At 46.8% G+C, this 57,671-nt stretch carries 50 protein-coding genes (1 of these 50 running past the window's edge); 1 reads left to right on the plus strand and 49 read right to left on the minus strand.

Going from position 1 to position 57,671, the window contains the following annotated elements; translation table 11 throughout:
* The 3 genes from C7R92_RS26200 to C7R92_RS26210 form a co-directional block, all read right to left on the minus strand.
* Positions 1–3,770: pectate lyase-like adhesive domain-containing protein (locus C7R92_RS26200; protein ID WP_106836170.1), on the minus strand; the 3,770-nt coding region annotated here is incomplete at its 3' end.
* Positions 3,771–3,896: 126 nt separating this feature from the next.
* Entirely contained in the window at positions 3,897–7,046 is a 3,150-nt protein-coding gene (locus C7R92_RS26205; RefSeq protein ID WP_106836171.1) for an S-layer homology domain-containing protein, read from the minus strand.
* Positions 7,047–7,495: 449 nt separating this feature from the next.
* A complete protein-coding gene (locus tag C7R92_RS26210) occupies positions 7,496–8,704 on the minus strand; it encodes a TolC family protein (protein ID WP_106836172.1) in 1,209 nt (402 codons plus the stop codon).
* Positions 8,705–8,976: 272 nt separating this feature from the next.
* Here C7R92_RS26210 and C7R92_RS26215 point away from each other — a divergent pair, with 272 nt between their 5' ends.
* Positions 8,977–9,636, plus strand: coding sequence for a YigZ family protein (locus C7R92_RS26215; protein WP_069850958.1), 660 nt, complete (start codon positions 8,977–8,979; stop codon positions 9,634–9,636).
* Positions 9,637–9,713: 77 nt separating this feature from the next.
* On the opposite strand, the gene C7R92_RS26220 is transcribed toward C7R92_RS26215, so the two are convergent.
* The 46 genes from C7R92_RS26220 to C7R92_RS26445 all read right to left on the minus strand — a co-directional run.
* On the minus strand, positions 9,714–14,801 hold the full coding sequence (locus C7R92_RS26220; protein WP_106836173.1) for an Ig-like domain-containing protein: 5,088 nt from the start codon (positions 14,799–14,801) through the stop codon (positions 9,714–9,716).
* A 153-nt stretch (positions 14,802–14,954) separates the two neighbouring features.
* A complete protein-coding gene (locus C7R92_RS26225) occupies positions 14,955–16,055 on the minus strand; it encodes a glycosyltransferase family 4 protein (RefSeq protein ID WP_106836174.1) in 1,101 nt (366 codons plus the stop codon).
* Positions 16,056–16,082: 27 nt separating this feature from the next.
* Positions 16,083–16,820 carry a WecB/TagA/CpsF family glycosyltransferase gene (locus C7R92_RS26230; RefSeq protein ID WP_017252329.1) on the minus strand — a complete coding sequence of 246 codons (738 nt, stop codon included), beginning with the start codon at positions 16,818–16,820 and terminating at the stop codon, positions 16,083–16,085.
* Positions 16,821–16,945: 125 nt separating this feature from the next.
* Entirely contained in the window at positions 16,946–17,404 is a 459-nt protein-coding gene (gene fabZ / locus C7R92_RS26235) for a 3-hydroxyacyl-ACP dehydratase FabZ (RefSeq protein ID WP_017252330.1), read from the minus strand.
* A gap of 163 nt (positions 17,405–17,567) precedes the next feature.
* Positions 17,568–18,089 carry a CDP-alcohol phosphatidyltransferase family protein gene (locus C7R92_RS26240; RefSeq protein WP_017252331.1) on the minus strand — a complete coding sequence of 174 codons (522 nt, stop codon included), beginning with the start codon at positions 18,087–18,089 and terminating at the stop codon, positions 17,568–17,570.
* A gap of 131 nt (positions 18,090–18,220) precedes the next feature.
* Positions 18,221–18,475: a DNA-directed RNA polymerase subunit beta gene (locus C7R92_RS26245; protein ID WP_017252332.1), complete on the minus strand. Its 255-nt coding sequence runs from the start codon at positions 18,473–18,475 to the stop codon at positions 18,221–18,223.
* Between the two features lie 34 nt (positions 18,476–18,509).
* Positions 18,510–19,343, minus strand: a complete 834-nt coding sequence (locus C7R92_RS26250; protein WP_106836175.1) for a flagellar hook-basal body protein — start codon at positions 19,341–19,343, stop codon at positions 18,510–18,512.
* A gap of 15 nt (positions 19,344–19,358) precedes the next feature.
* Positions 19,359–20,327 carry a flagellar hook-basal body protein gene (locus C7R92_RS26255; protein WP_106836176.1) on the minus strand — a complete coding sequence of 323 codons (969 nt, stop codon included), beginning with the start codon at positions 20,325–20,327 and terminating at the stop codon, positions 19,359–19,361.
* A gap of 7 nt (positions 20,328–20,334) precedes the next feature.
* Positions 20,335–21,351 (minus strand): rod shape-determining protein, encoded by a 1,017-nt coding sequence (mreB, locus tag C7R92_RS26260; protein WP_069850976.1) that lies wholly within the window; start codon positions 21,349–21,351, stop codon positions 20,335–20,337.
* 81 nt (positions 21,352–21,432) lie between these two features.
* Positions 21,433–21,717 (minus strand): sporulation transcriptional regulator SpoIIID, encoded by a 285-nt coding sequence (gene spoIIID / locus C7R92_RS26265; RefSeq protein WP_003388385.1) that lies wholly within the window; start codon positions 21,715–21,717, stop codon positions 21,433–21,435.
* A gap of 180 nt (positions 21,718–21,897) precedes the next feature.
* Positions 21,898–22,626 (minus strand): M23 family metallopeptidase, encoded by a 729-nt coding sequence (locus tag C7R92_RS26270; RefSeq protein ID WP_069850979.1) that lies wholly within the window; start codon positions 22,624–22,626, stop codon positions 21,898–21,900.
* An 87-nt stretch (positions 22,627–22,713) separates the two neighbouring features.
* Positions 22,714–23,730 (minus strand): stage II sporulation protein D, encoded by a 1,017-nt coding sequence (spoIID, locus tag C7R92_RS26275; RefSeq protein WP_106836177.1) that lies wholly within the window; start codon positions 23,728–23,730, stop codon positions 22,714–22,716.
* 173 nt (positions 23,731–23,903) lie between these two features.
* Positions 23,904–25,229 carry a UDP-N-acetylglucosamine 1-carboxyvinyltransferase gene (murA, locus tag C7R92_RS26280; RefSeq protein ID WP_069850981.1) on the minus strand — a complete coding sequence of 442 codons (1,326 nt, stop codon included), beginning with the start codon at positions 25,227–25,229 and terminating at the stop codon, positions 23,904–23,906.
* Positions 25,230–25,247: 18 nt separating this feature from the next.
* Complete coding sequence (locus C7R92_RS26285; RefSeq protein WP_106836178.1) at positions 25,248–25,991, minus strand: YwmB family TATA-box binding protein; 744 nt, start codon at positions 25,989–25,991, stop codon at positions 25,248–25,250.
* 98 nt (positions 25,992–26,089) lie between these two features.
* The gene (locus tag C7R92_RS26290) at positions 26,090–26,320 is read right to left on the minus strand and encodes a DUF1146 family protein (protein ID WP_017252340.1); all 231 of its coding nucleotides are present in this window, start codon (positions 26,318–26,320) and stop codon (positions 26,090–26,092) included.
* Between the two features lie 104 nt (positions 26,321–26,424).
* Entirely contained in the window at positions 26,425–27,957 is a 1,533-nt protein-coding gene (gene nuoN, locus C7R92_RS26295) for an NADH-quinone oxidoreductase subunit NuoN (protein WP_106836179.1), read from the minus strand.
* Between the two features lie 3 nt (positions 27,958–27,960).
* On the minus strand, positions 27,961–29,493 hold the full coding sequence (locus tag C7R92_RS26300) for a complex I subunit 4 family protein (RefSeq protein ID WP_017252342.1): 1,533 nt from the start codon (positions 29,491–29,493) through the stop codon (positions 27,961–27,963).
* A complete protein-coding gene (nuoL, locus tag C7R92_RS26305; protein WP_069850984.1) occupies positions 29,486–31,399 on the minus strand; it encodes an NADH-quinone oxidoreductase subunit L in 1,914 nt (637 codons plus the stop codon). The genes C7R92_RS26300 and nuoL overlap by 8 nt, the downstream gene beginning before the upstream one ends.
* Before the next feature lie 27 nt (positions 31,400–31,426).
* A complete protein-coding gene (gene nuoK / locus C7R92_RS26310; protein WP_007722089.1) occupies positions 31,427–31,738 on the minus strand; it encodes an NADH-quinone oxidoreductase subunit NuoK in 312 nt (103 codons plus the stop codon).
* A complete protein-coding gene (locus C7R92_RS26315) occupies positions 31,735–32,244 on the minus strand; it encodes an NADH-quinone oxidoreductase subunit J (protein WP_106836180.1) in 510 nt (169 codons plus the stop codon). Before C7R92_RS26315 ends, nuoK begins: the two co-directional genes overlap by 4 nt.
* 1 nt (position 32,245) lies before the next feature.
* A complete protein-coding gene (gene nuoI / locus C7R92_RS26320; RefSeq protein WP_007722093.1) occupies positions 32,246–32,659 on the minus strand; it encodes an NADH-quinone oxidoreductase subunit NuoI in 414 nt (137 codons plus the stop codon).
* Between the two features lie 121 nt (positions 32,660–32,780).
* Positions 32,781–33,791 carry an NADH-quinone oxidoreductase subunit NuoH gene (gene nuoH, locus C7R92_RS26325; RefSeq protein WP_170831628.1) on the minus strand — a complete coding sequence of 337 codons (1,011 nt, stop codon included), beginning with the start codon at positions 33,789–33,791 and terminating at the stop codon, positions 32,781–32,783.
* Positions 33,788–34,936 carry an NADH-quinone oxidoreductase subunit D gene (locus C7R92_RS26330; RefSeq protein ID WP_017252346.1) on the minus strand — a complete coding sequence of 383 codons (1,149 nt, stop codon included), beginning with the start codon at positions 34,934–34,936 and terminating at the stop codon, positions 33,788–33,790. The genes nuoH and C7R92_RS26330 overlap by 4 nt, the downstream gene beginning before the upstream one ends.
* A 3-nt stretch (positions 34,937–34,939) precedes the next feature.
* Positions 34,940–36,136 carry an NADH-quinone oxidoreductase subunit C gene (locus C7R92_RS26335; RefSeq protein WP_106836181.1) on the minus strand — a complete coding sequence of 399 codons (1,197 nt, stop codon included), beginning with the start codon at positions 36,134–36,136 and terminating at the stop codon, positions 34,940–34,942.
* A complete protein-coding gene (locus C7R92_RS26340; RefSeq protein ID WP_007725455.1) occupies positions 36,133–36,651 on the minus strand; it encodes a NuoB/complex I 20 kDa subunit family protein in 519 nt (172 codons plus the stop codon). Before C7R92_RS26340 ends, C7R92_RS26335 begins: the two co-directional genes overlap by 4 nt.
* Positions 36,642–37,013 carry an NADH-quinone oxidoreductase subunit A gene (locus tag C7R92_RS26345; RefSeq protein ID WP_007725457.1) on the minus strand — a complete coding sequence of 124 codons (372 nt, stop codon included), beginning with the start codon at positions 37,011–37,013 and terminating at the stop codon, positions 36,642–36,644. The genes C7R92_RS26340 and C7R92_RS26345 overlap by 10 nt, the downstream gene beginning before the upstream one ends.
* 303 nt (positions 37,014–37,316) lie before the next feature.
* Entirely contained in the window at positions 37,317–38,057 is a 741-nt protein-coding gene (locus C7R92_RS26350; protein WP_017252348.1) for a DUF6042 family protein, read from the minus strand.
* 221 nt (positions 38,058–38,278) lie between these two features.
* Positions 38,279–38,677, minus strand: a complete 399-nt coding sequence (locus C7R92_RS26355) for a F0F1 ATP synthase subunit epsilon (RefSeq protein ID WP_106836182.1) — start codon at positions 38,675–38,677, stop codon at positions 38,279–38,281.
* A 27-nt stretch (positions 38,678–38,704) separates the two neighbouring features.
* Positions 38,705–40,114 carry a F0F1 ATP synthase subunit beta gene (atpD, locus tag C7R92_RS26360; protein ID WP_007725462.1) on the minus strand — a complete coding sequence of 470 codons (1,410 nt, stop codon included), beginning with the start codon at positions 40,112–40,114 and terminating at the stop codon, positions 38,705–38,707.
* A gap of 48 nt (positions 40,115–40,162) precedes the next feature.
* Positions 40,163–41,026 (minus strand): ATP synthase F1 subunit gamma, encoded by an 864-nt coding sequence (atpG, locus tag C7R92_RS26365; protein WP_069850991.1) that lies wholly within the window; start codon positions 41,024–41,026, stop codon positions 40,163–40,165.
* A gap of 74 nt (positions 41,027–41,100) precedes the next feature.
* Complete coding sequence (gene atpA, locus C7R92_RS26370; protein ID WP_017252351.1) at positions 41,101–42,612, minus strand: F0F1 ATP synthase subunit alpha; 1,512 nt, start codon at positions 42,610–42,612, stop codon at positions 41,101–41,103.
* 43 nt (positions 42,613–42,655) lie between these two features.
* Positions 42,656–43,183: a F0F1 ATP synthase subunit delta gene (locus C7R92_RS26375; RefSeq protein WP_106836183.1), complete on the minus strand. Its 528-nt coding sequence runs from the start codon at positions 43,181–43,183 to the stop codon at positions 42,656–42,658.
* Positions 43,180–43,683 (minus strand): F0F1 ATP synthase subunit B, encoded by a 504-nt coding sequence (gene atpF / locus C7R92_RS26380; protein ID WP_017252353.1) that lies wholly within the window; start codon positions 43,681–43,683, stop codon positions 43,180–43,182. Before atpF ends, C7R92_RS26375 begins: the two co-directional genes overlap by 4 nt.
* Before the next feature lie 175 nt (positions 43,684–43,858).
* Positions 43,859–44,089, minus strand: a complete 231-nt coding sequence (gene atpE, locus C7R92_RS26385) for a F0F1 ATP synthase subunit C (RefSeq protein WP_017252354.1) — start codon at positions 44,087–44,089, stop codon at positions 43,859–43,861.
* Between the two features lie 43 nt (positions 44,090–44,132).
* A complete protein-coding gene (gene atpB, locus C7R92_RS26390; RefSeq protein WP_017252355.1) occupies positions 44,133–44,927 on the minus strand; it encodes a F0F1 ATP synthase subunit A in 795 nt (264 codons plus the stop codon).
* Between the two features lie 113 nt (positions 44,928–45,040).
* A complete protein-coding gene (locus C7R92_RS26395; RefSeq protein WP_106836184.1) occupies positions 45,041–45,409 on the minus strand; it encodes an ATP synthase subunit I in 369 nt (122 codons plus the stop codon).
* Between the two features lie 13 nt (positions 45,410–45,422).
* Complete coding sequence (locus C7R92_RS26400) at positions 45,423–45,596, minus strand: AtpZ/AtpI family protein (protein ID WP_017252357.1); 174 nt, start codon at positions 45,594–45,596, stop codon at positions 45,423–45,425.
* A 165-nt stretch (positions 45,597–45,761) separates the two neighbouring features.
* Positions 45,762–46,952: an acetyl-CoA C-acetyltransferase gene (locus C7R92_RS26405; RefSeq protein WP_017252358.1), complete on the minus strand. Its 1,191-nt coding sequence runs from the start codon at positions 46,950–46,952 to the stop codon at positions 45,762–45,764.
* A gap of 147 nt (positions 46,953–47,099) precedes the next feature.
* Positions 47,100–49,088 carry an AraC family transcriptional regulator gene (locus tag C7R92_RS26410; protein WP_106836185.1) on the minus strand — a complete coding sequence of 663 codons (1,989 nt, stop codon included), beginning with the start codon at positions 49,086–49,088 and terminating at the stop codon, positions 47,100–47,102.
* A gap of 99 nt (positions 49,089–49,187) precedes the next feature.
* The gene (bioC, locus tag C7R92_RS26415) at positions 49,188–50,006 is read right to left on the minus strand and encodes a malonyl-ACP O-methyltransferase BioC (protein ID WP_106836186.1); all 819 of its coding nucleotides are present in this window, start codon (positions 50,004–50,006) and stop codon (positions 49,188–49,190) included.
* Positions 49,975–50,712, minus strand: coding sequence for an alpha/beta fold hydrolase (locus C7R92_RS26420; protein WP_069851004.1), 738 nt, complete (start codon positions 50,710–50,712; stop codon positions 49,975–49,977). The genes bioC and C7R92_RS26420 overlap by 32 nt, the downstream gene beginning before the upstream one ends.
* Entirely contained in the window at positions 50,709–51,908 is a 1,200-nt protein-coding gene (bioF, locus tag C7R92_RS26425; protein WP_106836187.1) for an 8-amino-7-oxononanoate synthase, read from the minus strand. The genes C7R92_RS26420 and bioF overlap by 4 nt, the downstream gene beginning before the upstream one ends.
* Before the next feature lie 15 nt (positions 51,909–51,923).
* The gene (gene bioB, locus C7R92_RS26430) at positions 51,924–52,919 is read right to left on the minus strand and encodes a biotin synthase BioB (protein ID WP_106836188.1); all 996 of its coding nucleotides are present in this window, start codon (positions 52,917–52,919) and stop codon (positions 51,924–51,926) included.
* Positions 52,920–52,939: 20 nt separating this feature from the next.
* Positions 52,940–53,659: a dethiobiotin synthase gene (gene bioD, locus C7R92_RS26435; RefSeq protein WP_106836212.1), complete on the minus strand. Its 720-nt coding sequence runs from the start codon at positions 53,657–53,659 to the stop codon at positions 52,940–52,942.
* Between the two features lie 5 nt (positions 53,660–53,664).
* On the minus strand, positions 53,665–55,047 hold the full coding sequence (gene bioA, locus C7R92_RS26440; protein WP_106836189.1) for an adenosylmethionine--8-amino-7-oxononanoate transaminase: 1,383 nt from the start codon (positions 55,045–55,047) through the stop codon (positions 53,665–53,667).
* Between the two features lie 128 nt (positions 55,048–55,175).
* On the minus strand, positions 55,176–57,671 hold the 3' portion of the coding sequence (locus C7R92_RS26445) for a phosphodiester glycosidase family protein (RefSeq protein WP_106836190.1). 669 nt of this gene lie beyond the right edge of the window; 2,496 of the gene's 3,165 nt are visible here — the last part of the coding sequence; its start codon lies off the right edge, out of view — the gene reads right to left on this strand; it ends in the stop codon at positions 55,176–55,178.

Here is a 57,671-nt window from a genome sequence, read left to right on the forward strand (position 1 = left end):
ACTGCAGGCAGAGCTGCGATTTTGTCATCTACTACTTTTGCTGCTGCTACGTCTGCTGCGTTTCCTTTCAACTCAGCGATCTTTGCTTCTGCAGCTTCCAACGTGCTCAGGTTTTTCACCAAAGCTTTTTGTGCTGTAGTCAGCTTGTCGTAATCTGCACGAGCTGCTTGAACTGCTGCTTCGTCAGTCACTTTCAGATCAGCAACTGCAGGCAGAGCTGCGATTTTGTCATCTACTACTTTTGCTGCTGCTGCATCACCTGTTGGGTTCTGAACACCCTCAGTGATATCTTTACCATCTTTGTCTTTGAAGGAACCGCCGTCTACGATCTTGTTAGTAGCATTGCCTTCAACCAGTACTACACCAGAAGCTTTAGCAGTCAGGTTAGTAACTGCACCCTTGATGGTCAGTTTTGCTGCCTTAGTCGCAGTAACGTTTTCAATAGTACCATCCAAAGTTACATTGCCTGTGGTAGCTACAGTTACTGTACCAACAGTGCCGTTGTTTTTGAACTGGGTACCGTTACCATCTTCAATGGTTACATTTCCAAGCGTACCGTTGTTTATAAATGTGCTGCTCGCAACATCTTTAATTGTTGTAGTACCAGTTACAGTAGCTCCAGCTCCAACAGTGAAGTCAGCGTTTGGTGTATTAACTGTTAGATTTCCAGTGATAGTTCCACCCTTAACTTCCATCTTGCCGCCTTCGTTACTGTTAACAGCTACATTACCTGTAATGCTTTGACCGTTCAAGTCAATATTAACTAGACGATTCACATTCAAGGTAGAAGCAGCAGTAATGTTAGCAGACAGTTTGATTTCACGGATCGAATCATTAGCAATTGCTGCTTTCAACTCATCAAGTGTGGATACACCAGTAGCTGCTTCCCCATAGTTATAAGGCAGTTTCTTTTCACCTGGGTTAGCAAGAGCTTTTCCATCTGCAGCTTGAAGTTCGCTAGAGATGTTAATTACAGTTGTTCTAGGGTCTGTAATAGAACCTTGAGGCAACTTAATAGTGATCGAATCTATTACTTTATCAAAATCATCATAACCAGTAATGTCACCAAAGATTTGTGTACCTTGTGGCAATGCTGCACCGTTCAGAGTGTAGTTAGATGTTTTTAATACGTTTTTGAAATCACCAGTAATTGCAGCTGCCTTGCTGAACTTAACAAACACATAATCGTTCTTATCATCAACAAGATCAGTTAGCAAGTCATCAGCAAAATTACCATCAAAGTCAGCTTTAGCAAATGTTACACGGAAATCAGTGTCTTCAACATTTTTCACGACAGTAAAGTCTTTAGTCGCAGAAGCCGCTGTATTACCTACATCATCAGAGATAGACCGAACTACCAAGGTCCATTCTCCACCAGCAAGTTCTTCTTGTGGAGTCACTCGAATCACTTTTTCTTCGTTATCTACAAATGTTGTAGCAACGACTCCAGGTACTGTCATGCTCTTATCTTTCTTAATAAACTCAGCAGTTGGTACTGGTACTCCAGTATTATTTCCTTGAGCTTGAGAAGGTGTTAGACCTTCAGTATTAGCACCGCTGTTGATTTTCACCGGTTCGGACATTGTTACATCATAAGATGTTCCTTCTGCTGTCTCCGGAGTTTTATCAATTTTGCTGATTGTAGGGCTTGTAACATCAGGGGAAGTCATTGCTCCACCAAGTGCCATGTTAATCTCAGCATTTTTGATACCGTTAGAAGCAGCTGTCACCTTATCTTTATCCAAGTGCAAGCGATAGCTGTCATTGTAGTAGTTCTTCTTAGTAGTTGCAGTATCATAAACTACTGTCCAGTCAGTTTGTACTTCAACCAGGAATTTGTGCTGACCATCTTCACTAATATCAGTAACATCAATAACTGGATTAGTTACATCTTCCCAAACCGATGTATCTGTGTTGTATTTTTGAAGCTTCAAGTTAGTCTCAAGGAAAGCAGCAGCTTGATTAATATCCTTATCAAACGTAACAACGTATTGTTCTGGGGAGTGTACTTCTACAGTAGCTCCAGGTGCACCAGTGTCTACTGGAACTGCGAAATCCAATGTTTGAGTGTTCATCAAGTTTGCTACTTTATCAGTGTTTTGTGCCCAGTCACCAATATTAGCGCCTTGAACTGAATGGGTTCCAGACTGGAAGTATATTTGATTTCCAGCGTTATCGTTACCCAAACTGATTGTTACAACATGGCGTGTATCTTCACCTGTTACTGGGTTGAAGGTACCAACCTTTGCAGTAGCACGTTTTGCAGCTACACCAAACGCATCGCTACCAAGTGGCTTACCATCAATGATCCAGTTCGCAACATTCTCAGAGGTGAGGTTAACAGGCTCAGAGAATGCAATTTTAATGGTCTTCAATCCTTCGCGAGATACGCTCAGCATTGCTGGCTTACGTGCGTCTGTCAGTTTAAAGCCTTTAGTGCTTGGTACTGCAATAGAACCACGCAGGTCAGTAAACTGTACTCGCACGTTTGCATTATCAACCAACGGAGTAGCAGTATCAAGAATCACTTGAAGAGCTTTGTCATTTCCTGCAACAGGAGCAAGACCAACTACTGTAGCAACAGTTCCCTCAGACAGGTCATTCTTCACTGCAGTATTAACTGCAATTGTAGCTTTCTTCGGATCAATTTTTCCTTTGTTCACACCTGTAGCATAAGTGAAGTCTTCTACCTTAACTGCTTTGTTGAAGTAAACTACAACACGATCAGCTTGGAATGCTTCTGCTTCTGACATTAGGGCGCCTGTTGTAGGATCAACACTGTCAGGGTTTGGTGTCAACAGAATGTTTGTATTTTGTTTGAGACCAATCAGGTTCTTATCTTGCGCTTCCACTACAAGAGCAGTAATCTCTGCAGTTCTATCCGAAGTCAAAGATTCAGATGTAAACATAGCAGTAGCTACACCTTTTTGTACGGTTACGCGTTTTTCAGCAAAGTTTCCGAAAGTTGAGGAGAATGCAACTTCGACATCTTGTGCATTTTCCATCAATTTACCTTCAGCATCCAAAAGCTTGAAAGTTACCAAAGTGCTAGAAGCACCATCAGACTTCAGTACAGTTGCCTTAGCTTCCAAAGACGGTTTGTACAGATCTCCTTGAGCAGGTGTTTTGTATTCTGCAGCGAAGTCAGGTTGTACCTCTGCATTTACTTTTACACCGCTAATAGTAACTTTGTAAGAAGTTGAAACCTTAGCGCCAGTTACCGCTAATGTAACAGTTTTCTTGTCCTCGGACAAAGTTGCAGATGCTACAGTCAGCCCTGGGATAGAGAAGTTAGCAGCTGTCACAGCATCCACAGCTTTGTTAAGTTTAATGGTTACTGAAGTGAGGTTAATAGCACTTACAGATTCAACTTTCAGATCGCCAACAGGACCATCAATTGCATCTGGACGTGGGTCGTAAGTTGCACCGTTAGATCCATCGATTTTCGATTGCGTATAAACGCCTTCGAAATCGGATTTTTTCAAATCTCTCTTAATTTTATCGTAATCGTCGCTATTCATGATTTCGGACAAGCTAGCGCCTTTACCAGTTGGGTCAACATAGATAAGGTTCTCAAACTTAGTTTTTTCCAAGTCTTGACCGAATTTTGTGTTACCCGCTTCAGTCAATTTGAAAAGATCTTCAAAAGCGTAGAATCTGTCTACCTCTCCACCAAGGTATACACCTGATTTTGGCAATGCAAAAGCAGATGCAGCCATGCTGGAAACTATTGTAGCAGAAAGAAGAGAAAGAGCTACTTTTTTATTCACGTACTACCCCTCCGTAAGTTTGATAGGAAGTCTATTTTTGTCTGTGAGTATGTAATGAACAACGGAAGAAGTATACTCCTTCCGTTGTTCGACTCACCTAGAAGGTATTACTTGTTAGTTGCAATGTTATTTTTTAAATGTAACATTTGCAGTGTCTTTGTCACCTTTAGCATTAGTAACTGTGACTGTTGCGGAATCTACGTCGAAGCTACCTTGAGTTTGGAAAACAATTTCTTCGCCCTTCACTTCACCGTCGACAGTTTTACCTCCAATGGACAGAACTACAGTTTCAATTTCGGATTTTTTTCCATCGTTGATAGGTACATTTACCTGGTACATGTTAAAGTTACCCAATGGGAACTTCTTACCTGTTACATTGCTAGGGATAGCATCCCACTTGTCTTCACCTGGATCTTTATCAGGTTCTTGTTTCAAGAATGCTTCCGCTTGCTTTTCCCAACCTTCTTTATCTACTTCATCTTCGTCGGAAATGATCAATACATAGTCGTATTTGTTACCGGAAATGTCGGAGCTATCGATAGCAACGATGTAGTCGCCTTTGCTCACGCCGTCTACGCCTTCCAGATCATCGAAGATGTCCATGAATGCAGTGGAAGATTTAGTGTTGATAGTGGATTTTTTATCTTTAGCATCTTTGAGAGTGATGGTGTTGCCATCTACATTAGATACCAGACCCACTTTCATTTTGTCGATGCTAGCATCTTTCCACTCTTTTTCGTCAGCGATCTTAGCGAGCATTTTTTCTTCATCATCTTGGAGGTTGTTGTTAACTACTTCAACAACATCGTCCACAACTACTTCATCGTTAGTATCTAGTTGGAATGCAATGAAATCGCCGCGTTTGATACCACGATCATCTCTCAGATCATCGGAATCTTTGTCAAGTGTGTAGGTTTTTTCTTCTACTTTGTCGCCTTCTTTAGTCAGAACGACAATTGTATCGTCTCCACCGGATTTACCGTAAGACACAACCATACCGTACTTGGAGTCGCCAACCAAACCGCTACCATCAACAACGAAGATTGCTTCAACTTCATCTTTATTTTCGTCAACTGTGTAGTATACAGTCAGATCGTCTTCGTCTGCGATGTTTTTGAACTTCGTAGTTTTAGCGTTTTTCAGTTCAGGAAGTTGTTTGTTTGCGTCTTTGATCTCACCAGTCATGTCGAAGATCGCAGTATCATCATTTACTTCGTAGTCGTCAACCATTTCATCGTCTTCGTCAGCAAGTTTGTTCCAGTCAGCTCCAGAAGAACGAATCAGGTCTGTTTTCAGGATGCGAACTTTGTCTACTTTACCATCTTTGTTAAGTTCAACTTCCAGCAGGACATTGCTGTCGTCTTTCTTAGGTTGGAGAAGGTCTTCCAATTCGCCCGCGTTACCGTTTTTGTCGAAGTTTTTGCCGTTTACGTCATAGATGTCGTCAGCTTTCAAGTCAACTTCGTGTTTCTTGCCTTTTTGAGTCAATACAGTGAATTGATATCTGTTTTTACCATAGTCATGGTAAGCTGCACGAGTAACGATTGCTTTTTGTTTGCGATCGTCGATTGGATCCTTAGTAGTTACGTGACGAACACGACCAGAAGCATCCAGGTACAGTTTTACTGTTTCGCCGTCAAGACCTTTGATCAGATCCCAGTTGGATCCATCAGTATCTTCAACGTCTTTGTTTCCGTTATCGGAGTAAGTAGCACCTTTGTAAACACGGTACGTTTTGTCTCCGACAGTCAGACGGTAGTCGCTGCTGCTACGCATAACAACTTTGTCTACTTTACCTTCTACAATCGTGTCAGTAGCGAAGATCAGGAACTTGTCTTCGTCACCTTCTGGATAGTAAACGCTGTAAACCATGTTTTCTTTCAGATCGCTGAATTTAGCTGGTTTACCATTGAGGAATACGAGGAAGTCTTTACCTTCATCTTTGTTTTCCAGCTCATTGAACTTGTCGTTGTCAATGTTCGTGATCTTTTTCTTTTCAACATCGACTTTGCTGATCACTTCAGAACCATATTTACGACCTTCGTCAGTTTGGTTCATAGTTTGATCGTCGATTACGTGCATGTAAGCAATTTCGTTGTTGTCATCCAGTACAACTTTCACACCAAAAGTGAAGCCATCGCCATCTTTGATGATTTCTTTCAAACCGTCAACTGCATCAGTGTAACGTTTAAAGTTGTAAGTAACAACAGTGTCTTTGTTCAGACGGTAGGATTTCTCACTAGCATCCAGAACCAGTTTCAGATCTTTCAGATCGGAGCTGCTCAGTTCTTTAGTGTCTGTGAAAGTTTTGCCTTTCAGTTGCCATTCGCTCACACGGTCCATGATAACTTCTTCGTCTGTGGAACCTTCCATCCAAACGATTACGTCTTCACGGTCGTCTTTGATCCACACTTGTACGTGTTGACCAGCGAATTCGTTAGAGTTGATACCGTCAGCTACTTTGAAAGTAGTGTTGCCGATACCAGCATCTTTACCATTCAAAGTTACTTCGTTAGCTTTGATTTTGCCCAAACCGATAGCAGGTACGTTTGTTACCAGTGGCAAGTCATCGCCGTCACGGCCAGCTTCTTGAGCCCATTCCATGTCACGAACAGTAACTTTCAGATACTTAGTCAAGAGGTTTTCTTTTGTTACCTCATAAGTAGCTTCAGTACCGTATCCTTTACGCTCCATCAGGTCTACACGAAGAGCGTTGTCGAGCATTTTGAAGATGTCGCCACGAACTGCTGCATTGTTAGGAGAAGTGATGCTTCTAGCAATGTTCAGCTCGGAAGCTTTGGAGATCATGCTGTTAGGCCATACACCTTTAACTGCTGGCTCATAACCCAGTGCACGAACGATCATAGTTACTGCTTCAGCATAAGTAACTTGGTTTTGTGGTTTGAAAGATTTGTCCGGGAAACCTTTTACGATCTCTTCGCCGGAAGCTACGTTTACGAAACCAGCAAACCAATCAGAAGATTTAACATCAGTGTAAGTATTGCTGAATTGTGCCAATTTCGCACCTTGCTCCAGTCCGCGAGCGCGAACGATCAGAGTAGCGAACTCTGCACGAGTGATAGTTTTGTCTACACCGTATTCACCGTTGCCATAACCTGCTACCAGGCCAAGAGCTTCCAGGCGTTTTACGGTTTTTTCCATTTCAGCATCCATTTTAGGAGCTGTAGTTGTTGCTGCTTCTTCTGCTGCGAAAGCCATTGGAGCAACAGTAAGTGCGAGTGCACTAGCCAATACACTGTTAACGACCTTTTTCATAACCTTGTGTTCTCCTCCTCTAGTATAAACAAATTGTTCTTGGGGAATATTTGTTGTTAATCTATCTTTCTTTTTAAAGCCCGAATCCTGCAAGCGCGTGTCACCTCCTTTCGCAGGAAAGCCTCGCTTTTTGTGTTAAAAATCTCTAGTATATTCAGTATTGTGTAAAATGCAACAATCACTAGTGTAACACAACTGCTAGAATTCGTGAATCTTTTTTACACAATTCCCCGTTTTTCGTGTGACATCCTATTAAACGCCTGAGCGAATCAAAAGTTGCGGCGCCTTCGAAAAAAAATTAAAGTTTTTTTCGTGGTTCGTTATTCACCTGTCCATTATGTACGAAGTGACATCCGCCACAATCCGTATTATAGGATACACAGGGCGGGCTGTCACGACTGAACCTTTTTCCAATTCGATTCAAAAGCTTACAAATCTTGTTTTTTGGGCTAGTTACCCAGTGCAGTTTCAAACGCTACAACAGCCAGATTGTAAGTCAGAACAGCTTTTTGGTATTGATTCTCACTTTTAGACAACGCTTCTTCTGATTGGATGACATCCAAAGTTGTTGCGAGTCCATTTTCAAAGCGCAAATTCTTCAGTCGATAGCTCTCCGCAGCGGAATCCTTTGCCGATTTAGAAAAGTCAATCGCTTCTCTTGCTGCATTCAGGTTGAGATAGGCTTCTGTAACATCTTTGGTAACAGCACGCTTTTGCTTTTCGATTTCAAGGTTAGCTTTTTCCACGCCGTTACGAGCCATTTGACCTTGGAGAGTAGATGCGGCTGTAAAATCACTGATCAGTTTAACGTTCAATTCAGCCAGTTTGAGCTCTTCCTGCGCCTGTGTTATTTCATTCCGATTGGAAAGCGCCTTTTCCTCGGCTTCCTTCAGGGTCATTTTAATAGGAGCCGTTTGCTTATTCGACGAGATGTGCTTCCATTCTTTAGTCAAATCGACTCCGAGGAAGTCGTTCAAATTCATACGGGCAATTTCCAAGTTGTTTTCTGCAGTTTTCAATTCTGCTTTTGCGGCTGCTACTCCCATCTCGGCTTCAAGAACATCTGTCTTAGCATTCGTTCCTACATCGAATGCAGCCTTTGCTACCTTGAGCTGTGCTTCTGAACGCGCCAAGCTTTGTTTCTTCAAGTTCAGATCATCTTGAGCAAAAATTAGCTTGTAATAGACATCCTGCGCGCCAAGCTTTGTTTTAGATTCCGCCGATTTTACGTACAGTGCGTTGAGCTTCTTGGCTTGTGCTCCTTTTGCGTTATTATAATATTTTTGTTGTGCTGCTTCCAACGATGCGATCGCATCGCTTGGTAGATCAGAGTTACTCACATAGGTAAGAGATTGGTTAAGGTCTGCATTTTTTGCATCCAGACGTATTTCATTGAGCGCAGCGTTTGTCTTCAAAGCCTGTTCAACGGCTTTTTCCAAAGTCAGCTCTTCTCCTGTAGTAGCCTCAGGAGTAGACTGGCTCCCTGTACCGGTTTGTGTTATTGTTTTATCATTTGATGCTTGTACAGTCGCAGGTGCCTTTGTTTGATCGGAGCCTGTATTCGCAGATGCCGTCAAGCTTCCTGCGCCTAGTGCTGTTGTTAATACTGCCGCCAAACTGATGGACATCCATTTCTTTTTGGAATATGGAAAATTCACTGAATTCCACTCCTTTATTTTATATTGAGCATAAAATTATTAACCACATTAAATATGTGGTTTGTCCCAAGATCACTATATCACAGAGTTATACTTCTCACACGCAAAATTATGCCATACCAGCATTTTCATAAGGGAATCATAGATAGCTCCTCCCTTTCCTTTTTTATTCCAGAAGCACCACATAGAGTACTACGATTATGTGTCAAAAACATTTCAGTGTTCGCCAACATTTCTTTTGCATGCTATCCTTTTCTTGAGGTGATTGTACGATGCTTACGCAATACAAAACTATCGCTGGCTACGGTGAGGACTATATCGTTATTGAACGCTCCCGTTTTATCGGATATGCCAAGCGGGTTACAACCGAAGAAGAAGCGACAGCGTTTATCGCAATGATTAAAAAGAAGCACTGGGATGCTACCCATAACTGTTCCGCTTTTGTCATTGGCGAAAACGATCAAATTCAGCGATCAAGTGATGACGGGGAGCCCAGCGGTACAGCTGGCAAACCGATTCTCGAGTGTATTAAGAAAAACGGTGTTAAGGATACGGTCGTCGTCGTCACCCGCTATTTCGGCGGAATCAAGCTTGGGGCTGGCGGACTCGTTCGGGCTTACACAGCAGGAACGGTTACTGCACTTAAGGCTGCGAAGATCGTGGTGCATACCCTGCATCAAACGATTTCTGTCAGCGTCGACTACACGTGGTGGGGCAAGGTAGAGAACGAACTACGTCTAGGCGAACATCGCGTGAGTGGTACGGATTTCACAGACAAGGTTACCGCGCATGTATTGATTCCTGAGGGCGAACAGGATGAGTTCGTCGCGCGAATGGTCGATTTGACGAATGGACAAGCTCAGATCGTGCTCGGAGAAAAGGAATATGTGGAGGTTCCGGTCGACGCGGTTGGAGATGTGGAAGAAGAGTAATTTCTCAACGAAAAAAGCTGAAGAGGCGGATGTCCTCTTCAGCTTTTCTTCTATTATATATAGCGAAATATATTCACTTACTGCTTAGGCAGTTTTTTGAGTTGGACCATGATACGAATTGTAATCATCGCCATTTCAGCACGTGTGAGGTCTCCTTTTGGTTCAAAGCTATAAGTTGGCTTTTTAACCGTTGGATCGTTGACCTCCCCATTCATAATTTTTGCTTTAGATACTGCCAATACAGCTGGTGCTGCATAGTGCCCTACTTGTTGACTATCCGTGTACATCTTCCCAAGTGCAATAATAGCTGCCTGTGGTGTCCCCAATTTTAAGTTTAGAGCACGAGCAACCATAATCGCTGCTTCTTCGCGTGTCAATGAATCATCCGGGTAGAAAGCACGAGGATCTTTACCACGGATAATACCAGCACGTGCTGCTGTTTCAATGTACTTATACTGATAGTTCCAATCATCATCACTAGGTCTTACGTCAGTAAAGGTCGGCTCTGCCGGATCATTTTCTCTACTGTCTGTATACGGACCATCGTTGATCGGCAGATCGAATGCTTTTACGATCATTGTCGCAAATTCGCCTCGCGTGATCTTCAATTCTGTACCGAATCCACTTCCTGGCGCATCAGCCATAATTCCCTTTGCGTATAGTGTCTCAATAGCATCACGTGCGAATGGATGTGTGATGACATCAGAGAACGTCTCACGCGTCTTCATTACCATGTAATAACCAAAGCCTTTGAAAGGAACTGTTACTGTCTTTTTGGAGGTGTTAACTACGCCCCCCAGATTGATCCATTCATCGCCGTTATTATAGAACACAGTAATAATATTGTTTGCTGCATTTACAATGGAACTATCATACTTAATACTTACTGTTCCTACCTTACTCGGAACTAGGTTATTTTTCCATCGTTTGATGAAAGGCTCCATATCAGCATTATTCACAGTCCCATCAAAATATGGGTCTCGACCGCCTGGCGCCCTGTCTTCATCTCCGTCTCCAGCTCCAGGCTCAGAGTTACCTGCGTCAACGTAATAGAGCGGGCTTGCGTAATTGAAATCTGATGAAATACTCAATAGGTCTTCCATGTCCTCTTTAATTCCATCATCATCCAAATTTATTCGACCATTCGTACGATCTGCCATCCCGAAGTAGAGTGGAACATCTGTGAAGATATCAGTTGCAGGCGCGTTGATTTCAGAGCCTGTACGATTATCAGAAGGTGCTAACAACACTGTTCCTTTCGGGAATTTAAGCTCAAATGATTTTTCAAAAACACTAAACGCTAATTTCTTGCCTAATACGTCTCTGCTTTCCGCACCACCGACTGCTGAGTTCGTATTGTAGATTTTCACTTCGTCTTTGTAGCTATTGCTTCCGAACTCTACTGTGTACTTAATTGTGTTCAAGCCTGGTTTCAATGCTACGTTCGCTTCAAACACATAATAAGATTCAGGAATTAATTTTCCTGTTTCCTCATCGTATTCAAAATCTGGATCCTTGGTATTGTACGCTACTGCCTCTGTTTTCCCAATCATTACTTTTGTTGCTTTTTCCGCAAAAATTCGTAATGGGACAGAGTTGGTGTTCACCGTAATGTACTGCGCATTGGCCAGTTTCTTTGGAGAAACAACTGTCCATGCTTGCGTATCTTGATCAATGCTTATTGTTTGACGAGTTACGATAGATCCTTGTGTTACTTCAATTTCGTAATTGGTTGATCCACCTTTTGAAAGAGTCATGGGGAAAAGCTTTAATCTGTCTTCCAGGTCTTCTGCAGAGAGCCCCATATCCCCATCCAGTTCGCCAATTAACTCTTCTCCGTATTCATCCGAATCCATTTCGGCAGTGAATTTGAAAGTATTAGATGTATCTCTTGCTCTAGAAAAGGTAGTACTATCAAAAATTGTTCCAAGGTCTGATGTATTTCCCTTAATGGCTGCATCACGAGCCTTACGGTAATCAGCATCATTGTCTAAGAAGTCCCAATCACCTGATTCATCCGTCAGCTTGTACTTCGCGATAACTTTTCCATCTTTTCTTACACTTACCACAGCATCTCTTTCTACATTCTCAATATCAAAAGTAAATTGGCGTAAGAAATAAGATGAAGTTTTGAACGCTTTATCAGTAGATTTTTTCTCCAACTCAACATCTTTATCTTTGCCTTGTACAACTTTCAGCTTTACATTTTGGATTTTTGGTGTCTTCTCTGTGTTGTAGAAAATATTATAGGTGAACTTTACATTTGGCTCATCCTTCAGTTCAAAGACGAGTGAGTTGTTTCCTTGATTTAAATTCCATGACGCCCCATTAATGAACAAGTTTTTATCGATGGTGAAGTGCACAGCACCATCGCTGGTCCCACCAACTCGGTACCAGAGAGGTATCTTGTTATCATTTAATGTAATTGTCATGTTGTTGTTATTTAGTTTGTAATTGTACAGCTTCCCTCTAAATACGTCACCATCTACCACGAAATTGGATGGTCTCTGATCAGGAATTTCTAGCGTGCTATCAATAACCTTCTCCACATTTGACGTGGTGTAGTAAAGCAGCAGTGACGGTACTACTTCAGGACTTAATCTGAATGAAATAACTTTGTCATCATCCGTAGTTGTTGTCCCGTTATTATAGACCACTTTCACATTCGTCTCATTTGCTGGAAACTTGATGAATTCAATATCAATGTTTCCAGAATAAGCATCTAAAATATAATCCTTCCCCTGCTCCAACTTTATTTGATTGTTATTAAAATAAACCTCAAAATTCGCGGGGACTCCCATATTATTTGTTTCTAATCGAAGCTTCACTGGAAGAACATTAATCAGGTTTATACTTCCATCGGTCTTAATTTCTGGTTGTGCAGTCGGGCTGGAAATATTTAATACCTTTCCGAATCGTGGTTCTGCTGAACTTTTATAAATAAATTGGTAAGGATAGTTCGCAACTGTCGCATCGGAAATAAAATCTGGGATCGATGGATCATTACTTTGTCTACTTGTTGGATACTTTAATTTTATTTCATAAGTCTTACTTGTTTTAAGTGCACTCTGAGGTATCTCACCCGTTACTTTAAACAGCTTGTATTCGGACGAAAGTGGCACATTTGTAACAGGTGTTAACTTAACATTGTTCGCTTTTACATCTACAGGTGCGTTTGTATCTAGCTGATCAAATGTTAGTGACACCCCGGCTGGTGTGACTACCTGGGTTAAACCATCACTGACATTACCTGCGCTATCCGTTGCCGTCACAGAGATGATGTCTCCGACTTTTACTGGAGAAATGTTAACTGTAAAGTTTCCGTTTGCATCTGCTGTACCACTTCCAAGCTGCAACGATCCTAAAGTTACATTAACTGTCGATCTGGCTTCTGCAACACCCGTAACCTTTGTGTCTGTATTAAGTATGGTATTTACGGAATTTACTGCAGGTTTTGTCGTGTCTGAAGAGGTTACTTTAACTGTGGTAGAAGGTCCTCTATTATTTGCTGTATCAGTAGCGAAAACGGTGAGTGTATCTCCCGCGGAGACTCCCAGGGCAACAGAAAAATTGCCACCGGTAGCCGTAGCAGTTCCAAGTACGTCTCCACCTTTCATAACTGTAACGATTGAATCCGCCTCTGCCGTTCCTTTAATGCTTGTATCATTATCTTTAACCGGATTTACAACAGGGGCATCGGGTGGAGTTTCATCCGGTGATGCCGGACTTGTTACAACGACTGTTGTAGCCGTACTCTCGTTACCTGTTTTATCAGTTGCAGTTATTGTAATAGAAGTACCAATAGCCTGCAATGCGATTGAAGGAACGGTAAACCTCGAATCAGCTCCTGTCACAGCAATACCCAAAACAGTTGAACCACTTCTCACAGTAATCTTGGAGCCTGCTTCTGCTGTCCCTGTCACAGTAGTATCTTTGTCATCAATTGGATTCACAATCGGTTTATCTGGCGAAGATTGGTCCTTTTCTACAGTCATTGCCGTTGATGTACTTTCATTATTCGAGCTATCTTTTGACGTTACATGAAGGACTACACCAGTCGACTGTAAATCTATGGCCACTTCGAAAGAACCGTCATCCTTCGCAACTGCTGATCCGATAACATTTTGAGCCTTCGTAACAGTAACTGTACTTTTCGCTTCAGCAATACCAGTTACTTTATCTGTAAGCATATGATAAATCGGATTAACACTTGGATTATGAGGGGCAGTCGTATCGATTAAGGAAGCAGCTGGAATACTCACCCCGTTTTGCAACTTAACCAATAAATCCCCAGCAATTGTATACTCACTATCTCCACCCGATTCAATCAACTCGTTCACAGCAGGAGGTGCTTGATTTATATTGGTTACTTTCCCGTTGTGATCTTCAATCATCGTAACATTATAGAACTGGTCCGAACCTCCCTGTGCATTACTCCTCGGAATGACCAGAACATTACGGTTAATTAAACCCACTTCTTTATTCTTGCTAAACGCTCGGATATCCAGCTTGTTCAAACCAATCTGCACATCCACATCAACAGAAAACGTTCCCGAGTTACTTGTTGTGTCGCTAAAATTTTGCCCATTGGTCTGGTTGTGAACTATGACATTATCGGCATTCACAGCTTTACCAGAAAGCGCTAATCTAAGTTGACGATTAGATGACGAGGTAACTTCCACAATCGTCGGGTCAGATTCAAACATAACAGAATTCAATTTCAGGTTAGAAAATAACGGTGTATTGTTGTACTGTACATAAATGACTGGCAAGTAAGTAGTGGCGTCTCCACTTTTGACTTCAAACTTAATCTGGTTTACGCCCGGAGACAATTCAATATCTCTAAAGGTAAACGTTCTTGTTACCGAATCGATATACGGCTTGATACTGCTTGTATCATTCGGTTCAGTACCATTCAATGTTGATACACGATATCGCAAGTCTTCGCCTACAATTGCATTGTAAGTACCCTGAATCGTGATCTTCGGAGAATAGGAGATATGCGGGCTTGTTGCTGTTGTCTTATCGCTGATACCAATAAATGAAATCCCGCCTCCTGCAGCTTGAGCAACCCCAGCCCCTAAAGGCAGGAGTGTAGTAACTAATAAAACCAAAGACAGGACAGCTGATATCCATGATGTTCTCCCAAATCTGGTATTAGGCACTCATTTCACCTCTTCTTAAAATTATGGCTTATTCCACTACTCATCTTTTCTTTTATCGGAAAAACATCGACGGAATTTAAGTATTATCTGTAGATATCTGACAAATTACCAAGTAAAAAAAAAACCTACATCATCTGATGCAGGGTTTCGCTGTTAATTCGTCCGACGCTGTTGTTCGGCTTGCTTAATTTTGATCCGTCTATACGTATTAATCAACGGACGGTGGCGTCGGCTAACGAGTCCAACGATCTCCGTTCCAAGATGAATGACGATCACCAACGCAACCATGACGATAATCGTGGTCCACTTCGTCGTCTTCGTCAGCAGGATGGCCATCATCCCGAAGAAAATGCTGATCGAGTAAATCGTGAGTACAGTTGAACGATGGGACAGACCCATGTTCAGCAAACAGTGATGCAAATGCCCTTTGTCTGGGCTCGAAATCGGCTTTTTGTTCACGATTCTGCGCACGATGGCGAAGAACGTATCCCAGAGCGGTACACCGAGCACAACGATGGGGATAATAAAGGAAACGAACAACGCTTCTTTAAAGCCCATGATCGACAGAGCAGCTAGGTTGAAGCCCAAGAAAAGCGAACCAGTGTCGCCCATGAACAGACGGGCCGGATGAAAGTTAAAGTAGAGAAAACCCAGGATCGCTCCGAGGAGCACGAAACAGTAGGTCGCTACCTTGTAATCGTCCATCAACAAGGCCATAACGCCCATTGTCCCTGCAGCAATTGCTGACACACCGGCCGACAGCCCATCGAGACCGTCAATCAAGTTCACCGCGTTCGTTACACCGACAATCCAAAACATCGTGATCGGAATTGCGAGCCAGAAGAGCCAGCCACTGCTGAAATCAATGCTTCCACTATACGGCAGATTCACGACACCGATCTTCAAACCAAAAGGAATGACGACAATCGCTGTTGCGACTAGCTGTCCGAGCAGCTTCCACTTCGGCGAGAGCTGGTATTTGTCATCAAGCATACCGACGACCATCACGATCGTGCTTCCGATGAAAATTCCCAACATTTCCGATAGGCTTGTATACGGGACAAATAGGAAGAACGCAACCAGATATCCGATATAAATAGCCAAGCCACCCATACGTGGCATGATTCTCGTGTGTACCTTGCGCTGGTTCGGGGCATCCACTGCTCCTACTTTTACAGCCAAGTTTTTTACATACGGTGTTGCAATAAACGATATGATCAGCGAAGTCAGAAATCCGAGGATTAGTGTAGACATCGACTGTTCTCCTCTCTACGGATGCATCTAGGAACGGCTACTCCATTTTTCTTTCAGTACGGTTAGAACAAACCGAGGAATAGCCAGTTGACGCTTCCAGCGAGAAGGCTCGGAAGCAAGTCGATAAAACCATTCCAAATGCAGTTTTTGCCAAATCTCAGGAGCGCGCTTCACTTTCCCGGAAATGACGTCAAAGCTTCCGCCTACCCCCATCATCAGGGAGGCATTTAACTGATCGCGATACTTCGCCATCCATTCATCTTGTCTGGGCGCACCCAGTGCGACGAACAGGAGCTGCGGTTTCGCTTCGGCAATTTCTTGTACAATTTGAGTTTCTTCCTCTGGACGAAAATAGCCATCCCGACATCCGACGATTCGGGCGTTCGGATAACGAGCACTCAGTTTGTCTTTTGCCAAATGAATGACATCCGGCTTGGCGCCAAGTAAATACACGCCCCACTGATGTTGATCGGCTTTGGCCATGAGCGCTTCCAGCAGTTCCACACCCGTAACGCGCTCATAAATCGGCTGATTCGTCCATTTAGCAGCGTACACGATCCCAATTCCATCTGGAACGACATAGGCTTGTTCTACAATAGAACGGAAAGCGCGATTCTCCCTCGCTACCATGACGATTTCCGGATTGGCAGTCACCACGTGGGTCTTTTGACCGTTTTGTATACGCTCTGTTATATGATCGATAGTCTCACGGAAGCCGCGAGTCGTAAATGGCACATCTAATATCGTTGCGACCTGTTTGGTCATTTCTTCACCTTCAAGTGCTTGTTATTCAATCAATGTTTAAAAAGACGACTTTTTAAACTACCTTATTCATGCATGGAGACGCCCATTAGCCATTCTACCCGAAAAGAAAGGCACATTCAAGATGATCATGAATGTGCCTTATTTCCTGCCGTTAGGGCAAACATCAATCCACCCTCTGCTACTACTTTCCCATTTACCAATGCTTTTCCATGCCCTTTGCCGACGGTACCACGCACACGAGTAAGCTCAACCTCAAGTACCAGCGTATCTCCCGGCTTCACCTGATCTTTGAAACGGAATTCATCAATCCCTGCAAACAGTCCGATTTTTCCTTGATGTTCCTCCATGCTGAGCATCGCTACTGCCCCAACCTGTGCCAATGCTTCCACAATAAGGACACCAGGCATGACTGGATAACCAGGAAAATGGCCTTGGAAAAACGGTTCATTAACCGTGACATTTTTAATTCCAACTGCTCTTTTTCCTAACTCCAGCTCTTCGATTTTATCTATCAGCAAAAACGGGTAACGATGCGGGATGATTTCCTGAATTTGCATAATATCCAAAGGCGCTTTGATTTCCATTATGTATCGCTCCATTTCCATACTTAACTAGACTTGTCTATGCATGAATACCCTTTGACCAACGAAACAATATACATAACTCCCGCCCCAGTTGAACTGACAAGCGGGGTTAAGATAAAAGGGGCACTTCCTCCCAAAAAGCGGGAAGTGCTCTTTTTCACCCTTACACGCGGTTCAATAGTCGAGCCTTTGCCAGATAAATCGCGCTCGCAATAAATGAGAACGCTATAACAGACCAAAGTATCGCTTCACTGTACTCATAGCGATACATTACCAGCGGAATGACAACATACAAAAGGACAGTTGTCAGCTTGCCGTAGGCGTTTGCCGGGACGGTTTTTTTCCCACGGAAGTGGTAAACAGCTCCTGTTACTATCATTGCCAGATCGCGCACAAAGAAAAACAGGGCAGCCCATATACTGATTCGATCTGTCAAAAATAATGAGGCGATGACCGCCAGCATCATTAATTTATCTGCCAGAGGATCTAACATCATTCCGATGGTGGTCACAAGCTTATGCTTCCGCGCGATGTACCCATCCGCAATATCGGTCACTCCCGCCAAAATCAAAATGCCTAAAGCGATTTCAACATGATACGGAAACACCGAAAAAAAGACATACAGGTACAAAGGGATGAGCACGATGCGAAAGATCGTAAGCAAATTAGGAAGATTCACGGACATCCCTCCGTATTCAAATCGTCACTTCCTTTTTCAACCACTCGCCCTATTATACTCTGTGGACAAACACCACAACAAGTCCTCGAAAAAATAGGAGCCCCAACCATAGGGTTCGGGCTTGTCCAGCTTCGTTTTTACGTATCTTCAAACATTAAATCCCACATATGTTTGTAGGTTCCCAGATCGAATACGTCAGACATTGGCTGCTTTCCAACCCCACCGTATCCGATCATCAGACCGATGACCAGTGAGAAAAACAGCAGGAGTGGGACCAGCACCATCTTGGCAACTCTCAGCCGCCAATTTTTGCCGCTCCGTTCCCGCTCTTTTCCTTTTGACTTAACCTCTTCGGTCTGACGCGGGAAACGTTTGCTCTTCCCTTGTTCCATGCTCCTCTCCTCCGTCATGCTGAAATTATATGGGTTATCTGCTTCTCAGTTGGTTAGCAATGCCCATCATTTGATCACTGATGCCGACTGCACGTGAGTTCAATTGATACGCACGCTGAATGTTAACCAGTTGGGACATTTCCTCTGTCATGCTTACATTGGAGCCTTCCAATGCTCCTTGTCGAAGTGTAGCATCACCTGTAATGAGGGCATTCGTGTATTTGGTAGTTGGATTTGCACCGGAATCTAACTCAGCATCAAACAGATTCTGACCGACTTGCTGCAGCTGATCAGGATTGTCTACTTTCCAAAGACCGATATTGCCGTAAGACACTCCATTTGCAGTAAGTGCTCCCTCGGCAGTAATTTGAATATTGGTGACTGGCTCTGGCAATACAATATTTACGCCGTTTTCATCTGTTAAAATGTGACCAGAGGTAGTGTGCAATACATAACCTTGTTCATCATCATCGAATGAGACCTTGAAAGAGCCATCGCGTGTCAATCGATTTTCCTCTTGAATGACATTGCCAGTAGCGTCCTTGATCTTGTGAGTGACAAGAAAATACCCGTTTCCCTCAACCAACACATCTGTTGGCACATCAGTAACTTTCACACTACCGTGACCGAGATCCAGCTTGGTCATGCCAAGACGGGCACCGCTTCCGATCCGAATCCCCACCGATGTATTCCGATTTTGATTGTCTGCTGCCGGCTGTTCATTCATCGAATCGGAGAGAAGCTCGGAAAACGATGCGACCCGGCGTTTGTACCCGATTGTATCAATATTCGCCAGATTGTTGGCTGTATTGTCCAACGCTTGCTGAATACCGCGCATAGCTGATGTGGAAATATTAAGCGACTGCATCTTTCCTACCTCCTATTATCCGTTAACACGACCGATTTCATTAGCAGCCTTATCCAACGTACCATCAATCGTTGTAATGACCCGTTGGTTCGCTTCATAAGCGCGAAGAACACTCATCATGTTCGTCATGGTTTGGCCAGGGTCTACATTGGAGCGCTCACGCCAACCTTGTTGCATACCGTATCGACCTGAAATCGTAGGTGTAGCGTACGTACCTGCTGCCAGAGCTGCTTGATCGTTTGCTTCAGCAACATCAATCGCTTCGACGTCCATGTCGCCTTCCCAACGGAATACATTGGTTCCCTCACGAACCAGCATCAAGGGATTGGTTACTACAGCCAGTCCCAAACGAGGATGCGCTGCCAAAGATTGATATTCATTCGTGTTCGGGTCTTTGTACAACAATTCGCCAGCTTCGTTGATTTTCAAATCTTGTCCAGCATTAATTCCACTAACTGGGTCATTAACTCGAATCGCCTGATTTTGATTGTCCAAAACATAGTACCCATCAGCCGTTACCAAGTAGCCTTCCGCATTCACGTTCCAGTTACCGTTTCGCGTGTAGCGAATATCCTCTTCTTGAGCTGGCTGCGTCAAATCCTCAATCCGCGCCACACTGTAAAACAACCGTCGCTCATTCCCATCCGGATCTGGCTGAATATTGTCCATCAACGCAAGATCATACGGATTGCGTGTCTCTTCAATATCCCCCTGCGCAAAATTCGGTAGCGCCTCCGACATGTATACCCCTGTGTGCAAACGCCCGATAATGGCAGGCTGTCCAGGCATAGTAGGGATGCCTGGAACATCCAGTCCTTCCTTATCATTCATGCGGGAGAGCAATTGCTCCGGAAATGCACGCATGACACCCACGTCCTGTTTGAACCCGGGTGTATTGATATTTGCTAAATTGTTCGCCAGCGATTCTTGCCTGTTCTGCAAAGCCAGCATGCCAGATGCAGACGTATACAAGCCTCTGATCACTTAAATCTTACCCCCTGAATAATCGCTTATTCGAGTGAGCCGGCATCTTGTCCAAATAGTCCAGCATCATTCCTGTTCCTTTTGCAACGCACATCATTGGCTCGTCCGCTACCAGCACAGGAACCTTCAGCTCCTCTGCCAGAATCTCGTCAATACCGTGCAATAATGCGCCGCCACCGGTCAGGAAAACACCCTTATCAATTATATCGGCAGAAAGCTCCGGAGGTGTTCGTTCTAAAACAGATTTTGAGGCTTGTACAATCGCACTCACCGACTCAGCCAGGGCTTCCTGGACTTCAGTGGAGCGGATGGTAATCGTTTGCGGCAAGCCGCTTACCATGTCTCGACCCCGAATGTCCATTTCGTCCTGGCGTCCGCCGGATACGGTTCCAATCTGAACCTTGATATCTTCAGCCGTACGCTCACCAATCAGCAATTTGTATTTATTTTTTATGTAACGCATAATAGCCACATCGAATGTATCGCCTGCTATTTTAATGGAGGAAGACGTGACAATATCGCCCATCGACAATACCGCTACATCGGTCGTTCCCCCACCGATATCCACTACCATATTACCGGACGGCTGAAAAATGTCCATACCTGCCCCAACTGCGGCAACTTTCGGTTCTTCTTCGATAAATACTTCTCTTGCTCCACCGCTGCGCTCAGCTGCTTCGCGAATTGCTTTTTGCTCAACAGACGTGATGTTGGTCGGGCAGCAAATCAAAATACGCGGACGGGCAAACATGCTCTTTCCACCAATTTTGTTCAAGAAGTGCTTTAGCATAGCCTCTGTGATTTCAAAATCCGCGATAACCCCTTCTCGCAAAGGTCGGATCGCTACGATATTTCCTGGGGTACGGCCTACCATGCGATAAGCTTCATTTCCCACGGCCAAAACTTTTCTGGTTTTACTATCTATTGCCACGACAGATGGTTCGTCTAGGACAATTCCCTTGCCTTTTACAAAAACCAAGACATTGGCCGTGCCCAAGTCGATTCCGATATCTTTGCCAAACATGATAGGTCCTCCCTGATTACCAGTTACATTTCTACCTAATATCATAGGCTCTTCTACGTGAGAGGACAAGGAAATTCTTTCTTACACACTCTCCTCCTGTTCTACTCGTACTTTTTTACTACGCCGTTTGTACTTTATTTTGGTCGCTTCGCCTCCCCGAAGATGTCTGATGGCTTTGTGATATTCCAAAATTTCCTTTACCTGGTTCGCTAACTCTGGATTTATCTCAGGCAGCCGCTCAGTCAAGTCCTTGTGCACAGTACTTTTCGAAACACCGAACTCTTTAGCGATCATCCGAACCGTATTTCTTGTCTCTACAATATATCGGCCGATTTTGATGGTCCGCTCTTTGATGTAGTCGTGCACATTACTCGCCTCCTTGTATCTACATTGTCTGATACAATATATGGGTGCGTAGGGACACATATTCTACGTTTCCAAGCCTGACAAGCCAGCACGGCCGCATCTTTTTTCAACAGTTTGTACCACACGCAAAAAAACACCCGCAATTGTTGTATTTTGCAGGTGTTTTTCTAAATTCATCGGTTATTGATTTTTTACTTCCGTTTCAGCCTGAATCAAGTATTGCTCTGGATTGACAGGCTTGTTATCGATGCGAACTTCAAAGTGAAGATGTGCGCCAGCGTCTTTTTCAAAGGTGTTGCGCCCAGCAGACCCGATTACTTGACCTTGTGTCACTTCATCGCCTGGTTTGACTGTTACACTTTCCAGACTTTGATATACCGTAATCATTTTGTCTGCGTGCTCAATCTCAATCTCGTTGCCGACAAGTGGATCGTTCACCACTTTTACTACTTTACCCGCAAGAGCTGCGATGACATCAAAGCTCTTACCGTCCGTAGATACGAGGTCAATACCTGTGTGTGGGTAGAAGGTATTGTCGAAGCTCACCAATGCTTTTTGCTGATTGTCCTTGGAGGCTTTCTCATCGTAGTAGTTCATGCCCACATTGTACTGCACGCCTTTTCCTACTGGCCAAGCGAGTGGTTGTACGCCACTTGTAGCAGGTACCGCTTCTTCGTTTTGCGGTGTAGTCGTCTCAGGAGCTGCAGGAGTTGTCACTGCCACGCCATCTCCGCTATTCGTCATTTTGGATACCGTGTCCATGACATTGCCCTGATACCACATCACAAAAGCGAGAATGATTGCTGCGGTGCCGATGTAGATTGCAGGAAACGCCCATTTCTTGCCCAAAACTTTTTTCCAAGAACTTGCCTTCTTGAATGGAATTGGTTGATTTTTTTGATCTTCCATTTTATTCATCACCTCATCCCTCAGTATCGCCAGAATTTTGACGTATAAACCTGAGAGAGTAGGGAAAAGTAAAAATTTGCTTTTCTTTTAAGCTGGGATCACTCTTGAATACACTTGCAGACTAATTCCTTGATAGAAGTGCTTGACGATTTGCTCCGCGCTTTTCCCGCTTTTGGCCATTCCATTTGCTCCCCACTGGCTCATGCCGACACCATGACCGTACCCTTTGGTCGTAATGAAAACCTGATTGCCGCGCAAGTCCAACGTAAAGGAAGAAGAATTCAAATTGAGCTTTTCACGAAACTCTCTACCTGTAAACTCCTTGCCGCCAATGCTGATGGTTCCTACGCGATTTCCGGTTGTACGCGATTCGATCCGATACCAGGAACCATTGGTAGAAGCCTCCTGCGTGAGCTTGACGCCCAAATTCTTTTCTAGCTCCCCAGTGGACATGACGACCGTTTCCTCATAGCGAGGAGATTGAATATCCCAAGGACTCGCAACGCTCTTCAAATAAGGAATGGGCTTTTCCCAATATTCATCCGAGTTTTCTGTAAAACCATTACTGGTGGAAAAAAACGTCGCGTCAATGGGCTCGTTCTGGTAGGTCAGGATAATCCCTGCTGTCGCCATAACTGCCTGCTGAATTCGTTTGTTTTTCCATTCGTACTGATCTCCCCAACGCTCACGCCGCTGGTGCTCATCCATATAAACTTGATGCTGCACCGTATCCAAGACCTGACCACCTGATGGCACATCATCAAATTTGCCCTCTTTTACTCGTCGCACGATATAGGTCCTGGCCGCCAACGCCTGTGCTTTTAAAGCCTCCAGCTCGAACTCAGCTGGCATTTCCGCCGCTACGACTCCGGTAATATACGTTTCTAGCGGCAATGTTTCCACAGCTTTTTTTTCTGTACGGTACACCTTTACTGGCATAGAAGAAGCCGATTCCTTCATCGCCGGTATGGCAGGCTCCGTGACGGCCACAGTCGGCTGACTGACAGGGCCTATTTCTGGTGAAAACCAAAAGACCAGAGCAGCAGGCATCAGGACGAGCAAGATCGGCAAAGCGATAAACCACATGAGTAGATAGCGTTTCATGCAAGAGATCCTCCCCGTTACGTACTAGACACGAAAAGTCTGAATAACCTACTAAAAGTCTATGTTTGGTAACAGAGCGGTAGAACGAGAGAATGAGAGAGTCGAGAGAACGAAAAAAAGACCCCCTGCATACGCAGAGAATCTTTCGTTTTGCCATATGGTTGACGCATTTATCAAGCAAAATTAGGAGAGAAGCTTACTTTGATGGTTTCGGAAACTGCTTTTTCACGAGCCTTTTCTTCTGGAACCATACGTTCTACATCTGCGCCCAAAGCCAGCAGCTTTTCGGTAAAGTTCACGTAGCCACGGTCAATATGGTGCAGGGCAGAAACCTCAGTCTCTCCCTCCGATACGAGCCCAGCCAGTACAAGTGCTGCACCCGCACGCAGGTCAGTTGCTGCTACCTTGCTGCCTGTCAGCTTGGAACCACCTTCGACGATGGCACTGCGGCCTTCGATCTTGATGTTCGCATTCATGCGACGGAACTCTTCCACGTGCATGAAGCGGTTTTCAAATACTGTTTCGGTAACGATGCTCGTTCCTTCTGAAACAAGTAAAAGCGCCATCATTTGCGACTGCATATCCGTCGGGAAGCCAGGATATGGCAGCGTTTTGAGATCAACTGCTTTCAGTGGGCCTGTGCGGCGTACACGAATGCCGTTTTCTTGCTCCTCAATGTTCACGCCCATTTCACGAAGCTTGGCAGTCACGGATTTGAGATGATCGCAAATCGCACCTTCCACAAAGACATCCCCGCCAGTAATTGCTGCAGCAACCATGAAAGTTCCTGCTTCAATGCGGTCAGGAATGACACAATGTGTGCAGCCCTTCAGCTTTTCCACGCCTTCGATGCGGATCGAGCCTGTACCCGCTCCGCGGATTTTTGCTCCCATTCTGTTCAGGAAGTTCGCCAAATCAACGATCTCCGGCTCTTCTGCCGCATTTTCGATCAATGTGGTTCCCTCTGCCAAAGCAGCGGCCATCATAATATTTTCTGTTGCACCGACGCTAGCAATATCCAGGTAGATTTTCGCACCTTTCAATCGTCCTTCTACCGTCGCTTCAATAAACCCTTGTCCGATTTCGATCTTGGCTCCCATAGCCTCAAACCCTTTAAGGTGCTGGTCGATCGGGCGCGTACCAATGGCACATCCACCCGGGAGAGCGACACGAGCTTGTCCTTTTCTGGCTAAAAGCGGCCCCATCACAAGGAAAGATGCGCGCATTTTGCGTACCAGTTCATAGGACGCTTCTACACTCGTAAGCTTGGAAGCATCGATTGTCAGCACTTCATGATCATATGTAAGGGAGATTCCCATCGATTTCAAAAGGTCGCATATCGTCATGACATCGTCGAGAGCTGGTACGTCAGAGATGACACAAGTCCCTTCTTCTGCCAGGATAGATGCTGCAATAATAGGGAGTACGGCATTTTTGGCGCCAGATACTTTTACATTTCCAGACAATGCCTTACCACCACGGACAATAATTTTATCCAATGTGTACCCCTCCGCGTGCTAATATTCCACAGTGATGATTGGTGTACCTACAGTAATCCATGTTCCAAAATGGCTGTCACGATGCGTAGCCACCTGTAGATTCATCTTTTGACCGTTTAACGCGATGAATGATTCCCACATAGGGGTATACCCTGAAATGCTGACAACCGTCTCATCTTGCAAACGTTCTAATTCTGTCGCCTGGAGAGTACCAAAAATCGACAATATTTTACCCTCCTGTTGGTCAACACCCATCTTAACATTGTACAATCCGCGAATACAAGTGCTAATTTGCGGAATAAAGTCGGCGCTTTGCAGGGCATTCGTGAAGGTTTCCTGTACTTGTCCAATATATAGTAGGGAATCACGGTTTCCAGATAACTGAAGTACTAGATATACAGAAAATGCTCCATTTTTAGGAACTGCTGTCACCTCGTAGCTCAGATCCACGCCGTTTTGTGTGTATGTAGTCCTATATGCAAGTATGTTGTGCTTACGCGATTGTTCGCTTGGGGAAAACGGAATCTCAAGTTGTTGTGCCCATTTCGTCGCCAACTCTTTTACTTGTTCAGAACGCAGGCCTTCTCCCATCGCCGTACGCATACGTACCTGAACCGATACACCCGTTGCGCCCGTATCTTCTAGTACTTTCATCATTTCTGTCACAACCGGCTTTTCTTCCTTTGCTTGTGCAGGCATCCAATACACGGCCCCCATCACGAGCAATAGAGCCAGCACGCACCAACCAGACCATTTCCCCATTGATATCCTCTCCCTATGCTTACATGTATCTCTTTGTACTTCTCATTTTGTACATGTAGCTGGGTGGATATACCAGCGAATCGTCGTCTTTCTCGTATTTAGTTGAACAAATTCCCGAATGTCAGGGACCAGCCCAAGTAATCAAGGAAAAAGCGGGATAGTTCATATCCAATCACAATGGAAAGAAAAATTTGCAACAGCTTCGCCTGAACGCCATTTGGTTTTTTCAAAATCTTATCAAAGCGAAAGGATTGCAACGCCCACCAAGCGAGCCCAATAAACGCAATCGATAAAACGATACTCAACAAGCCATATACTTCTTGTGGCATGCTCGTTACCTCCTCATTGCCTATCCGAGAATCATAGAAAAAGGGACGGCCCGATTACGAGCCATCCCTTCTATTGTACCTGAAGTGCTATTCAGTTACGAGTATCACTGAGAGCTGGGAGAGAGCATGTTCCCAAAATCAAAGGACGGATTGAAATGAATTTGGATATAGTCGGTGACCAGACCCGGGAAAGCACCGAAGAATACGGTAGCAATTGCCATGATGAGAATAAACGTCCAAATGCCTTTTGGCACGACCATTGGTGCTTCGGTTGTCCCAGGACGCATGTACATCTGACGAATAATCCCAAAGTAGTAGTAGTAGGAAATGACGCTGGTGATGATCATAATCGCCGCCAGCCAGTAGTTTTCTACCACTAATGTACCCATGAACAGATAGAACTTCCCGAAGAAGCCAACCGTAATCGGGATACCTGCCAAGGACAAGAGGAAGATGCTCATCGCAACCGCCATAACTGGTGAGCGATGATACAATCCGGCGAATCCTTTCAAATCCTCTGTCTCTTGCTCACGAGATACAACCATAATCACAGCGAAAGCACCAAAGCTAACCAGCAAGTAACCGAACAGATAGAAGATCACTTCGCTGAAAAAGAGAGAGGTCGGTGGTACAAACGGCACGAGCAAATAGCCCGCTTGTGCAATGCCTGAATAAGCCATCATACGCTTGACGTTTGTCTGCCTGAGCGCCATCGTATTCCCGATAATCATCGAGGCCGCTGCCATTATCCCTAGATAGAGGCTTCCCTCTTCGAAAAAGAACCGTCCTGATCCCGTTCCATTGGAAACGTTGAAAAACGAGATCATCATTACTCGAAAAATCAGCGCGAACCCTGCTGCTTTTGACACAACTGCCAGGAAAGCAGTGACCGGGGTAGGAGCACCTTGATAGACATCTGGCGCCCACATGTGGTTAGGCGCTGCAGATATTTTGAATGCAAGACCTACTGCGAGAAACGCAAACGCCGTATAGACGAGGAACTGATAGCCCGCCATTCCCGCTTCTGCCAATCGGAATGAGATTTCATAAATATGTGTGGTTCCCGTGAGACCGTACACGTACGACATCCCAAACAGGAGCACAGCCGTGGCAATACTTCCCGAAACGACGTATTTGAACGCCGACTCGTTAGAAAGCCGCGATTTTTTTCGCAATCCGACCAGTACATAGGACGAGAGAGACAATAGCTCAAGTCCCACAAACAAGGTAATCAAGTCAGCCGACGAAGCCATGACCATAGCCCCGAGAAGCCCGGTCAGCAGCAAATAGTAATACTCGCCTCTGTGCTGGATTTCCCCTGATTTCAGATAGGACAGCGAAATGAGAATGGCAAAAGCTGTACCTGCCAGGAAAATCAGCTTGAACGCATTGCCGTAATCATCAATTCGGATCATGTCGATCATGTAGCTGTATGGCTTATCGAGAGCACTCATATTGATGATCACAAAGATCGCCGCTATGACCGTTGCCAGGAAGGATAGCCAACCAATGACCTGCTTGCCTAGGCGTTTGCCCGCAAAAAGATCCAGCAGTGATAGAAAGGTAGCAAAGCCCAGAATGATAAACTCGGGCAGAAGGTAGCTCCAGTCATATGAGAAAATATCTTTAACCTCCATGGATTACCCTCCTATTCCCGTTACGATAGGTACGATCGTTTTCAGTGCCTGCTGCATCGGATTCCCCAGAACTGCTGGATAAACCCCAATGAGAATAATACATCCCAATAGGACTACCATCGGAATGACTTCCATCGGCTGTGCATCAGCAAGTCCTGTACATCTACCTGGAGTAGGGCCAAAAGTCGTTTTCAAGATCGCTCTGAGTAAATAAACTGCGGTGAGGACAATCCCAATCGCTCCCACTGCTGCCATTACTGGCAAACGACCAAACAGACCGAGGAAGGCAAAGAACTCACTAATGAATCCGGACATGCCCGGAAGTCCGAGTGAAGCCATCCCGCCTGCCAACAACACACCGCTGACAAACGGCATGGACTTGGCTAAACCGCCCAAATCGTCGAGCATCGATGTCTGCGTCCGATCCCAAATGACACCGATCAAGAAGAAGAGCAGTGCTGAGATAAAGCCGTGGGATACCACCTGGAACATCGCTCCCTGAAACCCGATCGTGTTCATCGATGCGAAACCGAGCAAGACGATACCCATATGGCTGATACTGGAGTAAGCCAGCACCATTTTTAAATCCTTTTGTACGAAGGCCAGCACAGCTCCATACAAAATGTTGATAATCCCCAAAACTGCCATCCACGTAGAGAAATCATAGGCCTGCTCTGGGAAGAAGCCGATTCCCATCCGCAAAAGACCGTATGCCCCCATCTTCAGCAAAATACCGGAGTGAATCATGACGATAGAAGGTGGAGCCTGTACGTGTACGCGTAGCATCCACGTGTGGAACGGAAATACGGGCAGCTTGATCGCAAAAGCGATAAATAGCGCTAGGAAGATGCCAAAACGCATTTCTGGCGTAAGGATTTCGGTTATCGGATGCCCTGGTGTCGTCAGGATCGCCGTGATTTCATCCATATTGAGCGTCCGCATGATGACAAAGATCACGATGAAAGCCAGCAGCATAATCCCTGAACCGATTCCGTTATACAAAAGGAATTTATTCGCTGCTTGTTCGCGCTCCCCATATCCCCAAATCCCGATGAGGAAGTACATCGGTACGAGTGTCAGCTCGAAGAAAATGAAGAACAGAAACAGATTGTCTGCAGCAAAGACTCCCAACATGCCGATCAACAACAGGTGAAACAGGATAAAATACTCCTTCTGCCTCTTCTTGATCTGCCACGAAGCAATTGCTGCGAGGGTACCGATAATCGCCGTCAGCAAAATCAATGGCATCGAAATACCATCCACACCGAGTTCATAGTTGATCTCAAAAGCAAAGACGGTACCTGCCTGAGCCATTCCAATCGGAATCGAAATCCAATTGTGCTTTTCTACGAACTGCAGATTAGCTGTCTCGTAATCAAACATGCCGAACATCCAACCTGCCAAGATAAGTGCCGGCAACGTTCCAAAAATCCCGACCTGCTTGATCACACCTGCATGTCGACTGGGGATAAAGGCCATGACGAGAATCGCCAGCAGCGGAGAGAACACCAGTGATGACAAAAGGATATTACCCAAAGAGTCCACCTCCCCTAGCCGTCAAACTAATGGCGATGATCAAGAGTAACAGACCGAATATGACCATTGCCCCATAGGACTGAATCTGCCCACTTTGTACTCTTGCGTGCAAAGATCCGATTCCTTGGGTGATTTTTGCTGTCAATCCAACCAAACCATCCACAATATACTTATCAAATACATCCAGGACAAATCCAAGCCAGCCTAATGGACGAACAATGACGTTGTGATACAGCTCATCGATGTAGTACTTCTTGTATGAGAGCTGATAGAGCCACGGCATTGTTTTTGGAATAGTGTCCGAGGAGATTGATTTCTTGCCGTACATCAGGTACGCCAGCACGACTCCAAGAATGGAGATCAACAGTGCCACAATCTGTAACCAAGATGGTGCATGCTCACTGCCTTCCCCAAAAATGCTAGTGATTGCCGTCCCTGTGTTCGTTGATAACAACCAATCAGAGAGTAATGGCGCGTACGGTGTATTCACAAAGCCCGCGACAACCGCAAGCAATGCCAAGACCAAGAGCGGACCTGTCATGACACTTGGAGATTCGTGCGCCTCGTGCTTGCCACGTGCCTTCCCTGCGAATGTCAGGAAGAACAGACGGAACATATAGAATGCGGTAAAGAATGCTGCTAGCAGCGCGATGAACAGCAAATCGTAGCGATGCGCTCCGTAAACAGCTCCCAGAATCGCTTCTTTCGACCAGAAACCAGCGAACGGAAAGATCCCCGCAATCGCCAAGCAACCGATCAAGAAAGTCAAAGCGGTAATCGGCATCTTTTTCCACAAGCCACCCATTTCGAATACATCCTGCGTATGTACGGCATGGATGACACTACCTGCTCCAAGGAAGAGCAGTGCTTTGAAAAAGGCGTGCGTCATCAAATGAAAGGAACCTGCTACATAACCAGCAGCACCAGCTACACCCAATGCCAGCATCATGTACCCGAGCTGACTGACTGTGGAATAAGCCAAGACACGCTTGATATCCCGTTGAGTCAGACCGATGGAAGCTGCAAATATGGCGGTGAATCCTCCTACATACGCCACAACTGTCAAAGCCGTATCCGATGCGATAAACAGCGGATAGGTAGCAGCGACCAAATAAACACCAGCCGCGACCATCGTTGCCGCGTGAATTAATGCAGACACAGGTGTTGGACCTTCCATGGCATCAGGTAACCACGTATGAAGTGGAAATTGACCTGATTTTCCCATGGCCCCAACGAAAATGAGGATCGCCGTGAGTGTAATCATCCATGGTTCCAGTCGTCCGAGTGCGATACTCTCAAAAATCGCCCCGTACTCGAAACTTCCGGTCCACCAGAACAACAGACATATCCCGATGAATAGAGCAAGATCCCCGATGCGGGTAACGATAAAAGCCTTTTTGGCAGCCGCTTTTGCTTCTGTCTTGAAGTAGTAGTAGCCAACGAGCAGGAAGGAGCATACCCCGACCAGCTCCCAGAAAATATATACTTGCAACAAATTTGGCGAGATTACTAATCCCAGCATGGAGAACGTGAACAGCGCCAGGTATTGATAGAACACCGGAAAGCGTTCATCCCCATGCATGTAGCCTTTGGAATAAATTTGGACCAACAGACTGACCAATGTCACAATGACGAGCATCATGGCATTCAGCGGATTCACTTCGAATCCCATGTTGATCACGATATCGCCAATATGCAGCCAATCTATCACATAATGGTAATCGGTTCCCCCACCCTGGAATCTCTCCCAGAAGATGAGCACTGCGATTCCAAAAGAAACAGCCGTCAGGGTAATGCCCACTATGGCCGCTCCTTCTTTCAATTGGCGACCAAATGAGACGATCACGATGAAAGCAAGAAGCGGAAACAGAGGGATCAGCCAGGCATATTGCATTAGAGTATCCATCTTTGTCCTCCTTTTCAGGTTTCCCTCTTATCGTTTCATTTGGTCCATTTCATCAACATTCACGGTCTCCTTGTTGCGATACAGCGCAATCAGAATCGCTAGCCCTACGGCAACCTCGGCAGCTGCAACCGTCATCGTGAACAAGGTAAAGATTTGTCCCGTCACGGATGGATACAGTCCGAATTTGGAAAAGGCGACCAGGTTAATATTTACAGCATTCAGCATCAGCTCGATTGATAACAAGACGACGACTGCATTTCGCTTCGTCAATGCACCGTACAAACCTACACAAAAGAGAATCAGAGCGACCATTAAGTAGGAGGAAATGCTTACTGTCATTCGTTATCCCCCTCCTTTTTCGCCATGACGATCGCACCGACCAACGCGACCAACAATAGAACAGACAACAGCTCAAATGGTATGACGAATTTGGTGAATACTTCGATACCGATTTCTTTTGCATTGTTTACAGGAGCATCTGCAGGTGGCGGTGGCGCAGGCCACGGTGTATTTTGCACACCCCAGAATAATAGTCCGAACAGAACCATTACAAAGAGCAGGATAAAACGGTTTTTCCATGTCCGACCTGTTCCCTCATCGTTCGCATCGTGCTTGGTCAGCATGATTCCAAAGAGCATCAAAATGGAGATTGCCCCTGAATAAACTAGAATTTGTGCGACCCCGACGAACTCCGCTCCCAGCAAAACAAACAGACCTGCAATGCTGATAAACGTAACGCCCAATGAGATGACCATGTGGACGACGCGCGTAAAGCTGATCATAAACACCGCGCCACCGATCGTCAGAAGGGACAGGATAAAAAAGGCTACGAATTCGCCTGTCATACTAATTCTCCTCCCTGACGTTCGTATTGTTGTCGTCCAGCCATTTCAAGTTCTTGTACAATTCGTCCCGGCTATAGGCAGCCAGTTCGAAGTTGTTTGTCATCACAATCGCTTCAGTGGGACAAACCTCTGTACACAGATCGCATAAAATGCACAACTCAAAATTGATATCATACGTATCGATAATCTTTCCCTTTTTCTCCGGATCAGGATGGGGCTTCCCTGTCAGTTGAATACACTCCGTCGGACAAATGCGTGCGCATTGGTTGCAGACGATGCATTTTTCAGGAGAAAAGTGCTGAATACCGCGAAAGCGAGGCGGCATTGGAAAGGGCACATCCGGATAGAAGTGGGTTACTTTTTTCTCCGTGAGCTTTTTAAATGTATACCCCAGGCCTTTGGCCAGTCCTAGCATGTGTGTCACCCCTCAGGATTTGAGAACTTGGCTGCACCACGTTTTTGACGAAAGCTAGCTTTTGGCGAAGCAAGCCTATGGCGAAGCCTGCGCTATGAAAACAATTTCGATCAAGTCGCTACTAGAACATGCCATTTTGGTAAGAAACCACTACAGCTGTGAGCAGGATGTTGAACAATGCCACGGGCAACAGCACTTTCCAGGCAAACGACATCAGTTGATCGACACGTAAGCGCGGCATCGTGGCGCGAATCCAAAACTGGAGGAAGACGTAAATTGAAAATTTAAGGATAAACCAAACGATTCCCGGAATGAAGTCCAGCGATGGATGAATCGGCAACCATCCACCAAAAAAGAGAATCGTGATCAAGGCACCCATCCCGAACATGTACACATACTCCGCCAGCATGAACATCGCAAAACGGAAACCGGAGTACTCGACGTGGTAACCGCCAACGAGCTCCGACTCTGCTTCTGGCAAGTCAAACGGCGTACGATTCAGCTCAGCCTGAGCAGCAATGATAAAAACAGCAAATCCGATAAACTGCGGAACAATATTCCAGACATCCCGCTGCGCCTCGACAATATCCTTGAGATTCATGCTGCCCGTCAATAGGACGATACCCACCACGGACATGACCAGCGGTACTTCATAGCTGATCATCTGCGCAGCGGAGCGGAGACCCCCGATCAGCGAGTACTTGTTATTGGAGGCCCAGCCAGCCGTGATCACGCCTAATACGGTGATCCCAGACAAGGCGATATAGTACAAGAGCCCTATTCCCAAATCAGCGAAACGAATGCTGTCCGAAAAAGGCATGACCGCCAACACGGCGAAAGCAGGGGCATAGGCCAATATTGGTGCTAGAGTGAACAACGCTTTGTCAGCGTGCTGCGGACGAATATCTTCCTTTAATAGCAGCTTGGCAACATCCGCAACCGTCTGGAGAAGTCCCAATGGTCCTACTCGATTCGGCCCGATGCGCAGCTGCATCCACCCAATCACTTTACGCTCAAAGTAAATGGCGTACGTAACGAATCCCAACACGACTGCAAGCAGTAAAACTGCCGCTACGATAAACCAAAGCGTAGTCCCCCATGAGGGTGCTTGCTGCAAGAGAGTATTCATCAACAGTCAACCTCCCCGAGCACGATGTCGATACTGCCCAGGATGGCAACCATGTTCGAGAGGTTTTCCCCCTGCAACAGCTTAGGCAGAATTTGCAGATTGGTAAACGAAGGTCGTCTGAACTTCAATCTCCACGGTTTATCCTTGCCTTGACTGGCAATGTAACACCCAATCTCCCCCCGCGGTGACTCGATGCGCACATAGGTCTCCCCAGCAGGCGGACGAATCACACGTGGTACTTTGCCCATGACTTCGCCTTCACTCGGAAATTGCTCCAATGCCTGCTCAAGAATTCGCAGGGATTGTTCAATTTCAGCCATGCGCAGATGATAGCGCGCCATGCAATCTCCCTCAGTCGCTGTCGGCACATCAAATTCAAAACGATCGTAAATGCAATACGGTTCGTCCTTGCGCAGATCCCACTTGACACCTGTCGAGCGAAGCATGACACCTGATAGCGAGTAATCCAATGCCGTTTTTGTATCGAACTTTCCAATCCCTATGAGGCGGTTGATAAAAATCTCATTCCCTGTCACCAGTTGGTGGTAGTTATTCAATTCTTTCTTCATGTACTGGACAAATTCTTTGGCTTTGTCGATCCAACCTGGAGGTGCGTCCCATTTCACTCCGCCTACGCGCATGTAGTTAAAGGTCATCCGCGCCCCGCATAGCTCATTAAACAAATCCAGGATCGTCTCTCGATCACGGAATGCATACAGGAAGGGCCCCATCGCACCAATGTCCAAAAGAAACGTTCCCCACCAAACCAAATGGCTAGCCACCCGGTTCAGTTCCATCGCGATCAATCGCAAAAACTGAGCTCGCTCTGGAATCTCCAACCCCATCATCGTTTCTACTGCGTGGCAGAGAACGTAGTTGTTGGTCATGGCGGACACGTAGTCCATACGGTCTGTATAAGGAATAATTTGTGTATAGGTCAAGTTTTCTGCCAGCTTCTCTGTACCTCGATGCAAGTAGCCCATCACCGGAATCGCTTCTTTAATGGTTTCCCCATCGATTTTTACTACCAAGCGAAATACTCCGTGTGTACTCGGATGCTGTGGACCTACGTTTAATAACATCTCTTCCGTACGAAGTCCTGTTTCAGAAGAGGTATCAACATGAGTCGTGAGGATGTTATGGTTCATCTGCTAAACCTCCTCGTCGTATTGCACATAATCTTTGCGCAGCGGATACCCAACCCAATCATCCGGCAACAGGATTCGACGTAAATCCTTATGTCCCGGGAAATGAATACCCAAAAGGTCAAAAGTCTCTCTTTCATTCCAATTTGCGCCATGCCAGAGGTCCATTACAGAAGCAACTTTTGACTCTTCTCTGCTCGTTTTGACCTTTACTGCCAAGCTTTGGCGATTTTTGTAGGAATAAAAGTGGTAGTATACCTCCAGGCGATCCTCATAATCGACACCGTGAAGATCGGACAGGTACTCAAAGCTCAATTGCTCGTCATCTCTTAAATATTGGGCAACTTGATACCAACGTTCGTTTTGAATGGTGAGAGTTGGAACTTCCTTTCCCAGCTCGTTAATATACGAAGCCTCGATGACTTCCTGTCCAAATGCTTCGGAAATTCTTGAAACGTATTTATCAAGATAGGGCTGGTTTTTGGAAGGTGCTTTCGGCGCTTCCTCTGCCGGGGCCTCATCACCAGTCGCTTGCGCTGTTTTTGCCTTCGCTGCTGCGGCGGCTGCTGCTTTGGCTTTTGCGGCAGCGGCTGCCTTTGCCTTGGCGTCGTCATCACCCGATTCATCGCCGCCTGCTTCACGTGCGGCTTTTGCCTTTGCAGCGGCCGCTGCGGCAGCCTTGGCTTTTGCGGCTGCTGCTGCCTTTGCCTTGGCATCCGCATCTGGAGCTGAATCAACTGTATCGGCTCCAGTTTCCGCGGCTTCCTTTGCTTCCTTCGCTGCTTTTGCCTTGGCTAGTGCTTCTGCGGCAGCTGCTTTCTTGGCTGCGGCTTTTTCTTCTGGTGTCATTTCAGACACAGGTTTTGCTGGTGTAGCAACTGCTTCTGATTGTTGCTCGGCAACTGGAGTTTCCGCTTCCGCAGCTTCTTTTGCTTCCTTCGCCGCTTTTGCCTTAGCAATCGCTTCTGCCGCTGCTGCTTTCTTGGCTGCGGCTTTTTCTTCAGGCGTCATTTCAGACACAGGTTTTGCAGCCGGAGCAGAGACTTCCTCTTGTGGTTCTTGTGATGGCTCCACTTGGCTCGCCTCTTGGGAAGCCTGGGCTTCCTGTTCTCTTAATTTTCGCAAAGCTTCTGCCTTGGCACGGGCTTCAGCCGCTGCCGCTGCCTTTTCCTCCGGCGTCGGCTTGCGTTTCTCGTCGCTCATAGATTGGTCACCTGCTTCCCAGTCTTCGCTTCGTAACGGATTTTTTCTTGAAGCTTATTAATTCCGTAGATCAAAGCGGCAGGGTTAGGCGGACAACCTGGAATATATACGTCGACAGGCACAATCTGGTCTACACCTTTTACCACGCTGTACGAGCGCACATACGGACCTCCCGCTGTCGCACAGGAGCCCATGGCAATCACCCACTTTGGTTCAGGCATTTGATCATACAGCCTGCGCAGCAGTGGGGCCATCTTTTTCGTGACGGTTCCGGCTACGATCATGACATCAGATTGTCTTGGGGATGCTCGAAAAATAACGCCAAACCGGTCGAGGTCATAACGAGCCCCACCCGTTCCCATCATTTCGATCGCGCAACAGGCCAAGCCAAAGGTTAATGGCCACAACGAGTTACTGCGAACCCATCCCTTCACCGTTTCCAATGTCGTGAACATGACGTTGCGATTCAATTCCTCTTGCAATTCAGGCGCAATACTTGTCAGATCTAGTTCCATTCCAGCACCTTCTTTCTCCACGCGTAAATCAATCCTACGATGAGCAAGGATATAAAGATGACCATCTCGACTAAGGCAAAGAGCCCCAGTTCTTTGTAAGCGACGGCCCACGGATACAGAAAGAGTGTTTCTACATCAAAGATCACAAACATGAGGGCAAAGATGTAATACTTCACGTTGAAACGCACCCAACTGTCACCAACAGGAATGTTACCGCTTTCATAAGTAGTTTGCTTCTCCCGTGTCGGTTTCTTTGGACGAAGTAATGGACCAACAAAACTGACTGTAGCCACGGGCAACAGCACACCAAGAATCAAAAAGATCGCGACAATCACATAATTGTTGGTATAGATGTCACTCACCCACGTTCCCTCCGCTCTTGAGAAAGGTATGAATCGTCTTGCGCTGTCCTCCAGAAGAAGTCGTGACTCCCTCAAAAGGGTACTGCTCGCAGCATCAAAGGTGTAGGTATGAACGCTGTCGCTAAATGATACTGCTAGAAAAAAATACCTTTATCATTATAGCAAATTGCCAATAGGGTGTCTAACGAAAGCCTTCCTTTTGTGCCATATAAAGGGAAAAAACTCGGAGATTTCTCCCCGAGTTTTTCCAGCATAGTATGATGACCAAACGAATATATCCGTCTGATCCTCTTATTCTCTTAATTATTGAACGTTGTTTGAAAATTGCTGTCCGAGGAAGTCCTCGTAAATGCGCTCCCATACAATCGCAAAGTTCATCTTATCGTCTTCTGGGATCTCCAGCATATTTTCAATCGCTTCTTCCATATATGGAGTCAGCTTGATCAGAACCTCTGCCAGCATCTGATCATTGGTGTTCAGCAATTGCTTCATTTCTGCTTTGGACATGCTGAACGTATTTTCTTCTTGCTCGTGCAGCTTCATCACGAGGCGGCTAAACATCGGATGTACCAATGCTTCCAGTTTAACATGAGCCAATGCAAGAGATTCTGCTTCGCTCAGCTTGAACAACTCAGATGCGTCTGGGAATGGATAAACCGGTACATCCCAAGCATCTCCATTATCGATTACCAGACCCCACTTCACGAAAAGCTCAATCGCTTCGTCAAGAGATGTCGGATATGCATAATCGGAACGGCTCATGAACGCTTTGAATCTGTTCAAGAGGTTTACATAGCCTTTAAAATCCTCTTCAGACTTAAAGCCTTCTTTAACAGGCTCGGTGAATGTGCCTTTCAATGCTTCGAACTCGTCCAGAGCTTTTTTCATTTCTTCTTTTGACTCATGCTTCGTTACTACATAGCACATTGCCTGGAAGAGAACTTTCATTTCATGAGATAGCACGCTTGTCCAGCCATTAGCCGCAAAGCTGCTAGGAATCACTACGCCATCTTGGTTGTGGCGGATATCGCGAACGGTTTGCATCAATTACACTCTCCTTTAATCCCAATAGCCAATGCCGCTTTTTCCCGCTGTTTTTCATGCTAACGTAGCTCGTCGGCAGGGCATTAGGTCTATTATACACAGAAACATTAGGCAATTACCAACTGGAAATATCATGCCCGATTACCATGGCTCATCATTCATCACCTGATAACCGAAAAATCCCCGCAGCCACATGGGCGCGGGGATATCAAGCTTACGCTTTACTTCGCTACGTCGAGACGTGCCACCGCACGTTGCAGCGCGCGTTCTGCACGCTTGACGTCGAGCTCGGCATATTTCTCAGCCAAACGCTTTTCAGCACGCTCTTTCGCTGCCTTCGCGCGTTCAACATCGATGTCTCCCGGCAATTCAGCCGTTTCAGCAAGGATGGTTACTTTATCGCCGCGCACTTCCATGAAGCCGCCGCTTACAGCCATCTTTACTTCTTTATCGCCTTCTGTCTTAATCCGAACTGGCGCTGTTTTCAGCGGGGTTACCAACGGCACGTGGTTCGGCATAATACCGATTTCCCCTTGCAAGCCGCGAGCAATCACCATTTCAGCCTGACCGCTGTAGACAACTCGTTCAGGAGTTACGACTTCAACTGTCATCTTACTCACTTACTCGTCTCCCCTTTCCAGGGTGTCTTACGCCATTTTCTTCGCTTTTTCTACCGCTTCTTCAATTGTACCTACGTACAGGAACGCGCCCTCTGGCAGGTGGTCATGCTTACCTTCGAGGATTTCCTTGAAGCTGCGAACGGTTTCTTTCAATGGCACGTATTGGCCTGGGTTACCAGTGAACTGCTCGGCAACGTGGAAGGACTGGGACAAGAAACGTTGAATGCGGCGAGCGCGTCCAACTACTTGCTTGTCGTCGTCGCTCAACTCGTCCATACCGAGAATCGCGATGATATCTTGCAGTTCTTTGTAACGTTGCAGGATTTTTTGAACGCTACGAGCCACATCATAGTGTTCTTGTCCTACTACATCAGGAGCCAGAGCACGGGAAGTGGATGCGAGTGGATCTACCGCAGGGAAGATACCCAACTCAGCGATGGAACGCTCCAAGTTCGTTGTAGCGTCCAAGTGAGCAAACGTAGTAGCAGGAGCCGGGTCAGTGTAGTCATCCGCTGGTACGTAGATCGCTTGAATGGACGTTACGGAACCTTTTTTCGTGGAAGTAATACGCTCTTGCAGCTGACCCATTTCGGTAGCCAGTGTTGGCTGGTAACCTACCGCAGATGGCATACGGCCCAAGAGAGCAGAAACTTCGGAACCCGCTTGAGTAAAGCGGAAGATGTTATCAACAAAGAGAAGAACGTCGCGGCCTTCTTCATCACGGAAGTATTCCGCCATAGTCAGACCAGTCAACGCTACACGAAGACGTGCACCAGGCGGTTCGTTCATCTGACCGAATACCATCGCGGTTTTCGGCAGTACGCCTGCGTCTTTCATCTCGTGGTACAGGTCGTTACCTTCACGGGTACGCTCACCTACACCAGCGAATACGGAAATACCACCGTGCTCTTGCGCGATGTTGTTGATCAGCTCTTGAATAGTAACGGTTTTACCTACACCCGCACCACCAAACAGACCGATCTTACCACCCTTGATGTACGGAGCCAAGAGGTCAATAACTTTGATACCTGTTTCCAGGATCTCAACAGTCGTTGCTTGGTCTACGAACTCAGGAGCTTTACGGTGAATTGGGTCACGACGATCTACTTGACCGAGTTCTTGCAGGTCGATCGGCTCACCCAATACGTTGAATACGCGTCCGAGGGTAATTGCACCCACTGGAACGGAGATAGCTGCACCAGTATCAACTGCTTCCATACCACGAACCAAACCGTCAGTGGAAGACATCGCAACGGTACGAACCAAGTTATCGCCCAAATGAGTAGCAACCTCAACAGTCAAGTTGATGTCGCGCTCACCAGCGCTTTGTGCTTTATGTTGAATCTTGATCGCATTGTAAATGGCAGGCAGGTGTCCGCGGTCGAACTCGACGTCAACAACCGGACCCATTACCTGAACCACGCGTCCATTCGCCATCTTACTTCTTCCCTCCTGTAAAGCTAAATTGGGAGCTATTCGCTGCCACTAAGCCTGTGCGTTTGCACCTGCAACGATCTCGGAAATCTCTTGTGTAATGGCTGCCTGACGAGCACGGTTGTAGCTCAACGTTAAACGGTTGATCATATCCGTAGCATTGTCTGTCGCACTGCCCATTGCAGTCATACGGGAACCTTCTTCGGAAGCTTTTGCTTCGAGGAGTGCACTGTAAACCAGTGTTTCCGCATATTTCGGCAACAGATCCGCCAATACTTCTTCCGAGGACGGCTCATACTCGTAATTCAATTCGCGCGCATTGTTGCTCTCGGGAGCTTCCAATGGCAGCAATTGTTTTACGGTAGGTATTTGCGAAATTGCACTTTGGAACTTGTTGTAGCACAGGTACAGTTCGTCAATCTGCTCGTTCTCGAACATTTGGACTGCTGCACCGGCAATTTTCTTGATATCAGCAAAGGCTGGGCTGGCTGGCAGACCTGTCACTTCCTCCAAAAGAGGGTAGTTCCGTTTGCTGAAGAAGTCACGACCTTTGCGGCCAATCACAAAAATACCATACTCATCCTTGGACTTGTGCTTCTCGTTAATGGTATTTACCACTCTACGGAGAATGTTGGCATTGTAACCCCCAGCAAGTCCACGGTCGGAAGTGATGACAATATAACCAGTCTTTTTCACCGGACGATTTTGCAACATTGGATGTTTGGAACCAGAGTTCCCACTCGCGATGCTTGCGATCACTTCTTGGATCTTGTCAGCATACGGGCGTGCCGCCTCAGCTTTATCCTGGTTACGGCGAAGCTTTGCAGCCGCCACCATTTTCATCGCTTTCGTGATTTGGCGCATATCCTTTTTACTTTTGATACTGCGTCGAATCTCACGTATTCCTTTAGCCACTCGTTTTCACCACCTTGAGGACGCATGCACGGGCAAATGGCCCGGCATGCATCTGATGTCTATCAGGTTAACGATTAGCGAGTTACCGAAAAGCCTTTTTTAAACTCTTCGATCGCTGCGTTGAATTCTTTTTCATCTGGAAGGTCTTTCGTTGTGCGGATGTGCTCCAACAGTTGCGGTTTGTTGGAATCCAAGAAAGACAACATCTCTTTCTCAAAGCGGCGCACATCTGCTACTGGAATGTCATCCAGGAAACCTCTTGTAGCGCTATAGATAGAAGCCACTTGCTTCTCAACAGACATTGGATCGAACTGACCTTGTTTCATGATTTCCATCAAACGCTCACCACGGGTCAAACGAGCTTGGGTCGCTTTGTCCAGATCGGAACCGAACTGAGCAAACGCAGCCAACTCACGGTATTGAGCCAACTCAAGCTTGAGTGGACCTGCTACCTTTTTCATCGCCTTGATTTGCGCGGAACCACCTACACGGGATACAGAAAGACCAGTGTTAACCGCTGGACGTTGACCTGCGTTGAACAAGTCTGTCTCCAGGAAGATCTGACCGTCCGTGATGGAGATCACGTTGGTTGGAATGTACGCGGAAATGTCACCCGCTTGGGTTTCGATGAATGGCAGAGCCGTAATGGAACCAGCGCCCAGATCATCAGACAGTTTTGCAGCGCGCTCCAGCAAGCGGGAGTGCAAGTAGAATACGTCACCAGGATATGCTTCACGGCCTGGAGGACGGCGGAGCAAGAGGGACATTTCGCGGTATGCTGCAGCCTGTTTGGACAGGTCATCGTATACGCACAGAACGTGTCCGCCTTTGTACATGAAGTACTCAGCCATTGTTACACCAGTATAAGGAGACAGGTACAACATTGGAGCTGGGTCAGACGCAGTAGCAGAAACGATGATGGTGTAATCTAGAGCACCTGCTTTACGCAGTGTTTCTACGATGTTTGCAACGGTGGATTGCTTTTGACCGATTGCAACGTAGATACAAATCATATCTTTACCTTTTTGGTTGATGATCGTGTCGAGCGCCACTGCTGTTTTACCAGTTTGACGGTCACCAATGATCAACTCACGCTGTCCACGACCAACCGGGATCATCGCGTCAATCGCTTTGATACCTGTTTGGAGTGGCTCGTGTACGGATTTACGCGCCATAACACCAGGAGCCGGGCTCTCGATTGGGCGGAAACCGTCATTTGCGATAGGGCCTTGACCATCGATAGGTTGACCCAGTGGGTTTACAACGCGGCCGAGCAGCGCTTCCCCTACTGGAACTTCCATAACGCGGCCGGTACGTTTTACAGTATCGCCTTCCTTAATGTCGCGGAAAGGTCCCATAATAACGACACCCACGTTATCTTCTTCCAAGTTGAGTACCATACCCATTACGCCATTTTGGAACTCGAGGAGCTCACCTTGCATGGCCTTTTCCAAACCGTGAACACGAGCAATACCGTCACCTACTTGGATGACTGTGCCTACATCCACAACTTCGATTTCAGATGTAAAGTTAGCGATCCGCTCTTTAATGAGGGAGCTAATCTCTTCTGGTCTGATTGCACTCACTTAATTCACCCCATTCATCCAACTTCTTAAAAGCCATCGAACTTTACGCCTTTTGCGCAAAGGTTTCCAACTTCGTTTTCAGGCTGCCATCGTACAGACGGTCGCCAATCTTGATAATAATGCCGCCGAGAATCGCTGGATCTACAACTGCTGTCATACGCAGCTTTTTGTTCAGCGTTTGACCGAACTTCTCAGCCAGCTCATTTTGCTCTTCAGTAGAAAGCGGCTTTGCACTAGTCACAATCGCATCTGCGAATCCACGAGCTTCGTTCGCCAATTGTACAAAAGAACGGTAGATATCAACCAGATCAACTTCACGTCCGTTTTCAATCAGGACGTTTAGAAAATGAAAGGTTTCTTCCCCAACATGGCTTTTGAACAATTCGTCAGCGAGCTGGCTTTTTGCATCTGCTGCGATGTGCGGGTGCAACATGATCTTTTTCAGATCTTCATTGCTTTCTACCGCTTCTACGATTGCACCCAGGTCTGCTTCTACCTGATCAATCTTGCTACGCTCACTCGCTACTTCAAAGAGAGCGCGAGCATAACGTTTCCCTACTGCGCTACTCATAGGCGATCTCCCACTTGTGCGAGAAATTTGTCAACAGTAGACTTTTGAGCTGCTTCGTCCAGTTCTTTCTCAATGATCTTGGAAGCCAAGAGCACGGAAAGACCAGTCATTTGCTCACGCAGTTCGAGTTTTGCTTTTTCTACTTCACGAGCCAGTTCAGCACTTGCATCTGCTTTCATGCGCTCAGAAGCTGCTTGTGCTTCAGCAACGATTTTGCTTGCTTCATCAGACGCTTGCTTCGCAGCACGGTCGATGATCGCTTTAGATTCAGCGCGAGCTTCATCCAAAAGACGGCGTTGTTCAGCCAAAAGCTTTTCGGATTCCTTGTGGTTGCGTTCCGCAGTAGCAAGCTCGTTCTCAACATGAGCACGGCGCTTTTCCAATACGCCCGCAATCGGTCCTGTTGCATATTTGGAAACAACGATCAACAGCAAAACGAAAATAATCACCTGGAGTAATAATGTGCCCCATTCCAGGGATACGGCTCCAAACTCAACCATTTTTAGTTCACTCCTTCCTGACAAACGAAAGATTCTGCAATAAGTTCTATACGCACTTACCAGAATTATTACTAGAAGACTTCATTGCCAAGCTTTGGCCGAAGCCTGATTTTTCCCTACTAAAAGATAGGCGAAGGTAACCCCTCCGCCTATTTAATACTGTTCAGCTGTTCGCTTAGCCCAGACGTCCCATCAAGATGAAACCTACAGCTACAGCGATAATTGGAATCGCCTCTACCAGACCCATACCGAGGAACATGATACCCATCAGGTTACCACGAGCTTCAGGTTGACGAGCAACACCTTCAATTGTTTTAGAGATTACGTTACTTGCACCAAAAGCACCACCAAGTGCTGCCAAACCGAAAATAAGACCCATAGCAATAGCTACACCCATAACTTCCATGTTAAAAATACCTCCCTAAATTGTTGTTAACCAAAACTAGATTTTAGTGTTCATCATTCACAAGTTGTGAAATGTAAACCATAGAAAGAGTCAAGAAAATGAACGCCTGAATTGCACCTACGAAGACGGAGTAGCCGAGCCAAATAAATAATGGTGCTGCGGCCAAAACACCCCCACTCAACAGGAAGGCAATCATGATCTCTTTTGCAAAGAGGTTACCGAACAAACGCAAAGGAAGCGTCAACGGTTTAATGATAAACTCCTCAAGAATGTGAATCGGGTTGAGGAATACGTGCTTAAACCAACCACCTGGACTTTTCTTGATACCAAGGTAGTGGGAGTAAAGCAAGACTACCAATGCCAAACCAAATGTTACGCTTGGTGTAGCAGTTGGCGACTTCCACCAGATAACGTGAGCCCCTTTGTCAGCGAGCTCGTGCTCAACGGTTTCGCGCTTTTTCGCTTCGGCTTCTGGCGTAGGAGCAATCGTCAGCATCTTCATAACACTTTCGCTGATTTCACCTTTGTGCACTGTGGTGACGTTGGCGATAACACCTAGCTGGTTCCCAATGAAGATGTAGAGAAACAACGTAATACCAAGCGTCATCATCATCATGACTTTCTTGTGATCCATGTATCCTGCAGTAACATTCTTGACAAAGTCAAAAATCCACTCAACTGCATTTTGCTTAGCACCAGGTACTCCGGTTTCCAGCTTTCGCGTCATTACAAACAGGAAGATAAACACAAGCAGTGCGGTAAGAACCATCATGAGAATCGTAGCGATGTCAAATACCATGCCGCCTAAACTAAACCGTAACGTATAATGATGACCCATCTTTTCACCCCTTTCCATCGATAGATAGAGGTTGTCCGAAACTCTGTCTACACATTGCTATCGAACGCTCTCTGTTAAAATCACTTCATTAAAAGGAAATGCTGGTAACAAATCTATTTTGAATTGCGGAATACGAGTAGATAGCTGATCCCTTGGATCAAAAACACCCCAAGTAGAACTCCTGATAATGTGAACATATGAGGGAAAAGAAAGGTAGTATAGGCGGCTAGCCCGGCAATCATGAACCGAAGCATCGTGCCCGTTCCTTTTGGTCTGATATTAGGGTCATCTGCCATTTGTCCAACAACCCAGACCTTGCTTGCGAGAACGCTGGTATTAATGATTCCTGTCACTATTCCAAGCACTAAACTCTGCAAAAAAACCTTGTGTTCAGGCAATACAATCATCAGTATCACAAACAATGCCATACACCATAAAGAATAGCGAAAAGTCTTTCGCATCGCTAAAGCAAACGCTTCCATCGTTCGTCACCCCCTACAGATACGGGCGAATGAGTCGATAGACAGTGTATACACCAATAGCAATCCCTGTAATCAAGCCGATAAGCAAGAACCAAGGATCAGTCGCTAGTAGGCGATCCGCGTATCTGCCGATCATAAAACCGGCAACCACACAAATGGCAAAGTCAAGACCAAGTACGCTGACCAAACCAAGTGCTCGCCATGGATTGTCAAGTTTCGCCAGTTTATCCTTCTCCTTTCACATAAGGAGAGGGCACACAATTTCCAAATGCCCTCATCCATATTAACGAAGATTTATTCCCTTTGTCAACGCAAGCGTTTCGGTGTACACAAAGCGTTCACAATTTAAAAATTAAATTTTCTCGACAATTGTGGAGACGCCCTGTCCCCCACCAATGCAAAGAGTCGCTAAGCCATATTTTGCCCCTTCGCGCTTTTGCAATTCATGGACGAGCGTGACCAAAATTCTCGCGCCACTCGCACCGATTGGATGTCCCAAAGCGATGGCTCCACCGTTGACATTTAGCTTCTCACGATCAAAGTCCAGTGCTTTGCCAACAGACAGTGATTGGACGGCAAAAGCTTCGTTTGCTTCGATCAAATCGATGTCAGCAATCGACAGTCCCGCTTTTTCCAGTACGCGTTTGGTCGCGGGAACCGGACCGTACCCCATGATGCTCGGATCAACACCTGCACTCGCATTGGCTACGATACGAGCAAGTGGCTTCACTCCCAGCTCTTCTGCTTTCTCGCGCGTCATAATCAAGAGAGCTGCTGCTCCATCGTTGATGCCGGATGCATTCCCTGCTGTCACGGTTCCATCCTTTTTAAATGCAGGCTTCAGCTTGCCTAGCGCTTCGGCTGTCACGCCAGCACGCGGGAATTCGTCCACGGCAAACAACACCGGGTCACCCTTTCGCTGCGGGATCGGAACCGGCACGATCTCTTCTTGAAAACGACCACTAACGAGCGCTTGCTGAGCCTTTTCTTGGCTCCACGCTGAAAACTCATCCTGCTCTTCGCGTCCGATTTCGTATTTGGTGCAAAGATTCTCCGCAGTAATGCCCATGTGGTAGTCGTTGAAAGCACACCACAACCCGTCGCGAATCATGGAGTCTACTACTTTCTGATCTCCCATGCGGTAGCCTGAGCGCGCTCCTTCCATTAAGTATGGTGCCTGGCTCATATTTTCCATCCCACCAGCCAAGACAACTTCTGCCTCACCAGCAAGGATTGACTGAACGGCCAAATGAACGGCTTTTAGACCTGAACCACAAACCTTGTTGATTGTCAGGGAGGGAACTTCATGAGCAAGGCCCGCGTGAATAGAAGCCTGGCGCGCCGGGTTTTGACCCAAGCCTGCTGACAGTACATTCCCCATTATCACTTCATCGACCGCATCCTTGGAAACACCTGCACGATCTAGCGCTGCTTCCAGTACAATCCCGCCCAGCTTTGTCGCGCTGACACCTGCAAGCGTTCCTTGAAAGCTACCTATAGCAGTGCGCACAGCACTCGCAATGACGATTTCTCTTTGACTCATCTTCCACACACCCCTCGAATACACAGGATAGGCAACCTTCTTAAGATTCCATCTTTTCATGATAATTCCTGCCAGGAAATCGCTTTCTTTTCCAATTCATGAAAAACCGTCACAGCTCATAGAGAAGAGTGTGACGGTCTGAATGATTTATAGAAGTGCTTCTGCAATTTCATCGACGATATTGTTGATGGCAATCGGGCCGTAATAGGCGATCCACACGGTTGTGTTTACCTCGTACACCTTATCTTCCTTGGCTGCTTTTAGCCCTTTCCAAATGGAGCTGTTTTTGTACTCGTCCGTTAATGCTTGATTCGCTTTGTCCGTTACGACAAATAGGTGATCGGCATTTACCTCTGGCAACACCTCCAGAGAAATCATCGTAGCTGTATCTGATTTATCCATCGCTGGTTGGGGAGGAGTCAGTCCCAAATCGGAATACAAGATAGCAGCCGTACGGTGTTCAACTGTGTGCAGTCGAATGGCATTGTCACGAGGACGAATAAGTGCGACGGACTCACCCTTGAGCTTGGTTGCGAATTCTGCTTTCAATTTGTTCGTTTTCTCTTGGTAGTCTTTTACGATTTGCTCAGCTTGTTGTTCTTTTTCGAGAATTTTTCCGAAGGTAATCAGCGTCTCTCTCCAGTCTTCATTCCGGTCAAACATGATGGTTGGAGCGATTTTGTTCAAATTATCATAGATTTTATCTTGAAACTCCGTGCATATGATCAAGTCAGGCTCCATAGCAACTACCGCTTCTGAATTGGGCTCGTCTTTTGTTCCGAGTACGTGAACATCTTTTAGCTTGTCCATGAGATACTCTGGAAACTTCGAACCGTCCCCCGTTGTAATGACACTACCTGCAGGCAGCTCGCCCAAGGCAATCATTTGATCTGCGTATTGCGTATCCAGCACAGCGATTCTGACTGGTTTAAAATCAAGCGTCAGCTCGCCTTTCATGTGCTTGATTGTACGCGTATCGCTTTTCTTCACTTCTTGATTCGCGCTAGATTGCGTGGTATTCAACTGTGTCGCCACCTGATTCGAAGCGCCTGCTGCTGCGTTCCCCGAATTGCTAGTATTCGTACCGCCGCCTGAGCAGGCTCCCAGCAGCAAGGTAAGGCTCAGCATCAGGTTCAGTGCCAGCATCGCTTTTGTACTCTTATACATCGGTACGGCTCCTCCATCTCTTGATCGCAGGTGATTTTGATTTTCATTTTCAATGTGATCATTATATTTCCACAGCTTTTGACCAGCAATGGAATATCGCGACAAGAGTAATGGACTTTGGCGACGAATTTCCGATGTCAGCGGATTTTCCTTATACATAGAAGGGGAGAAGCCTGTATATTTTTTAAAGATACGACTGAAATAATAGCTGTCTGTATAACCTACTGATTCCGCTACCTCTTTTAGTCCCAAATTCGTTTGACGCAGTAGTTCCTGCGCTTTTTGAATGCGCACCTGGATCAGATAGTCGATAGGGCCGACCGCTAGCTGGGCTTTAAAGGTGCGTTGCAAAGATCGGGAGCTGCAGTTTAAGAGCGCGGAAAGATCATCGAGTGTGAACGTCTCTGCGTAATGCTCCTCGATATACCTGACGGCCTGAACGACCAAATTCGGTACCGTTACCCCGATTCCTTGCGACTGCATCTGTGCCATTAGCTCACATACGAGTTGATAAAGCAGGGCCTTGGCTCGCAGCTTGTCCAGGTTGCCGTTCTGATTCCACACTTGCTGCATACGTGAAATCGCGACAAATACATTTGCCTGATGCATGGGGGCTAATCCGTATTGGATGTGAAAAGGTTGTGTTTTCTCCAGTAAACGTAACAACTCCTGCCGACAAGGCAACGGTAAATGAGCTTTGTACAAAATCAGATAGTATTCCAGCTCATCCTTTATTTCCTCGATATCCACGTAAGTACCTTTGCCAGCATGGGCCATATAGCAATTCTTGATAGCATGTACATTCCCGTCTAGACGAATCAGACCACTGCCTCTCACCGAAAATAGAAAGGCACTAGCCGGCAATTGATAGGATCGCAGCTGCTCTCCGGCTCGCATGACGATATGCCGTACATCATGTAATCGTACACTTGCCTGATTCCATAGAAAAATATGATCATCCACGTTCATTGTCCCACACTCAACTCCTTGATAGCCCTCCCATCGTTCTTCTTTTCATTCTATTTGATAACCATTCTCATTTCTATAACGAAAATCATAGAAAGCACACTACCTCGATGAAACCGCGCGAACGTAAATCACTTCGTAGGAGACAGGGATGCCCGTTTCTCTTTTATACGTCTGCTCATAGTAACGAATCATTTCTGCAAGGAGTTTTCTGCGTCCCAGACCGCTCCCTTGCTCCATACTTGCACTGGCGCCCACTGCTTTCACGGCATGCAAGAAATCCCGTACACCTGGGTAAGTTAGCCGCTCATATTTCCTCATCACCTCTATATCCGTAAACCCTGCTTGCTCCAATAGCTCGTGCCAATCACGTGCAGAGTGAAACTCCAAGCCATGGCGCACTCCCTTTTCCCCCAAAATCGCATGAGCATTCGCAAACGAATCATGCAGCTCCCAAAACGTATCGGGTCCAAATGTTGAAAAAACCAAAGGTGCTCCGGGCTTCAGGATTATTCCCAATCCTTTTAGCGTATGCGCTGGCTTGGCAAACCACTGAAAACACGCTCCTGAAACTATCAAATCCTTTGACTTCGCCTGTTGTTCCCAAACCCATTCTTCGGCATCGGCTTGAGAAAATGAACAAATCAGGCCATGCTGTTCCAGATTGTTCTTCGCCTGCTCCAACATGCCCGATGCAATCTCTACCACTTCGTAATGGGCAGCAGAAAAATGGCTGCGAATGACGCGGGTTAATCCCCCTGTCCCACAGCCAATCTCTAGAATGTTTCGCACCTCGTTCTCGTTCGTTATTTCTGTAACTATTTGACTCAAATGATTGGCCATCTTCTTTTGTACGAGTGCGTATTTTTCGTATGAGACAGCCTTCTCACTAAATCGGCTGCTGATTGCTCTCTTCTGCAAGCTGCTCCACCATCCTCTTTAGCGAATCTCCTACAACCTCCGGAACAAATACATGCGGGGCATGACCACAGTCAGGAATTTGCACGAAACGGGCACCTGCAAGGCTACTCGCCAGTTCTTCTCCGGCTGTGAGCGAACAGATAGCATCCTCCCTACCATGAATAACGAGAGTGGGAGTAGTCAGCGAAGACAGGAACGGGCGGCAATCCTCTTCTTCTAAATAGGTCAAGCCCGCGATCAACGCTGCCGTACTCCACTTCTGGCTGTCCACCCCCACGTGCAAGCCTATTTGCTTACGCTCTCCTGGTGTTAGCATCTGTTCAACAAATGCGTCCATCACCCGCTCCCGTGCTATGGAAAGCTGTCTTTTCATCCTTTGCAAAACAACAGGATGCCATCCTTTGCGAAGGTCATGCTGTTCACAGGTAAAGCGTGCTGTGGTGCCGATCAAAACAAGTCCTGAGACCGGGTACTGGGCAGCGAGGCGTATGCCGAGCATCCCTCCCATGGACCACCCCACTACAATTAGCTCCTGGTCCAAAAGAGAACGGACTTCCTCTTCTACTCTCTCGTAAAATTGCAAGGAATCAGTGACGTCCGAATAAGTAGGTGTGATGTGCTGATAGGAAGGAAATTGGGAGCGAACTGCATCCCAGCTGCAATCTGGCATTCCCCACCCGGTTAGCCACAGCATCACTTTTCTCACGATATCGTCCCTCCTTTATGAAGCTCGTTCCTGATTTCGCTCACTTGCTCGCAAGCCCACTCTAGCTCTTCGCGCGTATGAGCAGCCATCACTGTAAAACGGATACGGGCGGTTCCCTCTGGTACGGTAGGCGGTCGAATCGCCACTGCTGCAATCCCCCGTTGCCGAAGCCTTTTGCTGAATTGCAATGTCCACTCATTCTCTCCTAACGTGAGCGGGATGATTGGCGTATCTTCTTCGTCTACGGTAAACCCGCGGGAGCGAAGCAACTGGCGAAACACGAGCGCATTCTGCCTCACCGCTTTTCTTCGCCAAGACTCTGTTTGTACCAAAGACAACGCCGCCAGATTCGAGCCGATCACAGCAGGGGGCAGGGCTGTCGAATACACCAGCGAGCGCGCTTTTGTCATCAAGTAACGAATGATGATCTCATCTGCGCATACGTATGCCCCATAAACACCAAATGCCTTGCTAAAGGTTCCCATCAAAACATCGACTTGTCCGGCAATGCCCAGCTCGTGGCACAAGCCCTGCCCTTCTTCACCACGCACTCCCCCCGCATGGGCTTCGTCAACCATCAGCATGGCATCGTAACGATCTCGCAGTTGTACCAATTCAAGTAGGGGAGCTTTATCACCGTCCATAGAGAATATGCTGTCCGTGACAATCCACTTCCGTCTTGCACCATGGTGCTTTTTTAGCAAAAACTCCAGATGGTCCATATCGTTATGTCTGTACCGAAAATGCTCCGCCCGACTGAGCACGATCCCATCGACGATGCTGGCGTGATTCAACCGATCACTAAAAACAGCGTCGCCTCTTCCGGCTAGCGCTGCAATTACCCCTGTATTTGCCTGATAGCCGTTTGCAAAGACAAGCGCCCCTTCTCTCTCCTTCCACAGCGCCAATTGTTGTTCCAGCACGTTATATAATGCGTAGTTGCCATGGACGAGACGAGAGGCAGTTCCTCCTGCCCCCCACTCCTCTGCTGCCTTCTTGCCAGCTTCCACGATTCGTTGATCATGGGCCAAGCCCAAATAGTTGTTCGATGACAGGTTTAATAACGGTTTCCCTTCGACTTGAATCCACGTGCCTGCGCGATCACTGGCTGACTCTACGGTGTTCCATTCTCTAGTCAGCGATTGTTTGCGCAACGAATCATATTCTTCTTCCAGCCATGTGTAGCGTTTATTCATAACTGACCTACTGTCCTACAGCGCACACAGCTCGATTTCAAACCCGAGGTCTTCAATCATCTGATGGTCTGTCGTGATTTCCTGCCCGGGCGTCGTCAAATAGTCGCCCACGAACAATGAGTTAGCCGCATACAAGGAGAGCGGCTGCAACGTGCGCAAATTCACTTCGCGACCACCCGCAACGCGAATTTCTTTATCTGGGCAAATAAATCGGAACAAGGCGAGAACTCGAAGAGCCTTCATTGCCGGAGTGCGTCCTTTATCCTCCAACGGGGTTCCGGGAATCGCATTTAAAAAATTGATCGGGATGGAATCTGCGTCGAGATTGCGCAGGGCAAATGCCATTTCGACGATCTCTTCATCGCTCTCCCCCATGCCGATGATCACACCTGCGCAGGGCGACATCCCTGCTCTTTTCACGGTATCGACTGTCTGTACACGCTGATCGTATGTGTGCGTTGTCGTAATCGCTTCGTAATGATTGCGACTCGTGTTGAGATTATGGTTGTAGCGGTGAACACCTGAATCTTTTAAGCGCGTTGCTTGTTCGTCGCTTAATATCCCAAGGCACGCACAAATTTTCAGCGGCATCGTCTCGCGGATTTCTTTGACTGCCTCGATGACCTGGCCCAGCTCTCTTTCTGTGGGACCACGTCCTGAGGCGACAATACAGTATGTACCTGCTTTTCGATTCATGGCTTCTCGCGCACCTGCGAGCAATGTCTCCTTATCCAGCATCGTGTACTTGGATACGGGAGCATTCGAAACAATCGACTGCGAGCAGTAACCGCAATCCTCCGGGCATAGGCCGCTCTTGGCGTTGATGATCATGTTCAGTTTGACCTTTTTTCCGAAAAAGTGCTTTCTGACACGAAAAGCTTCGTTCATGACCAGCAGCAGCTCATCATCAGGCGCTTGCAATACCTTCATTGCCTCTTCCTGTGTAAACTCTTCTTTCTTGATTGCTTTGCTTGCGTACTCCTTCCAATCCAGACAGGCGCTTTGCTTCATTTTCTCGTCTCCTCTTTCTATTATTTAAGGCTCCACTGGCACAACTGGCCGATGTCTACACATTCTTGGATCAGCTGCGTCAACTGCTGGCGCTCTAACGGTTGGTCTATCCATGGAAGTACGCCCCATACAGGAACTCCCCCGTAGCTCTCGATCATGCTCGCGTTTGTTTTGACACTCTCATCGGTGACACCAGCAGAGTTGTTTTGATTCAGGATGACACCTACAACCTCGATCCCGAGTTCCCGTGCATACCAAACGGACAAGAGCGTATGGTTAATCGTACCGAGTCCAGCCCGCGCCACGATGAGCATAGGCAGATTCAGTCGAGCAGCAAGATCCGCCATCGTTTCGGTTGGAGTCAATGGCACAATCAGACCACCAGCTCCTTCGACAAGGAGTGCCGGATAACGTTCCATCAGGGGTCGCCCGCAAGCGATTACTTCCTCCATGGTCAAGCTTTTCCCCTCTGCTTCCGCAGCCAGAGACGGGGTAAGCGGTGCCTCAAAACAGAGCGGGGCTATCTCCTCACACGCATCAGGCACTCCACTCCACGCTCTCAAGTGCATAGCGTCACTGCCCTCATCATGTGCTCGTGCTCCTGACTGGACTGGCTTCCAAACCCCTATGTCCACTCCTGTTTCACGCAACACGGATGCGATTCCGGCAGTCACAACCGTTTTGCCTACCCCTGTATCTGTTCCTGTGATGAACAATCCGGAAAAGGGTCGATCAGTCACATCAATCACTCCTCCGTTTCACCTGTCGTTACATCCTGAATCGATTCCGTCAAAATCCGAACCATGTCAGCCAATTCTTCAGGTGTAGATACAAGCGGTGGGATAAAAACGATGACGTTGCCCAATGGTCGTGTCAGAAGACCTTTTTCTCTCGCTATCTGACAGACACGCAAACCGATCCGCTCATTCCAGTGATAGGGCTCCTTGGTCTCTTTATCCCGAACCAGCTCGATTCCCGCCATCAAGCCTTTTTGCCGGATATCTCCTACATGAGGCAGGTCGCGAAGTGGCTCCAGTAATTGATCCAGATTGATTGCTTTTTGTGCTACCTGTTCAACGACTCCGCGCTCCTCCATCAGCCGCAGGTTGGCGAGAGCAACTGCACAGCCAAGTGGATTTCCCGTGAACGAATGTCCGTGAAAGAAGGTTTTCTGTTCCTCATAGTCGGCGAAAAAGGCATCATAAATCTGCTCGGTTACTAAGGTAGCCGCTACTGGCAAATACCCTCCCGTGAGCCCTTTTGCGACCGCCATGATGTCTGGCACGACCCCATCATGCTCACAAGCGAACATTTTGCCCGTGCGTCCAAATCCTGTCGCTACTTCGTCTGCGATTAGCAATACATCATAGGCGCGCAACAGCTCCGCGATTTTTTTCAAGCAACCGTCCGGCATGATAATCATGCCGCTTGCTCCCTGCACGACAGGCTCCACGATCATCGCCGCAATCTCATGAGCTCTTTCCTTCAACAAACTTTCCAGACTGCTCAATGTGGCCTGAACGGCTGCTTCTTCGCCACCCTGTCGGTATGGATAAGGGTATGGAATGACATGTGGAGAAAAGAGCAGGGGTTTGTAGACCTGATGATAGAGCGGAATGGCTCCCACACTGGTAGCTCCAATCGTATCCCCGTGATAGGCATTGTTCATTGTGATAAACGAATACTTGCCAGTCTGCCCGCGATTTTGCCAGTATTGGAACGCCATTTTCAATGAGATTTCGACTGCCGTTGCCCCGTTGTCAGAGTAAAAGACTTTGCTCAGTCCTTCTGGAGCGAGGTTGATCAGCTTTTCCGCTAATAGAATGGATGGGACATTTGCCATGCCGAGCAAAGTAGAATGGGCAATCTGGTCGAGCTGTTCCGTGATCGCCTGATTCAGCTCGGGAACGTTGTGACCGTGGACATTCAACCACACGGAGGAAAAACCGTCGTAGTAAGCCTTGCCGTTCACATCGAACAGCTTGATCCCTTCTCCTCTCGCAATAATCAGTGGCTCCTGTGCGACGTAGTCTTTCATTTGGGTGAAGGGATGCCAAACGTATTGCTTGTTTTTGGCAGAAAGCTCTGCATAATTATTTAACAACCAAATCACAACCTTGGTTAACATATATTTGTTAACCGTTATTTTAAAACGGTTAACCTATTTTAGCAAAGCTTTTTTCTTCGACATGGAAAAAAGAAAAAAGGTCAAGCTCCTCTTTTTTAGAGAAGCTTGACCTTTTTCTACTGTCATTCTTACTTGGCTTGATGCAGGATGCGATACAGCGCAACGACACACACTGCTCTCGTCGTCGGTTTATTCGGCTGATAATTTCCTCCAACTGGATCAATCAGACCGAGTCCGACCATGTTGTTGATGGATGTAGATGCCCAGGATGGCCATGTCCCTTTATCGGAGACCTTTTTCGTCGCTCCCTTTTTATTCACGAGACGATCGAGAATGACTGCGGCCTCTGCGCGAGTCACCGGCTGATCTGGACGGAAAGTATTATCGTTATAGCCCTTCACCAGGCCTTTGGAAACAGCAACCTGTACGGCACCTTGCGCATAGGAAGGCACCTTATCCTTGAATTTCAGCTTTGGTGAGGATGGGAGCTCCCATTCAAAAGTGCGCGCGAGCAAGGTGACGAACTGTGCTCTTGTCAAAGAAACCTCTGGGCCGAACGTCGTCTCTGTCAAACCCTTCACGTAGCCCTTTTCCGCCATGTAGGTGATTTCTGCCTTGGCTGGATGCTTCGCGATATCACTAAATCCAGCGCTGTCCGTGCCTGCATTGTCCAGGTAGTACGGAATGTACTTGCCGTAGCTATTGACTTCATATACCCACTGACCTTGAGCATTCAGGGTTCCTAGCAGCGGATCCAAAGTATTGTTTACTTCGTTTACGTACAAGAGCCCAACGCCTTTTCCAGCGAGCCATTGCTTCGGTACCAAGGTCAACTGAATCGACGAAGTTGAAATTGCGTCCTCTTGTCCTGCTTTTAGTTCGCCCGGCTTAATCGTAAACGAATAATCAGCAGGCACATATCCTGGCATCGGCTGAGTCACGATCGACTCCACATCAATCAGCGCACTATCCAGGTAAGGAGCAGTATTTGCTAAGGAATAATGGAGATCGAGCTCCGCCCCGAGGGACATGCTGCCTGGCAGTTCAGGAACAACGGCTACATTGCTCGGTTGGCCTGTCTGGTTGCCCAAGAGGAGCGAGAATTCGTCGAAGTACAGTGTTCCTTTGTCGTGTGTAATGCCATCACTGGCTTGGTCAACGACATACACACTCTTGAGCTGCAATGGATACGCAACATTGCTCGGGAAGTAGCCTTTAACCTGCTTCCACCCTGTCCAATTGATCTCTTTTGCCAGATCGACGTAGACTGCCTTGCCGTTTGCATCGACTACTTCTGCACGGAGCCAATGTCCGCTGTTGTCACCATTGACCCACAAGCCCAATCCGAGCGGTTTGCCAGGAATGGTCACAGGTTTTGCCCCCAGAACGCCATACGAAATCCGCATGTTGTTCGCTGGTGCTCCAGAGAAGTTGTACACCAGCTTCGCTGCCTTTTTCGTGCGGAATGTCTGATCGGAAACGAGCCCGAACGATCCAGCGGAACTGATGCTGGATGGATTTGCCGCATGGTACATACCAACCTGATTATCGAAGGTAAGCCATGGCTGCTCAAATTGTCCGACAGCAAATGGTACGCTTGTCGACACGCCATCATACGTAATGGTCAGGGTTCCGTTGCCCGGCTCATTGCCTGCTACCAGTTGCAGATTGTCGTTAATCGTCGCTACAGAGGAATCGACACTCGCTTTTACGCTAAGTGGCGTCGCTTGTACGGTAGAACCCTTCTTCGTTTTGATTTTGACATCGAGATTAAGGGATTGTCCCGGTGCAATCGTGATCGGATTCGGGGAAACGATGATTTGCTGCACATCGTTGCCGGAAATGACTTGAATGTCTTTATTTTGCGTCACATTGCCCAATCGCGCAGTCAATGTGATCTTGCCGGAGCGAGCTGGTGTGAATTGCTTGCCATTTACGGTTCCCGCTTCGGACTGACTGGCATCCCAGCTCACATCGCCTGCATTGATCGCGTACGGTTGGTAATGAACGTCATATCCCTTGGATGCGCTGAGCGAGATGGTTTGTCCGATAAGCACATCTGCTGGTACATCGATTTGGAAGCCTTTCAATTCTCCAGCAGGTGCCGTGTTGTATACGGCCAGTCCAGTAGGCACACGACGCTCAGCACCGCCGCTCGGCTTATTCGACAGATTCGCGTGTGTCTCACCCAGCATTCGAGCTGCCATGGTCGTAGAGCCACCACCGTCAAAGTTTACAGCCCGAAAAGAACCGAGCTCCGCCATGATTTTTGCCAATTCATCCAAATAAACGCCTTGGCTCGCATCGATCGTGACCATGTACAAGGTCTTCCCATCCTGGGAAACACCGACCGCTGTACGCGCCGTTTTGCTCGTGATGGACTTGTCCGCTGGAAAGGACGACAGTGCTTTCCCTTGATCAACCAAAAGGACATTGCCACCCACCGCATGGTTCAAGTCGAGTGTCTGCGGTGTCGTTTGATACTCAACTGTTGCAGTAGCGCCTACTGGGAAGTTTTGTTTGAGAAATGCTCCTGCTGCTCCATGTCCCCAAAGGACATAGCCGTTGTAAGGTATGTATACGCCAGGTTGATTCACACGAACTTCTTTGGCTACGTTGTCTAC

This window comes from Brevibacillus porteri, assembly GCF_003013475.1.
GTDB lineage: Bacteria > Bacillota > Bacilli > Brevibacillales > Brevibacillaceae > Brevibacillus > Brevibacillus porteri.

Coding starts and splice junctions, on each gene's coding strand:
- C7R92_RS26375 (WP_106836183.1), bottom strand. CDS start 43,183: ATGAGTAGCGCAGTAGGGAAACGTTATGCTCGCGCTCTCTTTGAAGTA.
- atpF (WP_017252353.1), bottom strand. CDS start 43,683: ATGGTTGAGTTTGGAGCCGTATCCCTGGAATGGGGCACATTATTACTC.
- C7R92_RS26315 (WP_106836180.1), bottom strand. CDS start 32,244: ATGACAGGCGAATTCGTAGCCTTTTTTATCCTGTCCCTTCTGACGATC.
- C7R92_RS26230 (WP_017252329.1), bottom strand. CDS start 16,820: ATGACCAAACAGGTCGCAACGATATTAGATGTGCCATTTACGACTCGC.
- C7R92_RS26405 (WP_017252358.1), bottom strand. CDS start 46,952: ATGAGTCAAAGAGAAATCGTCATTGCGAGTGCTGTGCGCACTGCTATA.
- C7R92_RS26285 (WP_106836178.1), bottom strand. CDS start 25,991: ATGGGGAAATGGTCTGGTTGGTGCGTGCTGGCTCTATTGCTCGTGATG.
- C7R92_RS26290 (WP_017252340.1), bottom strand. CDS start 26,320: ATGCCACAAGAAGTATATGGCTTGTTGAGTATCGTTTTATCGATTGCG.
- C7R92_RS26205 (WP_106836171.1), bottom strand. CDS start 7,046: ATGAAAAAGGTCGTTAACAGTGTATTGGCTAGTGCACTCGCACTTACT.
- C7R92_RS26245 (WP_017252332.1), bottom strand. CDS start 18,475: ATGGAACAAGGGAAGAGCAAACGTTTCCCGCGTCAGACCGAAGAGGTT.
- bioA (WP_106836189.1), bottom strand. CDS start 55,047: ATGTTAACCAAGGTTGTGATTTGGTTGTTAAATAATTATGCAGAGCTT.
- C7R92_RS26410 (WP_106836185.1), bottom strand. CDS start 49,088: ATGAACGTGGATGATCATATTTTTCTATGGAATCAGGCAAGTGTACGA.
- C7R92_RS26215 (WP_069850958.1), top strand. CDS start 8,977: ATGCTTACGCAATACAAAACTATCGCTGGCTACGGTGAGGACTATATC.
- C7R92_RS26240 (WP_017252331.1), bottom strand. CDS start 18,089: ATGTCCGTGAATCTTCCTAATTTGCTTACGATCTTTCGCATCGTGCTC.
- bioF (WP_106836187.1), bottom strand. CDS start 51,908: ATGAATAAACGCTACACATGGCTGGAAGAAGAATATGATTCGTTGCGC.
- C7R92_RS26225 (WP_106836174.1), bottom strand. CDS start 16,055: ATGTCTACACTAATCCTCGGATTTCTGACTTCGCTGATCATATCGTTT.
- bioB (WP_106836188.1), bottom strand. CDS start 52,919: ATGAAGCAAAGCGCCTGTCTGGATTGGAAGGAGTACGCAAGCAAAGCA.
- atpB (WP_017252355.1), bottom strand. CDS start 44,927: ATGGGTCATCATTATACGTTACGGTTTAGTTTAGGCGGCATGGTATTT.
- mreB (WP_069850976.1), bottom strand. CDS start 21,351: ATGTTTGGCAAAGATATCGGAATCGACTTGGGCACGGCCAATGTCTTG.
- nuoN (WP_106836179.1), bottom strand. CDS start 27,957: ATGGAGGTTAAAGATATTTTCTCATATGACTGGAGCTACCTTCTGCCC.
- spoIID (WP_106836177.1), bottom strand. CDS start 23,730: ATGAAACGCTATCTACTCATGTGGTTTATCGCTTTGCCGATCTTGCTC.
- C7R92_RS26340 (WP_007725455.1), bottom strand. CDS start 36,651: ATGGAACTAGATCTGACAAGTATTGCGCCTGAATTGCAAGAGGAATTG.
- nuoI (WP_007722093.1), bottom strand. CDS start 32,659: ATGCTAGGACTGGCCAAAGGCCTGGGGTATACATTTAAAAAGCTCACG.
- C7R92_RS26350 (WP_017252348.1), bottom strand. CDS start 38,057: ATGCAAACCGTTCGCGATATCCGCCACAACCAAGATGGCGTAGTGATT.
- fabZ (WP_017252330.1), bottom strand. CDS start 17,404: ATGGAAATCAAAGCGCCTTTGGATATTATGCAAATTCAGGAAATCATC.
- C7R92_RS26330 (WP_017252346.1), bottom strand. CDS start 34,936: ATGAACCATAACATCCTCACGACTCATGTTGATACCTCTTCTGAAACA.
- nuoK (WP_007722089.1), bottom strand. CDS start 31,738: ATGACAGTAAGCATTTCCTCCTACTTAATGGTCGCTCTGATTCTCTTT.
- atpD (WP_007725462.1), bottom strand. CDS start 40,114: ATGGCGAATGGACGCGTGGTTCAGGTAATGGGTCCGGTTGTTGACGTC.
- C7R92_RS26395 (WP_106836184.1), bottom strand. CDS start 45,409: ATGGAAGCGTTTGCTTTAGCGATGCGAAAGACTTTTCGCTATTCTTTA.
- nuoL (WP_069850984.1), bottom strand. CDS start 31,399: ATGGATACTCTAATGCAATATGCCTGGCTGATCCCTCTGTTTCCGCTT.
- C7R92_RS26335 (WP_106836181.1), bottom strand. CDS start 36,136: ATGAGCGACGAGAAACGCAAGCCGACGCCGGAGGAAAAGGCAGCGGCA.
- C7R92_RS26250 (WP_106836175.1), bottom strand. CDS start 19,343: ATGCAGTCGCTTAATATTTCCACATCAGCTATGCGCGGTATTCAGCAA.
- C7R92_RS26270 (WP_069850979.1), bottom strand. CDS start 22,626: ATGGAAGATCAAAAAAATCAACCAATTCCATTCAAGAAGGCAAGTTCT.
- atpE (WP_017252354.1), bottom strand. CDS start 44,089: ATGGAAGTTATGGGTGTAGCTATTGCTATGGGTCTTATTTTCGGTTTG.